This window comes from Candidatus Binataceae bacterium (genome assembly GCA_035508495.1).
Taxonomy (GTDB): Bacteria; Desulfobacterota; Binatia; order Binatales; family Binataceae; genus JASHPB01.
Window position 1 is genome coordinate 1 of the sequence record DATJMX010000040.1, and the last position, 57,671, is coordinate 57,671.

Here is a 57,671-nt window from a genome sequence, read left to right on the forward strand (position 1 = left end):
CGCTAAATGACGCCCAGACCCGCCGCCGCGAGCATACGGCGGCTGGACGCTAGCGGCCCTTAGGCCGCCAGAGCGTAACCGTTATTGTCTGCGGGTAAATTTCGCAGTCTGCCTGTTTAACGGGTTGACAGTACCCCGGCGTGCGACCATGACCTTCTTGTCTCCGTCGAATCCAGTTCGCCCCCAAAAAGCGCGATCGAATCAAACGAATCGGCCGGTCGTGACGGTTACTCCATCAATCTAAGGCTTGCAGGAGGCGCAAGCAACCGAGGGTGAAACTTCGCGTCCCCGGGCGCATCACGCGACATTGGCGCGACTTCGCCCTTCTTTGCATCTGTTCTCATCTTCTAATGTTGTTGTAGGCGATTTTGGATGATAATTCATTGAGCCGCCCGTGCCTTGAATTTTGATCGGGCCGAATCCTCCGGAGTCGGCCGCGCACAGGGAAGGGGATTGTGATGTCAGCGGTGGACTCTCGTTCGGCTCGGCTTGCTTGGATCTCGGTTTCAGTCGCGATGTTTGCGCTCGCGGCGCTGCTCTCGCATGGCTATCGCGAGAAGACTGTCGCCCCCGCGCGCAAGCCGTCTCCCGATGCGATCAAGCAGTTTACGGCGATGCCCCTTTACTTCGAGCGCAACCAGGGGCAGAGCGATGCGCAGGTCCGCTACCTCTCGCGCCAGGGCAACTACACCGTCTTCCTTACTGATGACGCCGCGGTCTTTTCGCTCGTCGCCGATGCTTCGCGCTCGGGCGGCTCCGACCAGCATCAACATCGGAGCATGATTTCGTCGGCGATCCGCGTGCGGCTCGATGGCGCTGCGATTCATCCGCAGATCGAAGCGCACCACAAGCTCGGTGGTCATGTCAATTATCTGATCGGCAAGGACCCTTCGCGGTGGCATCGCGATGTTCCGATCTTTGCCAGCGTCGTGTATCGCGACGTCTATCCCGGCGTCGATCTCGTCTACTACGGCGCGAGCAACGCGCTCGAATATGATCTCGAAGTGCGGCCCGGCGCCGATACGCGCAAGCTCAAATTTGCAATTGAGGGCAACGGCCAAGCGCGGCTCGACGAATCGGGAAATATCGATGTCGCGACTGCCGCCGGCACCGTGACGATTCGCAAGCCAGTCGTTTATCAGACGGATGCGAAGGGCGCGCGTCAGCAGATTCGCAGCGACTATTCGCTCACCGTGCCGCGCCAGATCGATGGTGTTACTTCGCGCGAAGTGACGATCGCGCTGGGCGATTACGACAAGACGCGCGCGGTCGTGATCGATCCACAGTTCGTCTACTCGACGCTGATCGGCGGCACCGGGACGAGCGCTGGCCCGTTCGGCCCGTTACCCGGTTGGGGCGGACTCCAGCTCGCGATTTCCGATCTTGGCTTGTCCGATGCGGTCGATTCGTCGGGCAACGCGTACATTACGGGCACGACCTTTTCGTCGGACTTCCCGACCAAGAACGCGTTTCAGTCCACGCTTAAGGGCGCCAACACCGCGCCGGCTCAGAACCCCAACGCGTTCGTGGCGAAGTTCAATCCGGCCGCAAGCGGCGCGAGTTCGCTGATTTTCTCTACGTACCTCGGCGGCTCCGGCGACACGCTCGCAGGCGATGCCGGCCTTGGCAACGGCGACACCGCTACCGGTATCGCCGTCGATACAGGCAACAATATGTATCTGGCGGGCTACACCTTCTCGACGGATTTTCCCGGCAGCAGTTCGTGCGGCGCGTGGGGCCAGAGCAACAATCAGTTCAACAAAAACGTTGACAACGGGTTTATCGCAGCGCTCACCGCCGACGGCGGCACGCTCGATTACTCCTGCTATATCAACAGCCAGGACGGCGCATCGGCGAGCCGCGTAGCGGTGAATCCGACCTGCAGCGATCCATCGAATTGCAGTGTTTATGCGGTCGGTACCACCTTCGCGACCAATACCGGCGGCGCGGGATCGGATTTCCCTTCCACCACCAACGCTTACTTAATCACGAATCCTGAGAACACCAACCCAGTCTTGCAGAAGGCGGGCGCCGCCTTTCTCCTGGTGACATCCCCTCAGCCAGTTCCTCCTGCGATTCCTGCCGCGATGCCGACCTACGCGACCTTTTATGGCGGCACGGGAAGTAAGAACGGCGGTGACGGCGCGACCTCGGTTGCCGTCGATTCGTCGGGCCTGGCGTATCTTACGGGCTTCACCTTCTCCCTCGATTTGCCGCACTCGGCGAATGCTGGACAGTCCGCGAACAATGCCGGGGCATTGAATGAGACCAACGCATTCATTGTCGAGTTCGATCCATCCCAAAGCGGGATCAACTCGCGGATCTATGCGTCGTATTTCGGCGGCAACGGCCTGGGAAGCTCGAGCAGCACCAATCCGATCACGTTCCGCGGCGATGTCGGCAACGCGATCGCAGTCGATGGCAGCGGGCACATCTTCCTCACTGGCATCGCATTTTCGACGACGGGATTGTTCACGAGCACCACCGCCTTTCAGAAGGTCAACAACGCCGCCGCCAATCTCGGCAGCAACGCCTTCGTAACCGAGATCGATCCGAGCCAGCCAGCAGGAACGGCGCAGTTCGTCTTCTCAACTTATTTCGGCGGCTCTGGAGTTGCACTAAACAGTGCCACCGGGGTTGGCGACTTCGCGACCGGTATCGCGCTCGGCGGCTCCGATGTCTTCATCACCGGCGCTGGCCAGAGCACGAATCTTCCGACCACTTCGGGCGCATGCCAGCCGGCGCGCAACAGCTTCGTCGCGTCCAACGCCTTCGCATCCGAGTTTAATCCTGGCGGCTCGGGAACCGGGCAACTCGTTTTCTCGTCGTATTTCGGCGGTAATAGCCCGCAGGTGTTCGGCGACATGGGCACCGACGTCAAGGTCGCGAACGGCGACATCTATCTGACGGGTCTCACCCAGACCAGTACCTTTCCCGTAACGACGTCCCCGGCCGCGTTTCAGAGCACCAATCGCGCTTTCGGCGATGGCACGCACCCGTTTACCAATGCGTTCCTGACCGTGCTCGATCCGACCAGCAGTGTATGTCCGCCGCCCGGACCGACCCCGACCGCAACTGCGAGCAACACGCCAACGCCGACAATCAGTGCGACGCCGACGCCCACGGTGACCGCGACCGCGACGCAAACTGCCACCGCCACGCCGACTCCGTTGCCAGGCACGATAGGTTTCACTGCTCCCGGCGTCTTTGCGACCGTCGCACCCGGTTCGGTCGTTACAATCACCTTCACTGCGACCAACAACACCACCTTTACCAATCCGACGGTCAACGCAGTGACCATCAGCGTCACCAACCCCAAGGTCTTCACTTCGATATCGTTGTCCACGCCTAACGACGATGCGGGGACGATCAGTCCAGTGAGTGGGGTTGGCAATATTTTTACGTTTCCTCAACCGGTTACCTTCCCCACAACGCCCCCCCAGACTGTGACTTTCTCACTGATTGCGGTGCTCTCCGGCGGGAGCTCTGCGATAAAAGCGCCGCGCGGCGTCGTCGCGTATGCGTCGATCGCGCCGCCCGCACGATTCCCGGGTCGCGGACTCGCGCAGTTGCTCGGCGCGATGATGCTGATCGGCTTCGGCCTGATGAGATTCCCCGCGGGCCGTCGTCGATGGCTCGCCGGCGTGGTGCTCATCGGGATCGCGCTCGCCAGCGGTGTCGCCGGATGCGGCGGCGGTGGTGGAGGCGGCGGCGGTGGCGGCGGTGGCGGCAACCAGCCGCTCACTTCGATTATCTCGGTGGTCGATGCTGACGTGACCCCGACCGGCGCGGTCTCGCCTCTCGATTTCCCGCTCCAGATCGCGCAGATAACCCAGGCACTGTGACAACGACGACCGGCCATGGCCCGAAGCGCCGTGGCCGGTCCTCCTTTTGAGACTTCCGCCAAATCCCAGCTTTCTTTCGCGCTCAGGCGATTCGACATAACATGAGCGGATCGCCTCGCCGTTTATCGTCGTCCCGCGAGACGATAAACGGACGCGGCAATTTGGATTCGCGATGGCGCAGAGCAAGGAACAGGGGCGCAAGAACGACGGCTTCGATCTCGTGGTCGAGAACCGCAAGGCTCGTCACGATTTCTTTATCGAGGATACCTTCGAAGCCGGAATGGCGCTGAATGGCACCGAGGTCAAGTCGCTGCGCCAGCATCGCGCTAACCTGCGCGACAGCTACATCCGCATCAAGAAGGGCGAAGCGTTCCTGCAAGGCGTGCACATCGGTGCCTATGCCCCAGCCGGCCAGTTCAGTCACAAAGAAACCCGCGACCGCAAGCTCCTGCTGCATCGGCGCGAAATCGATCGCCTGTGGGGCAGGGTACGCGAGCGCGGCTACTCGATCGTGCCGCTGAAGATTTATTTCAAGGCCGGCCGCGCCAAAGTCGAGATCGGTCTGGCCAAAGGCAAGCAGGCCTACGACAAGCGCGCGGCGATCGCCAAGAAAGATTCGCGGCGCGAGATGGAACGCGCACTCAAAGGGCGCAATCGCTAGGCTTCAATTCGTCCGCTCGTTGGCCACCAGCTTGAGCTGATCGAGAATCTGCTGCATCCGCGCAATACTCTCGGCGAGTTCTGCCGCAATCGCGCCAGGACGCCCAAGCACTTCATCGACGCTATCGTGAAAGCCGTGCGGTACGAGGGCGAAGCCGCGCGACTCAGCCATCGCGCCTTTTTCATTGATGAAGAAGGTTCGGTTGAGCGCGTAAAGCACCCGCACCATGAAGCCCGCGGCCCGGAACAGGCATCCCGCCACGTACATCGTGTCGCAGCGCGCGGCGGGTTTGCCCGCGATACTCAACTCGAACTCGGCATCGAACAGATGCTTCGCCACGATAGTCGCGCGCAGTGGCTCCGGATAATCAGCGACCTTGGCCTTGAGCTCGACGAGCGCACCCAGCGGATCGTAAAGCGGCTGACAGACTTGGGTCTCGCCCGCATAAATCTGATTTTGAAAACCGAGCGGATGCCCGAGTTGATAGATCGAATGAACGCGGCCTTCGAGGCATTCGTCGATCGCGCGCGCGACTGCGCCGAGATCGCGATACAAAAAGTCAACGTGGACACCGTCGAGCGTGAGCCATCCGCCGCCGTTGACGCCCGGACCCCACGCGCCGAAGTCGGTCACGAGACCGCTGATATGGCGATCGTCGAGATCGCGCGCTGCCCGGTCGAGCGCGCCGATCGAGAACGGGCGCTCGCCGTCATAGTAAATGCCAAGGTCAACGTCGGAATGACGATCGGCGGTGCCGCGCGCACGCGAGCCCCCGAGGGCGATCGCCGCTACGCCGTCGATCGTACCGACGCGGCCGACAACGCGATCCAGGATTTCTTCGATTTCCCCGCCAATCACGGTCGATATCGCAAGCACCACGACTCTACACGTTTCCACACGCGCCAAGTTAACGCCAATGGCGCAGCCGGCTCGCGCATTCGTTATCCGTCATCCAAATCGCTGGCCGCCATCCATTCCGTCATGGTGAGCGGAGGCCGCCGAAGTCGAATGGGGATCTCGGAGGCCCCGAAGGGGCCGGTAACGGTAAGCGCGCAGGGCTTTCCTATTTCCTAACGGGCGAGGCGCTGTCGCGCCCGATTTCGGGAACCAGTCCCGACTGCGCGGGACTTGCCGATTAATTCGCCACGGCGGGAGATTCCGAAGGCGCCCCAATCATCGCTTGCAGTCTTGCGATGCGGCGGCCTAGCGGCGGATGCGTCGAAATCAGGTTCGCGAAGAAGCCTTCATCATCCTCTTTCGCGCCCTCGCGCGGGTTCACCATGAATAGATGCGCCGTACCCGCAGTGCCCGCCTTCAGCGGCGATTCGACCTGCTGCAACCGCTGTAGCGCTCGCAACAGCGCGCGCGGGTTGCGCGTGAACTCGACCGACGCCGCATCCGCCAGGTACTCGCGCTCGCGCGACACCGCCATCGCCAGCAACTGCGCGAAGATCGGCGCGAGCACTGCGAGTATCAGCACCGCAATCGCGATCACCGCCGAGGATTCGTTCTCGTGATCATTCGAATCGTTATCGCGTCCGCCGAAGCCGCCGAAGAACATCGTGCGGTAAACGAAGTCCGACAGCATCGCGATTCCGCCGACCAGCACCGCGATCATCATCATCGTGCGGATGTCGTAGTCGCGGATATGCGACATCTCATGACCGATGACGCCCTGGATCTCCTCGCGATCCATCTGGTCGATAAGTCCCTGCGTGACGCAGATCACTGAATGCTGTGGATCGCGCCCGGTCGCGAATGCGTTGGGCGACGGATCGTTCATCAGGTACGCCTTCGGCACCGGCAGCCGTGATGCGATCGCCATCTCGTTGATGACATTGAGCACCGTCTGACGTTCGACAGTATCGCCCGTCAGCGGTTCGGCACGCACCGAGAGCAGGACGAGAGAGGCACCGCCGTAAAACGAAACAACAGACTGGATACCACCAAAACCAAGCGCGAAGATCGTGAAGATTGGAAAGCCGATCAGATGGCCGCCATTAAAGCGCACGTTGCGCGCGAGGTAATCGAGGCCGAAACCGAGCACTCCGAAGAGCACAATGAAAACCGCGACCAGGATCACCGTCTGCCGGCGATTGGTCGCCTGGAGCGCACGGAAATCGCTCGCCGCCATCGGATCTTAGGGTCCGCTCAGGCGCGCGGCGCGCTCATCGAGAGATCGACCTTGGGAACGGCCTGATCCTCGGGCGCGCCTTTGAAGTACTCGGCCGGCTTGAAGCCGAAATTGTTCGCGATCATGTTGGACGGGAACGATTGAATGCGCGTGTTCAAATCGAGCACGACGTCGTTGTACGCCTGCCGTGCGAACGCGATCTGATTCTCGGTCGTGGTCAGCTCTTCCTGGAGCTTGAGCACATTCTGATCGGACTTGAGCTGCGGATAGTTTTCCATCACCGCGAGCAGCTTGCCGAGCCCCGCCGTGATCTGATTCTCCGCCGCGATCCGCGTCGTCTGGTCGGGAGCGCTGACGGCCTTGGCGCGCGCCTCGACCACCTGCGTGAGCGTGTCGCGCTCGAACTGCATGTAGCCTTTGACGGCCTCGACCAGGTTCGGAATCAGATCGTGCCGGCGCTTCAATTGAACATCGATCTGGCGCCACGAATTTTCAACCTGGTTGCGCAGGCTGACGAGGCGGTTGTAGGCGAGGATCGTCCACGCAATGATCGCGACGACGATAATCAGCAGCACAGTTGAGGTCATCGGTTCGCTCCTGCCTCGCCGATTCTATGCTTCCGGTGGGCTCACAGGAATGCGCCGGCAGGTTATCTTCCGGTAAACCTGCCGGCGCTGCGGAGGGAACGTGGGCCTTGCGCCCGTAAATGGCTAGTTCTGGTAGTTGACTTTGATCTTGAGCGGCTTGCTCTCGGGCTTCTTGAGCACCGTCACTTCGAGCACGCCGTCCTTGTACGAAGCGGTGATGCCGTCGCTGGTGGCATCTTCAGGCAGCTTGAACGCGCGCCGAATCTTGCCAAAGGTCCGTTCCGCCACGTGCACGGACGCTTCCTTGGGATACTCGGGGCGGGTGCGCTCGGCCTCGACGATCAGGCGGCCTTCCTCGACGCGCAGCTCGGCCGAGTCAGCCTTCACGCCCGGCATCTCGAAGTAGAAGTGATAGCCGTCAGCGTTCTCGACCACGTCGGTCGCAGGAGTCGTAGCGTGCTGCTGCGGAGCAGTGCGGGGCCGCTCGAGCTCATTCCACAGTTGGTTGAAATGATTGAACAGAGAGTTGTTGGGCAGCATGACGCCATTGTTCAAACGCAGTTCCATCGTAAAACGCCTCCTCGGAATTTCTCCGGAATAACAGTCAGATTTTTGTGGCTGCTGGCGCTTCGCTTTCTAAGTCAATTCGCCGGTGCCGCTCACAGTTAGAAAGGTAAGTACGAACGAAGAGTCGTCAAGGGGTGGATGGCGATCGAAAATTCGAGTCTTCCTCTGGCTTCTTTTTCCTGTGCCTCCAAAAGCAGATCCTGACGCTGCCCGCCCGCCATCGAAATGTTCGGCCGCCGCCAAATAGCTCCCGGCTGCGGACCCTGGCCGCAGCCGCAAACCGGGAGAGGCCGCCGCCTCACCCCGCCCGCGCGAAATGCACCGATGTCTTTCTGTCAACGTGCGCCGAATTGCGCCCTTATCAGCGGCCCGATTCGTTTCACGAATTGAACCGCGGCCTGTCCCGATGCGCGGATGCAGCCCAGGGCTGCATCCGCGGGAGCGGCTATTGAGAAGTCCGGCCCGGGGTATCTAACCGGCTGGATTATCTAAGACTTGCCAGCCTCAGGCCCGTCGTCGGCCGCAACGCGAAGCTGATCGCGGTCCAGTCGCTGTTGCCGATATTCGGATCCGGCGGCGTCGTGTTCGAGGTCAGACCCACGGCCTGCGAATCCGTCGTTCTCGCCTTTGCCTCGATTCGGTCGCCAACCAGATGCGCGTAATAATCGCCGAGCGTCGGACTGCCAAACACTTTGAGCGCGCCCGTTTCATCAATTCCAACTCCGGGCACGGTGCTTACGGGCAGAGCGAAAACCTGGCCTTTCGCATTGCCCGCGCCATAGACGCTGATCAACTGCGCGAATGCAGTCTGGGTCGTGACGGGAGGGGCCGTCGCGGTGGCCCCGACTCCCTGAGCGGTCGAACCGGTCGCATCGAAGGGATTGGTACGGTCCACGCCCCGCCATACGGTCATTCCGCCCGATGGCGATGCCGCCTGGCTCCACGTCCAGGTGTAGCTCACAGGCTCGTCGGCCGGCGTGGTTACGAAATGGTACCACACCACGGTTTGATCGTTTGAGCTCGAAGTTACATTCGCGCCCGGCACCTGGGTCCATCCGATCGGCAGCGTTGGGCTTCCCGCCGCCGAGTTGAACGTGATCGACGCGAGCAGCATATCGCCTGCATTCAGGAGGCTTTGCGGAAGGACGGCCAGCGCCAGACTCGAGCCTTGGGCATTGAAGTTCGCCCGCAGGCCTATCTGCTTAACCTTGGCCGGAGAATCCCATTTGCAGATGATGGCCTCGTCGCCTGCGCCGGTCGGATCGAGGTCGCATCCCCAATCCGTCGGCGCCGGTTTGGCAAGACCGAAGAGCGCTCCGTAGTTGATCGGATTGCCGCAGTTTATCCGCGCCTGGTTGAATCCATACACGCTCTCCGCGTTAGGAATATCCGAGCACAACGGAATGGTGCTGAGCGGCGAAATCTTGGTGTTGCCATTGCCGCCCGGCGCAAAGATCACGCGATAGGAGGGCGAGTCGCCGCCGTAAACCTGGGGATCGTTGGGCCAGGTGTAAACCTTGGGCATCGCCTTGTGCAGCGTGTCGTCGCCGATACAACTGCTCGCATCGCTGCTGACGTCGCTGCACTTGCCGAGCGGAGGCTGAGTCGAGTCGAAGACCTGTGGCGGCGTGACACTGTCGTCGGTGTAGCCGTATTGGTAGGTAACGTACGGACACAACGGATTCGCGGTGCCATCGGCCTCCGGGTAACAGTTGCTGGCCTGAACGAATGCGCGGCCCTGACAGGTATGGTCGAGCGAAGAGCCTGGATTGTTCCAGCATGCTCCGTTCACAGGGCAATCGAGGTCGGTCTTGCACGGGTGTCCATACTGACTCGGATCGCCCAGGCAGAACGATTTCCAATAGTAACAATTCGTGCCCGGCGTAGGTGTGCAGCCGATGGTGGGCGGCGATGGATACTCATATCTTCCGCAGTTCGAGAAACAGGCCACAACGCTGTTGTCGACGACGCCGGTGCTATCTACAGGTTGACCGGATTTGTTGACGTACACGAATCCGTAGGGATTGCCGTTGGTAAACGCCGAGCGGGTGAGCTTGAAGGCCGTGGGGCAACTCGATCGCAGATCTTCGCCGGATCTCGTGAGCGGGTACCGCTCGTTTAACCACTGAATGTCATGGGGCGCCTTGCCCGGTCCGTTGGTATCGAAAGGATCGTGCGCGTCGCCCGCGACGGGCTGGATGTCCATGTTGAGATTGACGCCGTCTACCGCGCTGATGTCGGGAGAATCTTTGAGATAGCTGACGGTAGGAGTCGTCGGCGCGTTCGAAACCGGCTCGGCAAAAGTCCATTCAGAGACCGTGGTGCCGACCGTCCCCGCCAGGCGCGCCGCGCTGCAGTCGTAACGGCCCGCGCAGCCTCCGGTTTCGCACTGGGCCTTGTCAAAGCCGAGATCGTAGCGGCATCCGGATCGCGCCCAGAATCGCGGACCGACGATTCCCTGGCACATGCCGTGCGCGTTTTCCGGACACTTCGTGTCTTCCCATGTAAGCGGAATGTCGATAGTCAGGACGTTCCCGTGATTGGCAGAGCCAGCTTTCCCGATCACCCAGCTTCCCGATTCGGGAAGCACAGGTACCGGCTGACCGCCTTTCTGCTGCGCGGCATTGGCGGTACCCAGCAGGTCCTCATCCGAACAGTTGACGAGCTGCACGACTCGATGCAGTCCTGGCTTCACGGTCGGCGTCGGCACGTTGGCCAGACACGCATCCAACCCGCCTCCCAGCCTGCCCGGAGGCGTCGGCTCGGCGGTCGGTCGGGCCTGAAGGGTCGGGAGAGGAATCGGCAACTTAAGGATGGGAGGTGCTGGCAACTTCAGGATTTGGGCATCGGCGTTGAGGGTTTGGAAAAATACACCGAATGCGAAAGTCGCTATTGCGACGATCAGAAAACCCAGCCGAGGGACTGCGTCACGTGCGAATTCTCTCGGACGCTCAACGCTCTCCAAATGAGCCAACCCCATCTATTGCGCTCCTGATTCGAAATGGCGTTCGTTCGTGCTGTTGAAATCGAGCGAGATCTAAGCAGAAATTTGCCTGAGATTCTGCCTCTTTATTTTCTTAGATTCCACAAAGCGAAAGTTGCGTTATAGTTTCGATTTTCGCGGGCAGAGAGGGCGCGCATCGCGTGACGCAAGCGACTACTTTGCGGATTCGGCTCGAGCGGTGACGCTCGCGATCTCTTTGGCGAAGAGGCGGCCATCTGCCGGTCGCCTTGCGATTCGGCCAACTCCTGGCCATCCTTCAGTGCCTCGACCGCGCGCGCTATGTTGCCCTTGCCTATGAAGGTGCCGGCCTTGCGAAAGATTCGCGCTTAGCGCTTGCCCTTTTCGGCCGTTGTCATGGACGACACTACAGAAGACCTCACTCGCGACGCGATCCTGGGTGGCACTCTCACCATTCACCAGCCGCGACGCGGCTATCGCTTCTCGGTCGATTCGATTCTGCTCGGGCGATTCGCCACGGTGCGCGCGCGCGATCGTGTGCTCGATCTCGGCGCAGGAGGCGGCGTGGTCGCGATCATGATCGCGGCGCTCGCGCGCCCGCGCGAAGTGATTGCGCTCGAGCTTCAGCCGCAACTCGCCGCATTGATCGATCGCAACGCGACCCTCAATTCGCTCACCAACGTGCGCGGCGTATGCGCCGATATTCGCGCCCGCCGGAACGCCGGGATCGAGCCCGCGAGCTTTGACCTGATCGTCGCGAATCCTCCCTACTACGCTGCCGCCCGCGGCCGTCATAGTCCGGGCGAAGGCCGTCGCGCCGCGCGCAGCGGCACCGATGCCGAGCTGGCAGACTTCGTCGCGGCGGCGCGCCGCTACGCGCGCAACGCAGCGCGCGTAGCGTTTGTCTTCGCCGCCAATCGAAGCGCGGAACTGATCGCGACGATGCGCGCGCGCGAGCTCGAGCCCAAGCGCATCCGCTTTGTGCATCCGCGCGTCGAGCTGCCCGCCGCGAGCGTGCTCGTCGAAGCGCGCGTTGGCGGCGGCGTCGAGGTCGCGGTCGAACCGCCGCTCATTCTTTATGACAACGCCGGAGAGTACAGCGCCGAAGCGCGCGCGCTGCTGCTCGGCGCGCGCTCAGGCACCTAGAAAATCGAGCGCCTGGCGCGCGACGAAGTCGGGTTGTTCCATCGGCATGAAATGCCCCGTGTCGGGAATCGTGAGCACGCGCCCATGACGGATTCCGCGACGGACTCGGTCCGTGAGCGTGACGCTAAACGCATAGCTATTGGCGCCGAACAGCACCAGCATCGGAATATCGCTCGCGAGAATCCGCGCCAGGCCATCGAACTCGTGCGAGGTCTCGTAGATGCGCGCCTCGATCTCGGGCGCACATTTGAGCTCTCGCGTCCCGTCTGCCGCCCGCCGCGTGCCGAACTCGCAGTAATCGTGCAGGATATCCTTGCGCCAGGTGTCGTAAGGGGGCTTGCGATCGAAATTTGCGACCATCGCGTCGACGCTTGGAAACGATCGCTTGCGCTTGAGCGTGCGCTCGAAAAACGGATTTTGCCATCCGAGCTCGGGGCCTGTCGGCGATTCGAAAATCACCGGCTCGACCAGCACCGAGCGCAAAATAAGGTCCGGCCGCTCCGCGCCGAGCGAGCCGATCGCGGTCGCGCCGGCGGAGTGACCGAACGCGCGCACGCTCTTCCACCCCATGGCGTCGATAAAGCCCGCGAGGTCGCGCATCGTGAGTTCCCAGTTGTATTCCCCATCGGGCGCTTTGCCGCTGTCGCCGTGCCCGCGCTGATCGAAGCTGTACACGTGCCCGATCGCGCGCAGCTGCTCGGCGATCGGCCGATAGATGCGGCCGAGGAAACCGGTCGCGTGCAGGATGACGATCGGCGCGCCGCTGCCGCCCCAATCGAGCGAGCACAGACGGACGCCGTTCACTTCGACGAATTTGCTCTCAGGCTCGAATGATTCCATAGCGATGATTCGCGGAATCATAGGTGAGGCGCAGCGCGGAAGAAACCGCTCAGGCCTTGGCGTCGGCCTGGGGAGCGGTCGCGGTGAGAAGCTGCTCGAGGGTGATGCTCTTGAGCACGTTCGTGCGCGCTGACTCGAGCTCGTCGAGGACGTGACTGACGCGGGGGTCGCTGCTGTCGCGCTCGTCGGGCGGCACGATGTCGGCGAGCGCATCGCCGAGCACGATCGATGCGGGATCGCGCACGAGGAAGAGCCCGCTCTTCCCGCTGTGCACGCTGGCCGCCGATTCAACCACAACCCCGGCCTCTTTGAGCGCGTCGACGATCGGCTCGAGCGTCGATTCCCTGACCAGCATGTGGCGCGCGAGCGTCCAGGTCGTGATCGCATCGCCGCCGCGCCGGAACCGCTCGGCCAGCTGTATCAGGATGTAGAGCGCCGCCGCGTAGGGAAAATCTGGTGACGCCGGTTTGATATAACTGATGTCGGCGCCGCGCTGCACCGCGGCCGTCACCTCGGCGCCGAACAGGATCACGGCCCACGCCACGTAGATCCAGACCAGGAAAATCGGCACCGATGCGAGCGCGCCGTAAATCGCGCGATACCCGGCCATCCCGACCTGGAATTTCACGTAGCCCCACAGCACGATTTGAAAAAGGATGGTCGTCACCAGCGAGCCGATCGCGGCCGGGCCGTATCTGACCTTCGTGTAGGGAAAGAATACAAAAAGGAAAAAGAAGCCCGCCCATACGATCGCGTACGGCACCGTCGCCGCCAGCCATGCCGCCGCGAACGAGAAATACGGCATCTTGCCCGACACGAACGCCGTCCCGCCGAGCGCCGCCGCGATTATTATCGGCCCGGTGAAAATCACGCTCAGGTAATCTGCGAATTTGCGCAGGTAGCTGCGGCTCTGCGGCACGCTGAAGATCGTATTGAGCGCCTGCTCAACGGTACTCATGGTCGAGATCACCGTCACGAGCAAAAACGCGCCGCCGAGCGAGCCAAGTGCGGCGGCGTTGACGTTCTCGACGAAGCTCATGATTTGATTTGCGGTGCTGTCCGAGCCGGCCGCGAGGTAGCGCTCGACCAGCGGGCGCAGCTTGTCGGCCTCGCCAAAACCCTTGAGCGCCGAGAATGCGAGCGCCAGGATCGGCACGATCGAAAGCGCAACGGTGTATGTGAGCGCCGAGGCCCGCAGCAGGTCGTTGTTGCCGATGAAGGATTCGACCGCGCTGCTGATCACCATCCAGCCACGCAGCAGGTAATTGCTACTCGAAGAAATGTGGCCGGCTTTGAGCGCCGGAACATCGAACCAGTCAGAGCTTCGTTTGGTCACGTGGAAGGCGCGTCGCGACTATCGATCGGCTGGCGAAAGCCTCGACGCTCGACGATTCTCGCGGCCTGCCTCCTGCGATGTCAAGGCGTCCCCGGGTGAACCGGATTGTTCAACCGCCTTGAACGCCCGTTTAAGTGAAGCTGGGCGATGAATCCGTCACGGAAGGCGCACAGCGGCCATTACCAAGCACGAGTGTAAAAAACTGACCTTGATGGAGGTGCGCTATGTCGTTGATTCAGATCGGTTTGATGGACAAGACCCGTGAACTCGATCCCGAGATGGTGCAGAATGTGGCGGCTGCGCTGAACATCCAGGTGACGCGCGATCTGCCGCAATTCTGGAACGCGCAGGCGACGGTGATTCATCTCGGCGCCAACAAGGTCCCGAGCGGAGTGTGGCCCGTTTACCTCGTCAAGAGCCTGCCTCCGGGCGAAGGCGGATTTCATCTCGACAAGCACAACCAGCCTTACGCCGAGGTTATCGCGACGCCGGACAGCGAAGGATGGACGGTGGCGGCGAGCCACGAGATCGTCGAGATGCTCGTCGATCCGTACGGCAACCGGCTCCAGTCTTCCACGTCGATCGAGATCAGTGGCGGCAAGATTGAAGACGGCAACGGTCAATATTCGTATCTGGTCGAGGCCTGCGATCCGTGCGAGGCCGATCAGTACGCCTACACGATCCAGGGAATTGCGGTGTCGGATTTTTTGACGCCGCACTTCTACGATCTCAAGGAGACCGCGGGCTCGCGTTACAGCTTCACCGGTGCGCTCAAGGCACCGCGGCAGATTCTGCCCGGCGGCTATATCTCATGGGTAGATCAATCGACCGAAGAGTGGCAGCAGCTTCAGTTCGTCGATCCGAACCAGCCGCCAAAGATCGTCAACCTCGGACCGGCCAAGGGTAAGAGTCTCCGCGAATGGGTGCACACCTGCATCTCCGATCCCAAGCTCCAGGACACCGAGTACACTTCGAAACATTCGCCCAACAAGAAGCTCTATGCCGGTGCGCGAGAGCATCGCATGGCGCTCGACAAGATCGCCAAGGAGCGCATGAAAGCCTACGAAGCGGAGAGCCGCAAACGCGGTAAGTAAGCTCCCGCATCTGGCGGCCAGCCGGCGTCGCCGCCGCCGGAGTCGTCAACCCGGGGATGCCCACCGCGCAACACGCACGGTGGGCATCTTCACGTCAGGCAGTCAGCACGAGCTTGCCTGTGGACTGGCGCGATTCCATGAAGCGATGGGCTTCGGCGGCCTGCGCGAGCGGGAAGGATTTGCCGACCAGCAGCTTCAGCTTGCCTTGCGCGATCAGCTTGAGCGAGTCCTCGATTCCGCGCCGCATGATTTCAGGCACGGCCGGGATGGTGTTGAGCGTGAAGCCGCTTACCTTCGCCGCTCGCTCAAACAGCCGGAACAGGTTGAGCGGCTCCGGCGGCCCGCCTGCGCGTCCGTAGAGAATCAGATGGCCGAACAGGGCGAGGCAGCCGAGGCCTTTTTCGAGTGTCGTGGCGCCAACTGCGTCGAGGATCAGATCGACGCCGCGTCCGCCCGTGATTCGGTTCGCTTCTGCCGCGAAGTCCTTCGTCGCGTAATTGATTACGTCGTCGCCGCCGTATTCCTTGACCAGCGCCGCCTTCGAATCGCTCGAGACCGTGCCGATAACTTTCGCGCCCGCCGCTTTGGCGATCTGTACCGCGACGATACCGACGCCGCCCGCGGCCGAATGCACCAGCACGGTCTGCCCCGGCCCAGTGTTATGGCAGGTATGCAGCATGTGCCACGCGGTCAGCACCTGGATCGGAAACGCCGCGCCGTGTTCGAAGGACATCGAGTCGGGAAGCGGAATCACTTGCCCCGCCTGCGCGAGCGCATACTCGGCGTAGGTCTTGCTGCCGATGAATGCGACGCGCTGCCCCGCCTTCAGGTTAGATACGCCTGCGCCGGCCGCTTCGATCTCGCCCGCACCCTCGAATCCCGGCACGTCGGGCAACTGCGGCTGCATCAGGTACTGTCCCTGACGAAACAAAGTGTCGGCAAAATTGATCCCGGCGGCGCGCACCTTGACGAGCACCGTACCGGGCTTGAGTTCGGGCTTCGGGATATCCGCCAGATGCAGAACCTCGGGCCCACCAAGCTTGTCGAAGACGACTGCTTTCACGGGTTACCTCGCTTGTGGAGTGATGGGAGTTCAGGCGGAATATTTCACCCGCCCCGCCGCGAGACAAGGCGGTTAAGGGCGCGGGTCGATTTGCGCGAGCGTTGCGGCGGCGCGCGCGATCCATCCGGTCATGCCGATGATTTTGAATTGCCCGAGAGCTGCATCGAGCAGCGGGCGCGCGAGACGACCATCACCGTTTCGCGCGCGCCGGAGGTACATCAGCGCTTCGTCGTAGTCGACGATCGCGCGCACGATCCGCGAACCCTGCTCGTCGAGTGCCCGCCGCGCCTGCGCAAAGAAGTCGCTGGCCTCTTCGTATCTGCCGTGCAGCGCCGAGAGCCATCCGAGCGACAAACGGCTGTCGCGCATCGTGGGGCGAAAGTCAGGCGCCAGGACTTTCTCACGAATGCTGCGCTCGATGATCTCCGCGTAATCGGTTCGATTGAGTAACCACAGCGCGAGCGCCGCGCTGCAGGCTGCGCTCGCGTAGAGAGGAACGAATGGCGTGCCGGCTTCCAGCGCAGCCGGCACCCGTCCGACCCATCGCAGCGCAATGTCCGGCTGGCCGAGGCGCGCGTTGACATATGCTGCCGTGGCCGCAAACGCTGCGATCGCGAACCGGCTCTGTGGGAGCGGCTGCGCCAGCAACCGTCGTGGACCCTCGGCCAGCAGCATTTCATCCCACCCGCAATCGGTCGCGAAGAGCAGTCCCTGCCGTACGGCCAGCAGGCTGATGTACTGCATCGATACGCCAACCTCGCGAACCGAAAATGCCGACGCGCGATCGTAGGCGGCCTGTGCTGCAATGATATCGCCGAGGCCCAGATGGCAGTGGGCGACATTCGACCAGCAGTTCATCGCCCACGAGATGCGACCCTTGCGCTCGGCATCCGCAGCTTCGCGTTCCCATATCGGCAGTGTGCGCCCATACTCGCCGGCGAAAAACGTCAACGCGAAAGGAGTCGCGTCGGGATTCCGCATTATCTCCTCGCGTGAATCGAACGCCGGCTCCATGCCGTGCGCGATCACTTCGGCCTGCGGCAACCGCTTCAATATCGAGCGCCATTGGCGATATCCCGCGGAGTCCAGGCGAATGCCGGGATTGGCCGGATCGTTCGCCTCTTCGCGAAGCCGATTCAATTCCTCAAGGCTGGCCCAAATGATGTCCCGCCGCTCGCCGATGTGATCCAGACCTTCGTGCGCGAGATCGAATGCGCCGCCGGTCAGACCGGCGACGTTCATATAGCGCGCTGCGTTTTCGTAATACTCGGCGACCGCGGATTCTCCGGCGCCCGCCGCTATCATCGCCGCAGTCTCGCGGATGATCTTGAGCGCTTCCTGCGCTTGAAGCGTGGAGGTGAGTGCAAATCCAAGCCGCGTCATCAGATCGCGCCGGCGCGGATCGCTCGGCGGCAGAAGCTCGAGCGCGATGCGCAGGAAGACCACGACCTCGTCGTGCGCGTAGGCTTTCTCGGCGTTGTTCGCCGCCGCGATCGCGTACTCGACGCCGCGTTCGGCGCCCGAAGCACGCGAGCCGCGCCAGAACTGATACGCAACTTCGGCGGCGTGCTCGCTCGCAAGCTCGCCCCATTCGCGTTCCATCGCCTCCGCGATCTGCCGATGAAGCCGCACGCGCCGGGGCGGATTCAGTTCGGCATAGAGCGCGTGCCTGATGAGCGCGTGGGTGAAATCGAAGCTCTCGGACGACGGCCCAGGCCGCAGCAGGTGCGCGTCGAGCGCTTCGTCGGCGGCGGTCAGCGCAGTGTCTTCATCGAGGCCCGCGACCGCAGCGGCGACATCAAATGAGAATGCGCCGTTGAATGCCGCGCCGACGCTGAGCAGCCGCCTCGCCTCGTCAGAAAGTCGCAAAATACGTCTGGCGATTATTTCGCGCACGCCTTCAGGGATCCCCAGCTCTTCGATACTGAGCGTCGAGGTCCAGCCCTCGCCGTCGCGCAGAATCCGTCCTTCCTCCATCAGATGGAGCAGAACTTCGCGGATGAAAAACGGATTGCCTTCGGTCTCATCGCTGAGCGCCTTGACCAGCGCGCCGGGCGCGTCCTTGTCGCCGATCATGCCAAGCAGCTCGGCGACCTCACCGCCGGCGAGGCCCTTGAGCGAGATACTCTCGAAGTCGCGCAGCCGTCTAATCGCGGCGAGCGCGCCCGAAAGCGGATGCTGCCGGCCGACTTCGCCCTCGCGATACGCGCCGATCAGCAGGATCGGATAGCTCGGCACGAAATGCGCGACATGACCAAGCATCGCAACCGTGCCGCGATCGGCCCAATGCAGATCGTCGAGAATCAGAACCAGCGGCGCGATTTGCGCGAGTGCAATCAGCGCCTGCGCGACCGCGTCGAGCAACCGAAACCGCTCCTCGTCCTTCTCGAGCGCGGGCGGATCGGGAATCGAGCCAAGATGGCGTCTGAGCGACGGCGCGATGCGCGCGAGCGTCGCGGCACTGTCGCCGAGCACGGTCTTCAACTCCTCGGCGGAAGCCTCGCGCGCGTAATCGGAGATCGCCTCGGCGAACGGGCCGTAAGGTGGCTGAAATTCGCCGTCGTAGCACGCGCCGCGCATCACGCGCGCGCCGTGCTGCCGGGCGGCGTCGCTGAACTCCTCGAGCGTGCGCGTTTTGCCGATGCCGGGCTCGCCCGTCAGCATCGCAACCGAGCCATGGCTGCCCGTTGCCGAATCGAGCTTGGCCATCAGCCGCTTGATTTGCGTCACGCGCCCGACGAATGGCGTGCGACTCAGCAGCGCGGCCGGATCGTTGCGCTCGTAAACGACCTCGCAGGCCGCGACCGGCGCGGTGATGCCTTTCAGATCGAGCAGGCCGGCGTCGCGGAAGTTGAAGGCATGCCGCGCGCTCAGCAAATCCGCGACCAGCTTGCTGCACAGGATCTGTCCCGCCTGCGCGCGATCACAAAGCCGCCGCGCCGTCACCACCGCGGCGCCGAAGTAGCCCTCATCGCGGCGCATTGCCTCGCCGACGTGGATCCCGATGCGAATCTCGAAATGCGTACCGGCGGCCGGACGCCGCGCGGTCTGTTGCACCTGGATCGCGCATCGAATCGCATCCGCGGTCGAGGCGAAGACCGCGAGCACGCCGTCGCCGAGCCATTGCAGCTCCTGCCCGCCTGCCGCAGTGACGGCATCGGTCATGAGCTTGTGATGGGCGCGGAAGAGCTGCTGACCCGCTTCGTCGCCGGCGCGCTCGAGATGCTCGGTCGAGCCGACGAGGTCGGTGAAGAGAAAAGTAACTGTGCCAGACTGCGCCATTTTAAGCGGAAAAGATTGGCCTTGTACTGTCAATTATTGATTTGTGCTCTATATCGACACGTTAAGTTTTAACACGTTAATCAAGCGCGCCACAATTGCGGATTTTTTGTCAACTTGTAGACTCGTGGCGATGACTCGGCGTGAGGTTCCGCCGCGACAGCGCCGCGTTGCGCGCGCGGATTCTTTCCGCTTAGCTCATCGGTCATGAGCCGCCTGCTGGCCCGTGGCAAATACCTCTATGACGGCGAACAGAAGTTCTATGTTCGCGGCGTCTCATATGGTCCGTTTCCGCCCAACTCGCGCGGCGAGCGCTATCCCGAGCCGGAGCGCACGGCGCTGGATTTCGCTCTCATGCGCACTATGGGTGTCAACACCGTGCGCGTTTACGTGCCGCCGCCGGACTGGATGTTCGAGGAAGCGGCGAAGGCGGGACTGCGCCTGATGGTCGGGATCCCGTGGCCGTTCCACATGGCGTTTCTCGATACGCCCGGGATGGCGGCCGAGATTCGCGAGACGATCCGCAGCAGCGTCGCTGCGATGCGCAAGCACGAGGACTCGATTCTGGCCTTCAGCCTCGGCAACGAGATTCGCTCCGATATCGTGCGGTGGCACGGACCGCGCAAGGTGAGCCGCTTTCTGGCCGAGCTTTACGATATTGGCAAGCAGCTCGCGCCCGAGGCGCTCTTCACCTACTCGAACTACCCGTCGGCCGAGTATCTCGATCTCACGTTCCTCGATTTCGTTTCGTTCAATGTGTACCTGCATCGCGAAGAAGATTTCCGCCGCTACCTGACGCATCTGATGGGTATTAGCGGCGAGTGCCCGCTGGTGTTGAGCGAAACCGGCATGGACACGATTCGCGAGGGTGAACAGCATCAGGCGGATCTGCTGTCGTGGCAGGGGCGCGCCGCGTTCGAATCGGGGCTCAGCGGCTTTATCGTGTTCGCCTTTACCGACGAATGGCACACGGGCGGCGCGGAGATTACCGACTGGGCATTCGGCCTCGTGCGCAAGGATCGCACGCCGAAGATCGCATTCGATGCGATGAAGCAGGTCTACGCCGCGCCGCTCCCACCGTCGCTTTCCAGCACGCCGAAGGTGAGCGTCGTCGTGCCGGCGTTCAATGCCGCCGCGACGATCGGCGCGTGCCTCGAGTCGCTGCGTTCGCTCAACTATCCAGACTACGAAACGATCGTCGTCGATGACGGCTCTACCGATTCGACCGCCGAGATCGCTGCGCAGGGCGGTGCGCGCGTGGTGAAGATCGAGCATCGCGGGTTGGGTGCGGCGCGCAACGAAGGAGCGCGCGCGGCGCGCGGCGAGATCATCGCCTATATCGATGCCGACGCGTGCGCCGATCGCGATTGGCTCTATTTCCTGGTCGAAACGATCGTGCGTCGCAACGCCGCAGCGGCCGGCGGTCCTAACTTCGCGCCCGAACCTGTCTCGGCAACGGCAGCCGCGCTCGCATGCGCGCCGGGACTTCCGCGCGAGGTGCGCGCCGGCGACGATCGGCTCTCGCAGCTATGCGGCTGCAACATGGCGATTCGAAAATCGGCGCTGGAAAAAATCGGCGGCTTCGACGAGATGTTCACGACCGCGGGCGACGATACTGATCTGTCGTGGCGATTGACCGCCGCCGGCGAGCTGCTCGCCTACGTACCCGCCGCCGTCGTGATTCACGAACGCCGCGCGACGATGGGCGCGTATCTCGCACAGCAACGCGGCTACGGCGCAGGCGAAGGTCTGCTCTATCTCAAATATCCGTTGCGTAAATCGTCTGACGCGAACATTTACGCGGGGCCGTCATGGCTCGCGTCTTTTTTCTCTCGTGCCCGCGTTTACTACGGCGCTTTCGGACGCGGACTGTTCCAGACGGTGTACTCGTCAGGTCCTTCGATTGTTGAGCTTCCGCTGACTGCGCCGTGGGTCATTATTTCATTGACATTCCTTCTAGGGTGGTTTTTCGGCGACCGTACGATAGTCGTACTTGGAGCGGCTGGGGTCATTGCTACCCTTCTTGCTTTGGGCGCATTCGCCGCCACAGCGCCACTGCGAAAAGATTACTCCGGAATCTATGCGCGATTCATTCTGGCGCTGGCGACGATGCTGGGCTCGCTGCGGCGGTCGTGGAACCGCACTTGGGGAAGACCGCTGCGATTCAAATCGACCCCGGACGAAAGATCGCGCTGGAGGCCGCGACTGAGAAATCAGCTCCGACTGGAGACGACGAAGCCGGATGTCCCCCTGGATGTGCCGGTGCTGATGCGCGAGCTACGACGGGGGTTAATTACGCGCGGCTTGGCAGTCGCGGAGTCGGACGGCTACCAGGCTTATGATCTGCGGATACTCCGTCAGTTCGCCGCATTGGATATAAATTGCATTCGCGAGGCCGAGGGGGTGCGGCTTACATCCAGAGGTCGAATGGTCTGGCGTTCCGCTCTTTCGGCCTATGCCGTGCTGCTGCTGATAGATCTCATAGTCGACTTCAATGTTTCCGAAACGTTCGCGGCAATCGTCGGCATGATGATCGTCGTCGTGGCCGCGCTGTTCGTAACTTCGATGCTGCTCAATCCGGTGATCCTGAGTACGGCAAGCGCGATCGTGCCTTCGCTTGGTGCGCGCGTTGTTGAGGAGCAGAACTGAGGCGCAGTGGGGACGCTTGCCCTCTATCGCTATGCGCTCTTGCAGATGCGCCGCAACTGGGGGCGGCTTACGATCTCGCTCCTCGCCGTGCTGCTCGCTTCGATTGCCGAAGTCCTCAAGCCGTGGCCGCTCAAGATCGTTATCGACAACGTGTTGCGCGGCGCGCCGGTCTCGATGCGCTGGATTCCGGCGATGCCGACCGCCGAGCTGCTGATCGCCGCGTGCGTCAGCCTCGTCATCCTCTACACGATTCTCGGCTTGCTCAATGTCACGACTAACTACCTGACGATCGCGATCGGCCAGCGGATGGTCAACGAGCTGCGCGCGCGCATGTTCGACCATCTGCAGCGCTTGTCGTTGTCGTTCCATCGTCGGCGCGAAATCGGCGACCTGATGGTGCGAATCGCCTACGACACCTTCGCGATCCAGACCATTGCGATGAACGGCTTCTATCCGATCGTGTCGGCGATGATCCTGCTGCTCGCGATGTTCTTCGTGATGCTCAAGATGGACGTGACGCTGACGCTGATCGCGCTCGGCGTTATCCCGATGCTCGTGCTGCTCATCATCTCGGTCAGCGGGCGAATCGATGAGCTCGCGGGCGGCGCGCGAATCAAGGAGAGCCGCCTCTACACCGTCGCCCACACCGCGCTCGCCGCGATTCACGTCGTGCAGGCGTTCACGCGCGAAAATGAATCGTACAGCGAGTTCGTCGAGTCGAGCAGCGACAGCCTGCGCCAGACGCTGCGCCTCTACGTGCTCCAGACGATCTACGCGGGCGGAGTGCAGGTGATGATCGCGTGCGGCACCGCGCTCGTGATCTATATCGGCGCGCGGCACGTGATGAACGGGCATCTCACGATCGGCGACCTCGTCGTGTTCACGACTTACCTCGCCTCGCTGTACGCGCCGGTGAATCAGATCTCGCAGACCTTCGGCGCGATCCAGGGCGCGAAGGCGGGGCTGCGCCGATGCCTCGAGCTGCTCGAGATCAATCCCGAGATCAAAGACCGTCCCGATGCGATCGCGATCGGGCGTGCGCGCGGCGCGGTCGAATTCGACAACGTCGCGTTCGGCTACGAGCCCGGGCGCCCGGTGCTGAAGGGAATCAGCTTCAAGGCGGAGCCGGGCGAGACGATCGCGATCGTCGGTCCGAGCGGCAGCGGCAAGACCACGATGGCGAGTCTGCTCGCGCGCTTTTACGATCCCGAAAGCGGCGTGATTCGCGTCGATGGTCACGATGTGCGCGGGCTCAAGCTCGAATCACTGCGACGCAATGTCGCGATGGTTCTGCAGCCGCCGCTGGTCGTGGGCGGCACGGTACGTATCAACGTCGCATTCGGCCGCCCGGGCGTGACCGATGCCGAAGTCGCCCGCGCCGTCGAGCAGGCGCGGCTCGGGCCCGTAATCGCCAAGCTCGATCGCGGGCTCGAAGAAATCGTGGGACAGGGCGGACACAGCTTGTCGGAAGGCGAAGCACAACGAGTCACGATCGCACGCGCATTGCTCAAGGACGCGCCGATTCTGATCATGGATGAGCCGACGAGCGCGCTCGACGCGGAAACCGAATCACTGGTGATGGCGGCGGTGGAAGATGCGATGCAGGGGCGAACTACGCTCGTGATCGCGCATCGCCTGTCGACGATTCAGAACGCCGATCGCATCCTGGTGCTGCGCGACGGGCTGATCGTCGAGCAGGGCAAATTCGATCAACTGTTGGCCCTAGAGGGTTTCTTCAGCTACCTCTACAACATCCAGGCGTGGAAGCATGAAGCCGCAAGCTGAGCGTGGACACGACCGAACGCGGAGATTTAGATGCTGACGATTGGACTCACTGGCGGAATCGGCTCGGGCAAGAGCACGGTTTCGAAGATGCTCGCGGAAATGGGCGCGCCGATTCTCGACGCCGATAAGGTCGGCCATGGGATCTACGCGCCAGGCGGTCCCGCTTACGAAGACGTAATCGCGGCATTCGGCCGCGAGATCCTCGCGCCCGATGGCACCGTCGATCGCAAGAAGCTCGGGCCAATCGTGTTCGGCGATCCGAATGCGTTGAAAAAGCTGAACTCGATCGTGCACCCGAAGATGCTCGCCGAGATGCGGCGGCTGGTGAACGACATGCGCGATTCCGGCGAGGCGAAACCGATCATTGTCGAGGCGGCGATTCTGATCGAAGCGAACTGGCAGCCGATGTGCGACGAAGTATGGCTGGTCCGCGCATCCAATAAACGCGTCATCGAACGCGTCGAGCGCGATCGCGGGATGAAGCCCGAGCAGACGGAGGCGCGCATCCGCGCCCAGCTTTCCGACGACGAGCGCCGCAAGCACGCCGACTATGTGATCGAGAACGAAGGTTCGCTCGACGATCTGCGCGCCGCCGTGAGCCGTGCCTGGAACGGCGTGCTCTCGCGCAATCGCTAGGCGCTCAAGAGCGCGACGATTCCAATCGCGGCGATTTCGACGATCCCGCATCCTCCCGCCAGCGCGAATCCCGATGCTCCCCCGAGCGCGCGGCTGAACACGAGCCGCAACGCCAGGATCACGAGCGCGATCGCGATAATCACCAGCAGGCCGATATTGCGATAGAGGCCCATCATCAGACCGAGTGCCACGACGCTCGAAACGGCGAACTCCCGAAACGTGAGGCCGCCTTCGAACGCAATGCCGAGTCCCCAATGCTCCAGCGGGCGGAGTCCGTAGCCAATCGGCACGATCGACCATCGCGAGAGCGTGATCGCGATCACGATCGCGGCCGAGCGCGACCCCTGGTCGTGGATTCGCGCGAGGCACCATACCTCGAAGATGAATGCGGCCAGCGCAGTGAGCGCAGATATGGGGCCGACGCGCGCAAGCCCTGTCGATGCGAGCCGGCCGCCGCGGCGCAGCGCTTCGACGGTATCGGCAATTCCGCGCTGCGCGAGGCCGAGCGAGATCGCGATTCCGATCAGCAACACGAGAATTGAGCGAGTGACGGCGCTGACGGCGAGCGCGAGCGCATCGTCGGCGAGCGCTAGCGCAACGCCGATCGCAAGGCCGATGATGGGCAGGAAGATCAATGCGCGCGCGCGTTCGGACGAGGTACCGCGACGCCGTTCATCGAGAATCGGCCATAGCGTGACGGCGGCGACTGCGAGGATCGCCTCGAATGCCCAGGCGCGTAGCGATTCTGTCTGCTGCTCATCATCCATTGCGGTGGTGACTGTTTATCCTGAATATCAGCGCCCGCAAAGTAGGATGCGCCACTGGGTAGGAGCCAAAGGAGGGCGCTCACCCGCGCTGTTCGGCACCGGCCCCTTTGGGGGCTTCCAATATCCCTCGACATTGCTCGGGATGACGGAATTTTTCTCTGGCTGCGACAAAAGGAGGCGCGGACTATCGTCTGTGCGGCCAATCTGCGGGCAGGGACGCCCATCCTGCTATTTTCGAAGCACCGGAAGTGACTGCTAGTCATTTCAGGACCACTATTTGCAAATAATCATTGGCGAAGGCCTGCGAAACGGCTCGGTCGTAACACCTCTTTCGACGTGGTAACCAAATTCTCATGAAGATTCTTGTGATGGGCGCGGGTGCGGTCGGATCTTACTTCGGGGCGCGGCTGGCTGCTGCTGGTGAGGAGGTAGTTCTGTGCGCACGAGGTAGTTACCTCACGGCGTTTCGCACGCGTGGGATTGCGATCAAGAGTATCTGTGGCGATCTTAAGCTCGATTCGATTCTTGCGACTGACGATCCGCGCGAGTTCGAGCCCTACGATCTGATCCTTTTCTGCGTGAAGGCTTACGATACTGATGCTGCCGCGAAGGCGATCGAGGGATGTCTCAAAGACGGCGGCGTGATCCTGACGTTGCAGAATGGCGTCGAGAACGAGGAGCGCCTGGCCGCGATCTTCGGCCGCGCTGCGATCATGGGCGGCAATGCGCGCGTCGGCGTCGAGATGATCGAGCCCGGCGAGCTGGTGCATCTGAGCTCCGGGCATATCGATTTCGGCGAGCTCGACGGGCGTGAAACCGAGCGCGCGCGTGAGATGGCCGAGGCGTTTCGGCGCGCGGGAATCCTCGGCGAGCTGACGCCGAAGATCAAAACGCTGCGCTGGGACAAGCTGGTATGGAACGGCGCATTCAATTCGGTCGCGACGATCACGCGATGCCGCGTCGGCGAGATCCTCGATGATCCCGAAGGGTTGCGGCTCGTTACCGATCTGATGCGTGAGATTATCGCGGTCGCGCGCGCCGATGGCGCCGAGATCGAATTCGGCCGCGTCGATTCATACCTCGCGCATTCGCAGAAAAATCTGCGCGCGATTAAAACCTCGACGCAGCAGGATCTCGAGCGCGGCAAGCGGCTCGAGTTCGAGGCGCTCGCGGGCGCAGTCGTGCGCGCGGCTAATCGCCACGGCGTCGCCGTTCCGATCATGCAAACTATTTATGCGCTGCTGAGACTGATTGACGGTTCACGCGCACGCCGCTCGTAGCGCGGCGACTAGCGCTTTTCGAACTGCTTGGTGCCGAAGAGGATTTCCCAGGACTTCTTGTCCTGTTGTGGCGCCTGTTGCTGCGCGCGCATCCGCTCGACCACATCGGCCATCACGGCGAAGCCGCGCCTGGTGGCCGGGCGGTCGCGCAGCTCCTCGAACCATTTCTTGAGATGCGGGAAATCGTCGAGGTTCTGACCCTGCATCGCGTGCGGCACGAGCCATGGATAGATCGCGATATCGGCGATCGAGAAGTTGCCCGCGATGTACTTCGCTTCGGCCAGGCGTTTGTCGATGACGTTGTAGATGCGCTTGGCTTCGTTGGTGTAGCGGCTGATCGCGTAGTCGAGCTTCTCGGGCGCATATTTGCGGAAGTGATGCGCCTGGCCAAGCATCGGGCCGACGCTCGCCATCTGGAACATCAGCCACTGGATGACGTCGTACTTGCCGCGCGTGTCCGAGGGCATCAGCTGGCCGGTTTTCTCGGCGAGGTACATGAGGATCGCGCCCGACTCGAAGATCGAGATCGGTTTGCCACCGGGGCCTTCGGAATCCGTGATCGCCGGCATCCGGTTGTTGGGGCTGATTTTCAGGAAGTCGGGCTTGAACTGATCGCCGGCGCCGATGTTAACCTGCACGACGTTATATTTGAGACCCACCTCTTCTAGCATCCAGGTGACCTTGTAGCCGTTGGGCGTGGGCCAGAAATAAACGTCGATCATCGAAGACCTCCGGGGCGGTGTTGCGGGCGCGATCAATCCAAGCGCCGTTGCGATCTGAAACTTGGATCAGCCGCTCGCGCGACGCAACTGCGCTCGGCGCTTGCACTCGGCTAGTTGAGCTCGGCGCCGGCGTCGCCCTTGCGCACGCCCATCAGGTAGGCCTGGATAAACTCGTCGATCGCACCGTCGAGCACGGCGTCGGTATTGCCGATCTCGACGCCTGTGCGATGGTCCTTGACCATGCGATAGGGCTGCAGCACGTAGGAGCGAATCTGGCTGCCCCAGGTGATCTCCTTTTTCTCCTTGCTGAACTTCTCGAGCTCCTCGCGCTTTTTCTGCTGCTCGAGCTCGAACAGCCGCGAGCGCAGGATCTTCATCGCCATCGCGCGGTTCTTATGCTGCGAGCGCTCGTTCTGGCAGCTTACGACGATTCCGGTCGGAAGATGCGTGAAGCGCACGGCCGAGTCGGTCTTGTTGACGTGCTGGCCGCCCGCGCCCGAGGCGCGAAAAGTATCGATGCGCAGATCGGCGGGATTGATCACGACTTCGACCTTGTCGTCGATCGCTGGATACACGAACACCGAGGCGAACGACGTATGGCGCCGCGCGTTGGAATCGTAGGGCGAGATGCGCACGAGGCGATGAATCCCGGCCTCGGCCTTGAGATAGCCGTAGGCGAAGTCGCCATCGACGGTGAAGGTTGCGCCCTTGATACCCGCGCCTTCACCGGGCTGCATGTCGGCGAGCTCGGCCGTGAAGCCGCGCCGCTCGGTCCATCGCATGTACATCCGCAGCAGCATCTCGGCCCAATCCTGGGCTTCCATGCCGCCCGCACCGGCATGGACGGAGACGATCGCGCCGAGGCGATCGTACTCGCCGCTGAGCATCACGCGCAGTTCAGCCTTCTCGAGTTCGTCGCCCGCGCTCGCCAATGCGGCGGCGCCTTCGCGCGCGGCCTCGCCCTCCTCGGTGCCCTCTTCGGCGGCCATATCGAGGAAGACCTGCGCCTCGTCGAGCTTGTCGCGCAGCAGTTTCCAGGCGGCGATTTGCGCGCGGAGCTGTTCCTGCTCCTTGAGAGCGGCCTGCGCGGTTTCCTGATTGTCCCAGAAGTCCGGCTTGCCGGACTGTTCGACTAGCTTCTGATGGCGCTCGGAGAGTGCAGGGACGTCAAAGACGCCTCCCGAGTTTGTCGGCGCGATCGACGTACTCTTCAAGCTGGGTTCGCATGTCGGATAGCATGAATTACCTCCGCCGCGCGCGTCGCGGCGTCAGCGAGTATTGTGACACACATTGGTACGCGAATTAATCGTCGCGTTTATCAACCGCCCAACAGTTCCTCCAGGAGTTCACCTGGGCCTGATCGGTGCGACTGGAAATCAGAATTGAAAATGGAATTCCGGCTCAAAGCTTGAAAGATCGACAGCAAGAAAATAACGCTTGGGCACCAGATATCCGACTGGCCGATAGGGATCACAATGACCAAAGCTGAGTTTTATCGTCATGCGCGCCTCGATCTTACGGGGCCGCTAGCAGGCGTGAGAGTGCTGGAAGCTACCACGACGGCCGCCGGACCAATCTGCTCCGCCACACTCGCCGATCTAGGTGCGGACGTAATCAAAGTGGAAGTACCAACCGGTGAAGTTAATCGCCGTTTGCCGCCCTTCTATCCCGGCACGAATATCGGTGCGATCAACGGGAATATCAACCGTAATAAGCGCAGCCTGAGCCTGGATCTGCGAAAGCCTGAGGGTCGCGACATCTTTCTCAAAATTGCCGCCACGTCGGATATCGTCGTGGAAAACTTCAAGAAGGGCACGATGACGGAGTGGGGCGTCGGCTACGACAATGTCCGCAAGGTTAAACCCGACGTCGTCTATGTCTCGATTACCGGCTGGGGACAATTCGGCCCAAATTCGGATCGCGCCGGATACGATCCAATTGCGCAGGCTGCCTCCGGTTGGATGTCGATGAACGGAAACGTCGAGGGCCCACCAGTCAAAGCTGCTACGGCGATCGGCGACGAAATGGGCGGACTCAATGGAGCAATCGGCGCGATGGCGGCGCTGATCCATCGCAATCGCACTGGCGAGGGGCAGCATGTCGACATCTCGCTGCTGGAAGGTCTTGCAGGCGGAGCGGCCGGAATCCCGCTGGCAGTGGCGGCGATGGGAATCGTGCCGCAGCGGCTGGGCAACGAGTTTGGATTCGCGGTGCCGTCGAATTCTTATCGATGCAAGGATGGATGGGTGTATATCGCAGTGCTACTCGATTCTCACTGGAAGGCGCTGGCACCGATACTCGGACATCCGGAACTGGCCGAAGATCCGAACTTTACGAACCTGCTGAATCGATTGGCGAATCGGGACGCTTGCAACGCGATGGTCGCCGCCTGGGCGGCCGAACGTACGCGCTTGGAGGCGATTGAGGTGTTGCTGAAGGCGGGACTCGCTGCGAGTCCTGTCAACACATACAACGAAGCGGCCAAGGATCCGCACATGATTGAACGCGACGTCCTGCAGCCGGCCAAGATCGAAGACGGCTCAATCGCGATTCACAGTGGACCGGTCGCGAAGTTCTCCCGCACACCAATACGCGTGCGAAGCGGCGCTCCTTCGATCGGCCAACACAACGACGAGATTCTCGGTGAGATCGGAATCGACGCGGCGTCGCGAAAGCGCCTCAAGGAAACTGCAGTGATATAGCTGTGCAATCACCGACGAGGCTGTGGCCATCATTGTTTGTCCTTCTCACACGAGCAGTTCGCTGAGACTTAAGCGCGGCCGTCTTGCCAAAGCGATGTCAGGCCGCTCTGCTGGGTCGATAGTGAAGAGGGAGCAGATCCTCAGCTGGTACCGAAGCTAACGAGTAAGTGCGGCCGCGGTCGTCCGCGAATTCAACCTCGAACACACCCGCAGCCGGCGCTGCACGACTGTTCCTACTTGTCCCGCTCGGAGCCGCTGCCTTGGCAGACTCTTCTTTAGCGCGACGGGCGCAAGCAATCTGATCGAAGTGCGCATACTGTCCGCACGTCCTAAACGATATGGCAGGTAACAAGTCCAGCATCCTTGTATGTTGACGAAGTGGTAAAAGAATCAGAGTTGGTGGTGCAGCAGGCCGGTGCACCCTTGGGACAGAGATCCCGTCTAGCAGCGAAGGTCGCCGCACCACCTCTAGCGCTTAGCCCGAACGGTTGTGAGGGAAGAAAATCCCGGATTGCAAGGCGGGGCAAGCCGCGCTGAGGAGGGTGGAGCATGGAAGAGGTGAGACGGTTTGTCGGTATCGACGTCGCCAAGGCGGCACTGGACGTGTTTATCGGGTCCGCCGCAAAGGCTTTTACAGTGGCTAATGACGAGGTCGGTATCAGGGATTTAGTCAGCCAGCTCGGGCCGGCTGACTTTGTTATTCTTGAAGCGACCGGTGGCTTGGAAACGCCTGTCGCCAGCGCACTGGCGGCTGCGGGGATCGCAGTGGCGATAGTTAATCCACGCCAAGTGCGAGACTTTGCCCGTGCCACCGGCAGACTGGCCAAGACCGACCGGCTCGATGCCGAAGTGCTGGCGCGGTTCGGTGAAGCGGTTCGACCAGAAGCACGGCCGTTAGCCGACGAACAGGCCCAGGCGCTCGAAGCACTGGTTAGCCGGCGGCGCCAGTTGGTCGAGATGCTAACGGCGGAGAAGAATCGCCGGGCCCGAGGCCCAAAGGTTTTACACCGCAGCATCGATGAGCACATCCGGTGGTTAGAAAAGCGACTTTCGGCGTTCGACGATGAACTCGGCGAGTTGATCCGCAATACGCCCCTGTGGCGCGAGCGCGACGAGTTGCTGCGTTCGATGCCCGGCGTCGGCAAGGTGCTCTCCAGTACTCTGCTCGCACAGCTGCCTGAACTCGGAATGCTTAACCGCAAGCAGATCGCCGCACTGGCCGGTCTGGCCCCATTTAACCGCGACAGTGGAAGCATGCGCGGCAGCCGCTGTATCTGGGGTGGACGCGCTCAGGTCCGGCGCGTCTTGTACATGGCAACGGTGGCGGGAGTTCGCTGCAATCCCACCCTCAGAACCTTCTATCTGCGGCTGCGCGCCAATGGTAAACACGCCAAGCCCGCGCTCACCGCCTGCATGCGCAAATTCCTCGTCATTCTCAACGCCATGCTTCACAACAAAACCCACTGGCAAACGCCTGCGCTCATCTCCACTACTGCTCCCTTTTCTCCCCTCCTGGGCGCGGTTTCCCAATACGGTTGCTGCTAGGCGCGGCCGTTGGAGGATAGCTTGGGGGCGCGGGACTTGATTGGCGCTTCGACCACTAGCTCGGCGGGGCGGGGGCGAAAGCGGCCCAGCAGCAGACCTGCGATCGTCAGGAGCAGGCAGGTCTCGGCGAAGGTGTCGCCGATCATCGTGTAAACCGTGCGCTCGGGGCGCCAGGTTACCGACTCGATCTCGGTGCCGCGTTTGAAGAGCGGCGTTGGAAAATTGATATTGCCGGTTGGATCGATGATCGCGCTGATTCCGGTATTGGCGACGCGGACCATCGGCACTTTCGTTTCTGCCGAGCGCATCGTCGCCATCGCGAGTGCTTGGAAGGGCGCCGAGCTTTCGCCGTACCACGCGTCATTGGTGATGTTCACCAGCACGTCGGCGCCGTCCTTCACTTCGCGCCGCGTCAAATCCGGGAAGATACTTTCGTAACAGATGAGCACGCCGAGCTTGGCGCCCTTGAAATCGAAGAGCGTTTGTTTATCGCCCGGGATCATGTCGCCGAACCCTTTCACCACGCGATTGACGATGAAGCCGAACAGCTTGCGCGCCGGGACATACTCGCCGAACGGCACCAGCACCATCTTGTCGTAATGGCCTTCGACCTGGCCCGCGGCCGAGACGAAGTAGGCGCGATTGTAGAAGCCCTCCTGCCCATCGGTTGCGAGAGCAGGCGCGCCGAAGAGGATCGGGGTGCTGGTGTTCTTCGCGAGCGTCAGGAGCGTTTGCCGATAAGCCGCGTCGGGCAGGTAGTCGGCTGGATAATTTTCGTCAGGCTGGAAAAGAAATGCCGCCGCGGCCTCGGGCCAGACAACGAGGTCGGCGCCGCGCCGGGCAGCATCGACGGTTTCATCTTCGTAGACCTTGAAGCTCTGGGGTAGGAAGTTCGGATCCCACTTGATCGACTGCGGGATATCGCCCTGTACCATCGCGACCCGGAACGTGCCCGACGAAACCGCCTCCTTGATATTGCCGGTGCGCCAGATGCCGAAGGCGAACACGAGCGCCATCGTGCCCGTGAGCGCGCCGAGGCTGATAGTCTGCGCACGATGGCTGGTGCGGCGGAACGCGACCTCGTAAACGACCGCGTTGAAAAAGATGATCAGCGCGCCGACGCCATAGACTCCGGTGAACTCGGCGAACTGAATCAGGACGCTATTGCGATAGGCCGTGTAGCCGAGCAGGTTCCACGGAAAGCCGATCGGAAAATAGGTGCGAACCCATTCGAGCGCCGCCCACGCGAGCGGCATCGTGAGCGGACGCGGCAGCCTGAGGCGGCGCGCGATGTACTCGCCCGACGACAGCGCGATCCCGGTGTAAATCGCCATGATCCCCGCCAGCAGCATCAGCGGAATGATCGCGAGGGCGAACGGCACGTCGGCAAAATCGTGCAGCGGAATCGGAATCCAGTAGAGCGAGCCGGTGAAAGCGGCGAGGCCCTGCAGCCACGACCATGCGAGCACGCGCCGCATCGACTCGCCGTCGATCGCGTAGAAGAACGGCACGAACGCAACCCACGCCAGCAGGCTCACCTCGAATTTCGGAAATGCCAGCGCGAGCGCGAGGCCGCTGGCGACCACAAGAGCAGTGCGCGAAGCCGCGTTAGAAGACATATCTAAACAAACTGCCCGAAGATCGCGTCGAGCGGAATGACGCCGGCGCACGGCGGATGGCCGTCGAAGTGTTCGAAGATTGCGTCGGCGTCGCGCCAGCTCGCGACCAGGGCCGAGAAGCATCGCGGCTCGAGCACGAGATCGCCGGCCAGGCGCCACTCGCGCTCGTGTGTCCAATCAATTGCGGGCGTGCGATCCATCTCGATAGTCACGACGCGCCAGCGTTCGTCGGGCGCGAGGAGTTCCATCGCCTCGTGCAGCGGAAGGTAGATGACGGGACGGGCGCCATGTTTGAAAGCATAGCGTTTGTCGATCGCGATCCCGAACGGCTCGTAGCGCCGCCGATTACGCCGATCGAGCAGCGGTCCGAGCTCATCGAAGGGCGCATCGAAGAGGCTCACCACGGCACGCCGTCCGCGAATCATGCGCCGCGCGCCTTTCACGACGCCTTGCTCGATGATCGCGATCAGGTTGTCGAGCGCCGACGCATTCTTCGCCGCGCGCGTGAAATGCGTGAGCATCGGTGCCGAGGGCAGAGCGAGTTCGCGCGGCTTCATCGTGACAAGGCGGCGCGGCGTTGCCTGGCTGGAATTGACGCGAGGCGAGCTTCCAGGCGGCGTTGACGCGCGAACATCTTGCGCGCCTCTGCCGGCGAGCGTTCATGATCGTAGCCGAGCAGATGCAGGAATCCATGCACTAGCAGAGTCCTGAGACGCGCTGCGGGAGCGATGCGATATTCGCGGGCTTGCGCGAGCGCGGTATCGATCGAAATCACGACATCGCCGAGGGGAGAACTGTCGACGTCAGGAATCTCAGGCAGCTTTTCGGGCTCGGCCCCGGCCACTTCAAGCTGCGAGAACGAGAGCACGTCGGTTGGCGCATCTTTGCCGCGAAAATCACGATTGAGCGCGCGGATCGCGCGGTCCGATGTGAGAGTCAGCGACAGTTCGCAATGCTCAACGCGCGTCAGATCGAGCAGGCGCTCCGCGTCGGCACGCAGGCGCGAGGCATACGCGCGTCCGCGCGCCGTGGCGCATCGGAATTCCACGGCCACGCGCGTCAGCCTTGAGGGTTGCCGTCTTTGTCGCCGGGCTGGGCGGGGCCCTCGGTGTTGAACGATTCGTAGGCGTTGATGATTTTTTGCACCAGGCGGTGGCGCACGACGTCGCGATCGGTGAAGTACACGAACTTGATACCCTCGGAGCTGCCGAGCACGATGCGAGCTTCCTTGAGGCCGGAGAGCTTGCCGCTCGGCAGATCGATCTGCGTGATATCACCCGTGATGACGGCCTTGGAGTTGTAGCCGAGCCGCGTCAGAAACATCTTCATCTGCTCGGAAGTCGTGTTTTGCGCCTCGTCGAGGATGATGAACGAATCGTTGAGCGTGCGGCCGCGCATGAAGGCCAGCGGCGCGACTTCGATCGTGCCGCGCTCGAGCATCCGCCGCGCGCGATCGAAATCGACCATGTCATGGAGCGCATCGTAGAGCGGCCGCAGATAGGGATTCACTTTCTCAGCCAGATCGCCAGGCAGGAAGCCGAGCTTCTCACCGGCTTCGACCGCGGGCCGGCACAGCACCATCCGCGTCACCTGGTTTTTCATCAGCGCCGCCAGCGCCATCGCCATCGCGAGGTAGGTCTTGCCTGTCCCGGCGGGACCGATACCGAAGACGATGTCATGGGCGCGGATCGCGTCGATATAGACTTTCTGGTTGACGCTCTTCGGCGAGATGACGCGCTTGTGCGCCGAGACGTAAATGGTATCGAGGAAGATGTCCTTGAGTTCGGCGTTGCGATCGGCGCGCAGGATGCGCACGGCGTATTCGACGTCGCTCGGATAGACCGGGTAGCTCCGTTTGAGCAGATCGTAGAGTTCGCCAAACACCTTGCCCGCAAGGGCCTGGTCGGCGTGCGCGCCCGAGATGCGCAGCGCCGTGCCGCTGACGCCGATTCTGACGCCAAGCGCCTGCTCTACGGTACGGACATGGGCATCATGCTGTCCGAGCAGATCGGTGAAAAGCCGTGGGTCGTCGAAGTGGAGTTCGAGCGAGTCGTCGGTAGCTAACTGAGAAATCGCCTGGCCCCCTGAATCACGAATGTTTCGCGCGCTGGCAACTGAAGCATCACGATGGGCCAATCGTATGCCAAATCAGAGGTGAGTTGAAAGCACGAAGATCGGAATGGGGTTCGCAAAGTCAGTTTTTTGGCTGCATCGCCACTCGAACTCTCCCCGGCTCGATAACCGCAAAGCCACCTCTGAGTCGTCTTCCCAGTTTTGTGATTGCCTCGACTAGTGTAGACGGTTTCATGCCGCGAGAATTCGCGGGGAATCTGAGAAAGATCACTCCTGCGGAAGGTAATCGGCGCGAAAACCCCAGCTGACCAAAATCACGGTCCTCGGTGATCAGCACGCGCTCTTCCTCGAGTGTCCGTTAGAGCACAGCGTCGTCAGAAATCCCGGATTGGGACTCCGCGATCGCAAAAACATCGTGGCCTGCCAAACGCAGCGCACGAACTACTTGTCGCGCGCAACTCTCGTCGCCAGGAAACGCACGGGTCAGGATCGATTGGATTTCGTTTTCGGGAGAAGGACTATCTCCTCGTGCGAGACGCTTGCTGCGCCGTAAGCGATTGCGGCGCGGATGTCTTGGGCTTCAGGTGAGGGTAGTCCTCCAAGAGTTCGGTTTCGCTCTCACCCTCGGCGAGTTTGCGCAGGATCAGTTCCACAGTGATGCGTGTCCCCCGAATTACGGGTTTACCCTGCATCACGGCCGGATTGATTTCTATCCGCGCGGTGGGCATTCCGTCTAGGAACACCGTGGGCAGACTCGGCAGCGAAGGTCCGCTACGCGTTCTTGCCTTGTTTGCCTTCTACCCATTGGAACATCAACGCGTCGTAGTAGTCGATGTTCTTGCCGAGCAGGAAGACTTGCGGGCGGCCTTCGATCTTCGCGTAGATCGCAGTGTGGGTCGGATTTTCTGCGCCGAATGACAGCTTGATCGCCGGTTGACCGGGACCTTGCACCGTCATCGTCGAACTCGGTTGATCGAGGCCGAATTGCCGCAAATCCTGCGAGTTCTCTGCCACCACTTCGACCTGTTTCTGCGTGATCAGCAATTGCGCCAGCGCGTTCATCAGGTCCTGCGGGATGAACTTGCCCTGCGGCTCTACAACTTCGAAGCGCTTCAGATCGGTAATCATCTGAAACTTGAGCGACTCGTTGCCGCGGCTCACTTCGACCGAATCGATCGCATCGAGCTTGAGCAAGCTCTCCTGCGTGTCCTTGAGCGTGACCGGCGTAATCGTCGGCCGATCCCACATATAGAACGGCAGCAGGATGAAAAACGCGATGGTGTAGAGAATCGCGGGGCGCGTGCTCACGCGAAGAACCTCCTGCGGGCGAAGACTGCGGTGCCGATAAAGAACAGCAGGAGCGGCTCGACGACCGACGCCAGAATGAGAAGCGTATGCGATTGCGCGTCAGTTATGTAAAAGCCCGCCGTGTCGGTCTTGGCCAGGCGCTCGCGGCTCGCCATCAGCATTTCGTCGCCGGCGAGCTCATTAACGACGCCGACCGCCAGCTCCTGGTTGCTCAGCATCTCGATGAACTGATTCGATACGAATGCCGAGCTGCCGAAGCCTACGATGCGCGTCATGTTCATCAGCGGGACGTGCGGATTCGCGGCTGGCGTGAAATCGACTTCCGAACCGATCGGAATCGGACCCTTGAGATCGCGGCCGTCCTGATAGTTCGTGATACCGGTGGTCAGCGCCTTGTCATCTCCCGAGGCCCAGCTTTCATGCGAGGACTCGAGGAACGGCGTCTCCATCGCGAGCTGGAGATTGTCCGGGGCCGCATCTCCAACTTTGCCGGTGATAAACACGCCGCGCGCGAGCGAGAACACTGCGGGCGCCGTCATCGCGCGGCTGATCGCGTTATCAGTCGAGCGCAACGGAACCTGGGTCGTTAGAATTTCTCCTGCGCTCAGGCGGTAGGCAGGATCGACGAGCACCTGCGAACTGAAGTTCAGGTAATACTTCTTCATCGTGTCGACGAGCGACGGCGAGCCGAACGGATCGATCATCACGATGAAATGGCCGCCCTTGGCGAGATACTTCTGCAGGGCCGCGATCTCCTCGGGCAGGAAGTCCTTCTTGGGGCCGAGCGAGATCAGGACCTTGCAGTCATCGGGAACACCGCTCGCGAAGAGCGATACGTTGTCGATTTCGTAGTTGTTCTGCTGGAGCAGGTTGCGCCACTGCGAGTATCCCGTGTTGCGATCGGTGTCGAAGAGGTCGCGCTCGCCGTGGCCGACGGTGAAGTAGATATGCTTGGTCTGGTCCTGCGAGATTTGCAGGATCGCCGGGATCAGCAGCTCCGAGCGCGCATTGTCGAAGTCGCGCCGCCGTCCTTCAGATTCGACGACCACCTCGCCGTAGCTGTTGATTCCGTACTCGCGCGCCATGCCGGGTGCCTTGTTGACGTCGATAACCTGGTAGGTGAGCCGCGGCGTGAATGCCGCCGCCTGGAAGAGCAGGTCCGCGAGCTCGAGGTACGCGGGATCCTCGGTGCGCACGAACGCCATCACCTTTACCGGATGCGTCAGGCCGCCCAGCACGCGCTTATCGAAGTCAGATAGTGAGAAGCGCTTTTCCGGCGTCAGGTCCCACTTCACATTGTGGATACTGATGATCGCGTTGATCACGCCGAGCAGCGCCGCGAGCGCCACCGCCGTGTAAACGAGGATCAGGTAGTTCTTCCAGAGTGAAACGCGTCCGCTGCCGGACGCGTTGGTTACCTGCGGCCGGTCCACTTACGTGCCTCCATCGAGCGCAGCGTCAGGAACATGAAGAAGATGATGAAAAAGACGAAGTAGCTCACGTGGTCGAGGTCGATCACGCCCTTGGCGAATCCGCCGAATTGGTCAAACAGCGAAAAACGCCGGATGATATCGATCGTCCCGGTCTCGAAACCCGCCTCGTTCCAGTTGAGGATCCACAGAAAGAGCAGCAGCGCAATCGTTGCGATGCCCGCCACGACCTGGCTCTCGCATAGCGAAGAAATGAAAAGCCCGAACGCCAGGAATGAGAATCCGAGCAGGACGAGTCCGAGATAACCCGCGACCAGTGGGAAGAGCGGAAAATGATGAATGGCGTAGAGCAGTGCCGGATAGAGGACCGTGAGCGCCAGCATCAGCAGGAAGATAACTGCGGAAGCGAGAAACTTGCCGCCCAGGATTTCTCCGTCGCGCAGCGGATAGGTGTAAAGCAGCTCGACGGTGCCGAGGCGGCGCTCCTCGGCAAACGAGCGCATCGTGATGAACGGCAACGTCAGGATGAAGAGTAGGCGCAGATCGGTGAAGAGCAACGACCAATAGTTCTGAATGATGTCCTTGCCGAACGCGATCGTGATGAAGAAGTTCAGATCGGTCCACGCGTACCATCCGCCCAGCAGCGCGAAAATTCCCGACACGATGTACACCAGAGGGAACGCGAAGTAGGTTCGCAGCTCCTTGCGCGTCACCGCCAGCATCCGGCCGAACGAGAATCCCGTTCGCGCGACCGCAGTGGCGGCGCGCCGGGTATCGCCGGCAGCTCGCGCGGCTTCGAGTGTCGCTGCTCCATTGGACATTGCTTGACTCCAGGATTCAGGCGGCCGCCCTAAACCCGATCTTCCTTGGTGACGAGGCGCATGAAGAGGTCTTCGAGGCTGAGCGCCATCGGCTTGATTTCGAGCAGACCCCATCCGTGCTGCACGACGCAGGCGGCAAGCGCCGAGCGAACTTCCTCGGCATGGCCGCTGGAGTACGCGATGAAGCTGCATGAGCCGTCGGCACCGACCTCGGCGGGGCGGTCCTGCAGGCGATCGACGAAGCGCACGGCGCTGAGCGCCTCGCGCACCGCGGGCGCCGGTCCCGACACCGTGACGATCGTCTGATCGGTACCTTGCAGCTTCGCGGTGAGCTGCTCGGGAGTGTCCTGCGCGACGATGTTGCCGCGATCGATAATCACCACGCGGCGGCAGGTCATGGTGACCTCGGGCAGGATGTGCGTCGACAGCAGCACGGTCGAACGGCCCGCAAGCGAGCGGACCAGATCGCGAATCTCCACCACCTGGCGCGGGTCGAGGCCGACCGTGGGTTCATCGAGGATAAGAACCTCAGGATCACTCAGGATCGCCTGCGCGATTCCGACGCGCTGGCGATAGCCCTTGGAAAGTTTGCCGATCAGCTTGCGGCGCACGTCCTTGAGGCCGCAGGTCTCGGTGGCGAAATCGATTCGCGCCTTGGCCGTGCGCGTATCGAGCTCGCGCACGCGCGCGGCAAAGTCGAGCATCGAGGAGACGCTGAGGTCGGGATAGAGCACCATGTTCTCGGGCAGGTAGCCGACGCGGCGGCGCGTCTCGAGCGAATGCTCGGCGACGTCGAGGCCGCCGATGAGAGCCTTGCCGGTGGTCGGGGGGAAAAAGCCCGTCAGGATGCGCATGATCGTCGTCTTGCCGGAGCCGTTGGGACCCAGCAATCCGATAATTTCGCCCTTTTCGACCTTGAAGGAGACGTTGTTAACGGCGCGTGTGGTGCCGAAGTATTTGGTGAGTCCCTGGACCTCGATCATGAAGGTAGCATCCGCGGATTTGCGCGAAATATGCGCCCGATGGCGCTGGCCGATTCGCCCGCCTTAAGCATAATTTCCTATTTCTCGCAAATCGCGCCCGACGAAAATAGCAATACTCGCGCATTCTATTGACGCATCTGCGACGAAGTCAATTCATTTTTCTGGCTCGGTCTCGTAACAGAAATCGCAGGCAAATTATTGGCACCGGTTGGCGATTTTAGAATTTGGCGATCGTCCTGGGCTGCCGTATCTTTTAGGGCATGGGTCGAGTGCTGATCGGATTTATCGTTGCCGCGATTATTGCGGCGGTGGTCTTTTTCCTGATGTCGCAGAGTTATCGCACTCGAGCCGAGCAGCAGACCCAGCAAATCGATACGCTCAATCAGAAGATCGCTGGCCTTCAGAGCGAAAACGAGAACCTCAAGAACGCGCTTAACAAAGTACAGAGCGAGCAGACCGCGCTGGCGGCGCAGAACGACGAGTTGCGCAAGGCGATCGCAACCTTCAAGGCGACGGGCAAGATGCCGGTGCTGGAGCCACCCAATCCGCCCAAGTAGCAATCACTTGTTAAATACGAAGCGCTGCAGCTCCTGCAGGAAGCCGAGCGACTTCAGATCGGGCATCCGATCCAGGTAGACCTCGCCCTTCAAATGATCGGTCTCGTGCTGGATGACGCGCGCGTGAAAGTCCGTCGCGACGATCTCGATCGGCGTGGCTTCGCGATCGAGCGCGGCGACACGCAGATGCTTGTAGCGGGGCACGCGTCCGCGCAAATCCGGGATACTCAGGCATCCTTCCCAATCGTCGACCTTCTCCTGGTCGAGAATCGTGACGACAGGATTGATCAGCACCGTGAGCGGCACACGCGGCATCTCGGGATAGCGCGGATGGTTCTCGACCTCGAGCACGGCGAGCTGAATCGGCAGGTGCACCTGCGGGGCCGCGAGGCCGACGCCGCTGTACTCGTGCATCGTCTCGACCATGTCATCGATGAGTTTCTGGAAGTCGTGCGTTTTAATCGCCTCGACCGGTACCGGCTGCGATGCCGCCCGAAGCGACGGGAACCCGATGCGCGCGACTTTTAGAATCATGATGGACCCCTGATGCGAAGGCGCGAACGAAGTTTATCGCGCGACCCGATCATTGCACAAAGAGCCGCGCGAGATTTGCCGACACAGATCGGGGTTGCGACAATTGAATCAGGTCGTCGCGATGAACTGGTTCGTAAAGAGAAACATCTTTCAGACGGCCGGCCTGCTCGTTTTCTATTCGCTCATCTTTGTTTCCGCCGGCACGATTCATTATTGGCAGGGATGGCTCTTCTGCCTGACCTTCACGGCCGCGACACTCGCGATCGGCGTTTACTTAATCAACTACGACCGCCCGCTGCTCGAACGCCGGATGCGCTTCGGACCGCTTCAGGAATCGCGTCCGATCGAGCGAATCCTCATGACGATCACGCTGCTCGCATTCATCGCGCTCCTGATCGTAGCCGGCCTCGATCATCGCTTCGGATGGTCGCGCGTGCCGCCGGCGATCGTCGTTATCGCGAATCTGTTGATGGCCGCCGGGTTCGCCCTGACTCTTATTGTGCTGCGAGCAAACAGCTACGCCGCTTCGACCATAACAGTGGAGAGGGGACAGCACGTGATATCGACCGGTCCGTATTCGTACGTGCGCCACCCGATGTACACCGGCGCGCTTTTCATGATTGCTGCGATGCCGATTGCGCTGGGCTCATGGTGGGGCCTGGTACCGATCGCGGTCGCGATGCCGGCGCTGATCGCACGGATCTTCGATGAAGAGCGCGCGCTTTCGACCGAGCTGCCTGGTTACGTCGAATACTGCCGAGTCGTGCCCTATCGATTGCTCCCGCACGTCTGGTAGTCGCGCACAAAAATTTTCGAGCGACCCCCCACCTTCCTTGCGCGTCGCGAGCACGTCTGCGATGCGATCGGTATGCGCTACGGAATCGACGTTCCACAATTCGGTGACTATGGCGACGCTCGGACGCTGGCGGAACTCGCGCGCGAAGCCGAGCAGGCAGGATGGGACGGCTTCTTCATCTGGGATCATATTAACGTGAATTGGCCCACTCCCGTTGCCGATCCGTGGATCGCGCTCGCCGCGATTGCAAGTGCGACGGCGCGTATTCGAATCGGCGCCCTCGTCACGCCCCTCTTTCGCCGCAATCCCTGGAAGCTCGCGCGCGAGACGGTCACGCTCGATCATCTGTCGCAAGGCCGGCTGATTGTTGGGGTGGGACTTGCCAGCGACGTCTTCGAGGAAATCTCGAGTTTCAACGGCCCGCTCGACGATCGCGTGCGCGCCGAGATGCTCGAAGAGGGACTCGCGATCCTGACCGGCCTCTGGAGCGGCGAGAAGTTCGCCTTCGCGGGCAAGCATTATCAGGTGCAGGGCACGCAGTTTCTTCCGCTGCCGATCCAGAAGCCGCACATCCCGATTTGGGTCGCAGGAACGTGGCCGCGCAAACCGCCATTTCGCCGCGCCGCGCGTTTCGACGGCGTAGTGCCGATGAGCGGCGATATCGAGCAGGCGCTCAAGCCCGCGCAAATCGCCGACATCAAGTCGTTCATCGCATCGCAGCGGACCACCAATGCGCCATTCGATATCGTGATCGCGGGCGAGACCGACCCCGCACAAGCGCGGGAGATTACGTCTGCATACGAAGCTGCGGGCGCGACATGGTGGCTCGAGAGCACATTGCCATGGAAGCAATCGCTCGCGGACTTTCGCCGGCGTATCATGGCCGGTCCGCCATTCGCGTGAGGGCTACGAGCTTTGACTCTGACGCGCTCCTGATGCAGGTTCAGTGCGATGAAAGCCGTAGTCGCAGAAAAACCCGGTGACGAGAGCGTGCTCAAGCTGCGCGAGGTCGCCGATCCTGTTCCCAAACCCGACGAAATCCTGATTCGCGTCCGCGCCGCGGGGCTGAATCGCGCCGATTTACTTCAGCGCCAGGGGATGTACCCGCCGCCGCCAGGGGCGTCAGATATCATCGGGCTTGAATGCGCGGGCGACGTTATTGCGGTCGGCGCCGAGGCCAATGGATGGCGCGTCGGCGAGCGCGCGATGGCTCTCCTGCCGGGCGGAGGCTATGCGGAGAAGGCCGTGGTTCATCACGGCTCCGCAATGACCATTCCGTCGGCCCTGAGTTACGAAGAGGCGGCAGGGGTTCCCGAAGTCTTCCTCACGGTGTTCCTCAATATCTTCATGCTCGCCGAGATCAAACGCGGCGACTCAGTGCTGATTCATGGCGGCGGCAGCGGTATCGGCACCGCATCTATCCAGTTGCTCAATGATTTCGGCGCACGCGCGATCGTGACCGCGGGCAGCAAGGAAAAGTGCGAACAGTGCCTCAAGCTGGGCGCTGATGTCGCGATCAATTACAAGTTGGGCCCGTTTGCCGAGCAGGTGAAAGCCGCGACCAACGGCCGCGGGGTCGATATGATCCTCGACAGTATCGGCGGGCCATACCTGGCGCCCAATCTCGACTCGCTCGCCCACGGCGGGCGCCTGGTGCTGATCGGCCTGATGCAAGGCGCGCGCGCCGAAATCGATCTGGGCCTCCTGTTGCGCAAGCACCTGCGGATTTACGGCTCAACGCTGCGCACGCGGCCGGTGGCGGAGAAGGCCGCGATCGTCGCCGAGTTCCAGAAGCGCTTCGGCGCCGCGCTCGAGACCGGCCGCCTGCGCCCGCCGATCTACAAATCGCTACCCGCGGAGCAGGCGGCCGAGGCGCATCGTATCATGCAGGCGTCGGAGCATTTCGGCAAGATCGTCCTGACATTCTGATCGTTCCGAGAATTACATAGTCGCGCCGGTTGTTTAGTAACCATTGCCGATTTCGTCGTCGAGCGGAACGGGCGGGCGATTGTCGTAGTTTTCGGCGTTATCAGTATTGAGCGTCTTCGCGACTTCGGCTTCATCGACCTCGTTGCCCTTTTCCATTTGATCGATCAGGCGGTGAGCTTCGAGCGCTTTTTTCTCGTAATAGTTACCCAGCTTTTGATTGCTATCTTCGAATTTCATCGCCGAGATGTCGTCTTGATATTCAGCGGACTTGAGCTTTTCAATCTCTTCGGTTTGACGCCCGATCGGTGAAGCAGGCGTTCCGGATGGAATCGCGGAGCATGCACTGAGTGAGGTAGCCGCGAGCAACGCAATGAGAAGTCCGTACAAATGTGAATTTGACAACATTTTGTGAAGTGTCATTTCAAGGTATCCTTTGCCGACGGTGCCCTAAATAGGATTTCCGTCTCAGTTCCGGTTCGTCTCAGAGCCGGCTTAAAACGCAATCTGCAGTTGGGATTCAAATATACTTTCAGCGGGCCGATTCGTCGGCATCGCTGCCGTACCTGCGCCCTGGTAAAAATCCGTCAGTGCATAGTCGATCATGTACTTCACATTATAATTCACAAGCCAATTGAGGCCTATGGCAAACTCGGTGGCGGTTTTGGCGGAAAGAGCGGGATTGGCAAAGCCCAGCGCAAATTGCCGCGTGTCGTTGGCGACATTACTTATGCGCGCCGCGAGTTCCCAGGCGCCGATTGCGCCTTCCTCGCCAAGTGCGAACGGCCGGTTTGGCGAGACACTGGTGAACGAGGCGTTCTCTCCCGTCAGGTAGTAACATGCTTGAACCATATAACCGGTGTTGGTGAAACTGTCAGTGCGGTTAACGGTCGCGGTGGTAAGGTTGAGCGACTGGTGATCCTGTGAATATTCGGCCATTAAGCCTAACTGACGAAAGTAGTAATAGCCCTGAAATCCAAGGCGCGCATGTTCGCCTGCCGCAGTCACCCCGCTGTTGTAGGAAAACCAGGTGCTCTGACCCCAGGTCCTATAGGTTGAGATAGTATTATTGCTTTCATTGCCAAACGTTCCGGCGAGGCCGAAGCCGAGTCCATTCAGCCAGTCAATTTTTGTTGGTCTGAAAGGCGTCAGGAAAAGCCTGCCGACGAAGTCTTTGCCGTCGTTGTTATCGAAATCGAACGATGCGGTGTTGTTGGGAACGCCATTCATGAGCGCCAGCGAGTAGGCGACACGCTTGTTGAATAGCAGACCCTGGACTTGCGCACCGATATCCCGGTTGGGGACAAGATTTTGAATTTCCGCGCGGTGGATAAGATCGAGCGCCGGATCGGACTGCAGTCGTTCGAGATCCATGGGCGCTTTATACTTTCCAAACTGGAACTGACCCTGCGTGAAGTAGCCGGCGTTGATCCAGGCATCCTGGAGCACAAACTTGCCCTGGCCGAAGTCGGGCATGATTTGAAATTCCCAATACTTCGCGAGCGCGCCGCTGATAATCGGGCGGGCCTTGTTAATGTAGAAAGTGCTGCTGAGGTTCTGATCGTCGCCGCTGGTGAAAAAGCGGCCGTTCGCCTGGAGAACTCCGCCGAACCTGATTCGGTAGTCGTCGTTGCCCGATTGCAGGCGGAACCCCTGGTCGCTCACCCTGACCTCAGGCGCATCGAGGGCCTTGGTCCTGTCGACGTCGCTTTGAATCTGTTGAATCTCGGTCTCGGCCGCTACTTTGCCGTCTATCGCCTTGACCTTCTGGTTGAGCGACTCGAGCGCGTTGACGCGCTGCTCGAGTTGCTGGATCTCGGTCTTCAGCAATTCGATCTCCTGGTCCTTCTTGTCTGCCGCTACCGTACTTTGAGCCCGGCAGAGATTGGGCAAGATGAGAATGGAAAGGATGGCTGCTAACCAGATAATTCGACGGCTGCGCATGTTCGGTTTCCTCCCCGAGTCCGCTCCGGCTGAATCAGTTCAAATCCCCAGGCTCCATCAATTTCGCAAGCGCGGACAGTAATGTCCCGGCTTCGATTGGGGATTTGCTGGTTATCAGGAGCGCACGGATCTGAAAATGACTGGAGCGTTAAGAGCGATGCTGCGCGGATCGCGCCGCGCTGGGCGCTGGGAGGGTCGCTTCTGGAGCCGATGCGCGCGATTATCTTCCATTAGCGCTTCTCTCTGTGGGCGTAAGTCCTTCTGCATTGACATTTTCGGCACTAGTTCGATAGGTGTTAGCCCGCGATGGGCTTGGGGATTGAGCATGGCTGATTCAACGAAGCAGGACGGCGAATCGCCGAGCAACGACGACGCCGTCGAAGAGCTCGCGCGCGAGTTGGCCGAACGCCTGCGCGCGATGCCGAATCGGCAGGAACTGACCGACTACGCCGTATCAATCCTGAAGGAAAGCAACGAGGACGCGGGTCAGCTCGAACAAGCTGAGCAGAGCCGCGAAGCGGCTAAAAAGCGTGATCCTTTCAATCCAATCGCGTTTGGAATCCCGCTGCTGGTGATCGGTGCGGTGCTGTGCGCAACGGGCATCCTGGCCGGCCCTGGACTCGGCGTGATCGCGATCGCGCTGTTGATGGTGGTGTGGGGGATCGTGGTTTCCTTCTTCAGAGGCAGCGCGCCGAAGAGCAAATCGCATCCCGGATAGGTAGAGAGCGGACGTTGGTGCTAATGAAGCTACGGTTATTGAACAGTTGACCCATGATTAGGTAGGCTCGCGGCAGCAGGGTGATTTTCTTCTGAATATGTGGATCGTTTGCGATCGAAAGAACTGAATCATCGCGCGCGAGGGCGAGTTCCTGGGGAGTTTGCTAGGGGATGGCAAAGATTGACTGGGATGAAATCAAGCGACAGATAGTCGAGTCGCAAGCCTGGCAGTCGATTTTCAGGCACGGTTACGAGGACACGCCCCGCAACCGTATCCTGATGGTGTCGGGCAACGTCTGGCTGCATCTGCATCCGTCCAAAGTGCAGAAACATACTGTGCGCCTGCGCTTTACGTGGTGCATGGGCGGGATCACGTTCCTCTTGTTTCTGGTCACCGTCATCACCGGCATCTACTTGATGTTCTATTACCGGCCCACGGCGGAATACGCCTACGCCGACATGAAGTATCTCGAGTTCGACATGCCGTTCGGGATGCTCATGCGCAACATGCATCGATGGGCGGCGCACGGCATGGTGATCGCGGTCTGGCTGCACATGTTCCGCGTCTTCATGACCGGATCGTACAAGCCGCCGCGCGAATTCAACTGGGTCATCGGCGTAATCCTGCTGGTGCTGACGCTGTTGCTGTCATTCACCGGCTACTTGCTGCCGTGGGATCAGCTTTCGATCTGGGCGGTCACGGTCGGCTCGAACATGGCGCGCGCGATGCCGCTGCTTGGACACGGCGGTCCGTTCCACGAGGTGTTGGGCGTCAACCCCGTTTACGATGCGCGCGCATTCCTGTTCGGCGGCGCCGAAATCGGGCCGCATACGCTGCTCCGTTTCTACATCCTGCACTGCATCTTCTTTCCGTTGCTGGCGAGCATCTTCATGGCGGTTCACTTCTGGCGGATTCGCCGCGACGGCATGTCTGGTCCCCTCTAGGGAGTAGCTGATGGGAGACCTGATCAATTACATCCTGCACTTGGGCATCGTGCGCGTGCTTTCGGTGCCGATTGTGATGGGACTGGTGGTTTATTTTTTGTATCGCATGGCAGAGCCGCCGGAATGGCACGACGACGGCGAGAATCGCGCGTAGAAACTTTCGAGTTGAACCGAACGCAGGGCTTCAACCATGGCAAGTGAAGACGGAAGCGGATACTCGGGCGTCCCGATGCGCGCGGCCGCGGCGGGAGCGCCGAGCGGCGGCGGCGCGGCGCGCAAACAAGCGCCGGGCTCCAAGCGTATCGAAGTTCCGATAAAGAAAGCTGGCGGCGGCGTCGAGGAAAAGCTGCACACCTGGCCGTTCCTGGTGCGCAACGAATTCCTGATCTCGATGTTCGTCATCATCATCCTGACGATCTGGTCGCTGACCCTGAACGCGCCGCTCGAGCAGCCATCCAATCCGACCCGCACGCCGAACCCGTCGAAGGCGCCGTGGTACTTCCTGGGTCTCCAGGAGATGCTGGTGTTTTTCGACCCCTGGTATGCCGGCGTCGTGCTGCCGACGTTCATCATCGTGGGCCTGATGCTGATTCCGTATCTCGACATCAATCCAAAGGGCAACGGCTATTACACCCTGCGCGAGCGATGGTTCGAGATCCTGACCTTCATCATCGGGTTCCACGTGCTGTGGGTGTCTTTCATCATCATAGGAACGTTCTTTCGCGGCCCGGGATGGAACTGGTTCTGGCCGGGACAGGTGTGGGACCCGCACCTGGTCGAGGCGCTGACCAACGTCGATCTGCCGTACATGGTCGGAATCCGCGACTACACGCTGGCGGCGCTCTTCGGCCTTGCCTGTATCGGCGGCTACTTCGTGGTGGGATACGCCGCGTTCTACCTATGGGTGCGCTCGCGGCCGGCCAACGATCCCTGGTCAGCGTTTCCGGGCGGCGGCAAAGAGATCATGGAGAAGTGGGGACCGGTCCGCTTCGGTATCACCGGCTTCCTGCTGATTGCGATGGCGGGCGTGTTCATCAAGATGGCGCTGCGGCACGCGCTCAACATCAAATACATCCTCGTCACACCCTGGATTAACATTTGACGTGGCGCGGTGTTCATCTTTGCAAAAGTGTTGCAGGCGATCGGGCTCGCCGACGTCGGCTTCGCGCTCCTCGTGGGTGTCACTCAGCCTCACGGGATGGGCAAGGAGTACGAGTTCACCGGCATCGGCATCCTGGTGTTTCTTGCCGGCTATGTGGTCGAGCATTTTTGGGGACACGAATCGTGAGCGCCGTTGGCGCGGCGTGAGGTAGCGGAGATCGATGGCTGGCAGAGCGGGGCTTGATCCCACCGAAGAAAGCAAATCTCTCAGTGCGCTGTTCGTCCTGATTGTCGCGCTGCTGCTGGTCGTTTCAGTGTGGTCGATCTGGGACGACAACATCTCGCGGCGGCCGTGGAAGCAATACCAGGTCGAGTTCGATCACATCGCCTACAACAAGTACATGAAGGATGCGGCCGACGAGCAGGCGCGCCTCAACGCCGATCCCGAATACATCAAGCTCAACAAGGAGCTGGCCGAGGCGCAAAAGCAGGTCGATTCGGGCGAGACCGCGGCCAAGCTCGCCGATCTCAACTCGCAGTTGAAAAGCCTCAACGTCACTGCCGATGAAAAAGACCAGGCGGTGCGTTTCACCAAGTCGAACATGACCGAGTACATGTACGACTACAATCGCGCGATCCAGGAAAAGCAGGACGCGACCGAGTACAAGGCCAGGCTCGATCAACTCACCGCCGAGCTTGCGCAGGAGAACCTCATCTCTGACAAGGCGAAAGCCAACGTCCAGGCGGTCAAGGATCAGATCGACGCGATCAACGCGAAAGTCGACAGCACCACCGATCAGCTTAAGAAGCTCAATACCAAGCGCGACGATTTTATCGACAAGGCCAACGCCTGGGTGATCCCGGTCAAGTTCGGCGGCGTCACCGTTTTCAGCTATCCGAAGATTCCGAAAATCCAGCAGACCGCGATCGAGGATTACGATCGCAACGCGTTCGACGAAGCGATCTCGCGGGTCGATCGATGCCAGAGCTGTCACATGGGGGCGGACAAGCGCGGCTTCGAGAACGCGCCGCATCCGTTCCAGACCCACTCTAATTTCGCCGAGATCATCCTCAAGCATCCGCCGGAGAAGGTCGGATGCACTCCCTGTCACGACGGCCAGGGCCCGGCGGTCAGCTCCGTCCGCCTCGCCCACGGCGACGATCCCGATTGGGATACGCCGCTGCTCCGCGGCGACAAGATGCAATCGCGGTGCATCAAGTGCCACGTCGACGTCGGCTCGCTGCGCAACAAGGACGGCAAGCAGATCGCCGTCAACTGGGTTGAAGGGGAGAGGATGTTCGAGCAGATGGGCTGTCATGGATGCCATCTGGTCGCGGGCTACGAGGACATGCCGAAGATCGGGCCGTACCTGAAGCTCGCGTCGGCCAAGCTCGATCCGTCGTGGACGGTGCGCTGGATCACGAATCCGCATGAGTTCCGGCCGCATACGCGCATGCCGAACTTCATGTTCTCGCGCGACCAGGCGACTGAGATCGCGGCGTACCTCTTCAACAGTTCGGAGAAGAATGGAGTCGGTTGGTTGAAGGCGCATCCCGAGCCCGCGACGCTCGAAGTCGACATCAAGAATCCCGCTTTCATCGAAGAAGGCCAGGGACTTTTCGAATCCGTCGGATGCAAAGGCTGTCATGCGATCGATCCCGACAAGTTCGGCAGCCCGGTCGGCGACCCTGACAACTTCAAGCCTGACATTTCGCGCACGACCAAGGACTTCGCGCCCAACCTGAGCAAGATCGCCGAGAAGACCGGGCCGCAGTGGATCTACACCTGGCTCAAGAATCCGCGCGACTTCTCACCACATACGGCGATGCCGTCGCTGAGGCTCTCCGACCACGAGGCCGAGGCGCTCACCGCGTTCCTGATGACGCACGGCGAGAAGAAGGAAGACGCGGGCGTCGATGTCGCCCTCAAGGATCCCGCGAACGTCCAAAAGGGCGAAGCGCTGGTGCGCAAGTACGGATGCTTCGGCTGTCACGAGATCGAAGGGATGGACCACGAGTCGCGCATCGGCGTCGAGCTCACCACTTTCGGCTCCAAGCATCTCGACGAGCTGTTTTTCGGCAACGTGACCGATATTCCCGAGACCTGGGACGGATGGACTTTCCATAAGCTCTATAACCCGCGCATCTACCAGACCAAGGACGTCGAGCAGGTGATGCCGAACTTCGACTTCGACGACGCCGATATCAACAATATCGTCGTGTTCCTGGCGTCGTTGACTCAAGGCTCGGTGCCCGAGAAATACCGCAAGGGCAACGAGTCCGAGCAGCAGGAAATCGTCGCCGGGCGCAAGATGGTCAATTTCTATAACTGCGTCGGATGCCATATCGTCGAGCAGCGCGGCGGTTTCGTGCGGCGTTTCTACAAGGAAGACGAAATCAACTTCGCCCCGCCAATACTCAACGGCGAAGGCTTCAAGGTTCAGCCCAACTGGCTGTTCACCTTCCTCCAGGGACCGACGCCGATCCGGCCGTGGCTGAAGATCCGGATGCCGACTTTCCATTTCACCAACGGCGAAGACGACACGATCGTGAACTACTTCACGAGCATGTCGGACGTGAATGTGCCGTACATGTTCCTCAATACCAACTTGATTCCGCCGCCGGAGCTGCAGGCCGGTCAGAAGTTGATGTCGAAGGACTATTTCAACTGCTTCAGTTGCCATCAGCAGGGCGACAAGAAGCCCGAAGGTCCGGAATCAGGATGGGCGCCCGATTTGGCGATGGCGCATCAGCGGCTCAATCCCGACTGGATACTCAAGTGGATAGCCAATCCACCCGCTCTGCAGCCGGGAACCAAGATGCCGTCGTTCTATCCGGGCGGCCCCGACGATATTTACGGCGGCAACCAGGACCAGCAGATTCGCGCGATTCGCGACTATATATTCTGGTTTGGCGAGCATCCCGGCCAGCAACTGCCCGGACAGGTTGCCGCGGCGCCGCCGCAGAAAGTGAGTAGCAAGTAGCATGTTCCAACATAAGTCTTGGGGGACATCTCAGGAGGGAAAGGTAATGAGAAAGATTGCAACAGTTGTCACTGCGCTCGCAGTGGCTGCGCTGAGCGCGGCACCGGCTTTTGCCGACGGCGGTACCATCAGTGGCACGGTAAAGCTGGACGGCACGCCACCGGCCAAGAAATCGGTCGAAATCACCAAGGACAAGGACGTCTGCGCACTGCATCCTCACTACGTCGAGGATCTGATCGTCGATCCGAGCGGTGGTATCGCCAACGCCGTCGTCGTGCTTAAGGACGCCAAGGGTGCGCTCAAGCCCGCGGATGTGACCTTCGATCAGAAGGGATGCGACTACGTGCCGCACGTGCTGGCGTTCCCGGCCGGCAGCACCGTCAAGATCGTCAATGACGATGGTATCCTGCACAACATCCATACCTATTCGGAGAAAAATCCTTCCTTCAACATGGCGCAGCCCAAGTTCAAGAAGGTGATCTCGCAGAAGGTCGATCAGCCCGAGGTGATCAAAGTCACCTGCGACGCACACGGCTGGATGAAGGGCTGGTGGTACGTGACCGATACGCCGTACTACGCCGTCACCGACGACAAGGGCAACTTCACGATCAAAGATGTGCCGCCGGGCGACTACACGATCGAAGTCTGGCAAGAAAAGCTTGGCACGCAGGATCAGAAGGTCGATGTGAAAGCCGGGGCCACGGCGACGTCGAACTTCACGCTCAAGCCCAAGGGCTAAACGTAGCGAGCGATCCGTTCCCGGGGGAGGGGGCCAGCGGGGTCGGAGCAATCCGGCCCCGTTTCTATTTGGGGTGCTTCAATCCTGAAGCGGCACTGCCTCCAGCCTGAGTCGCCGCGCTCAACAATCTGCTATAAAATACTACACTAGGTCGATGGTCCGGCGTTTGCTCTACTGAGCGAGGCTGAGATTCCGTCGAGGTGATAGCTGATCATGGGTCAGACCCGAGCGCCGATTCGTGTGGTGATCGCCACCGCGTCTTCCACTGTTCGCGAGATGCTGCGGATGCATCTGGAATGCCTCGGATGCAGCGTCATCGCCGAGGCGGTCAACGCTGCTCAGGCGCTCAACCTGTTTCGCTCCGCGATGCCCGAACTCGTGATGGTCGATACGGCGGTGCCCGCGCAGAACGGGGTCGATTCACTCGCATTGCTGCGGGCGGTTCGCGACCAGGCGCCGAGCACGACGCTGATTGTTATCGTGAGCGACCCCGCGGATCCGATCGCGGCGCGGATGACGCAAAACGAGAGCCACGATTTCGCAATCGATCCGGGCGACAGAAAATGTTTCGAACTGATGTGGCGCGGCCTCGCCGCGATTTACCCCGAGCTGCGCCGGCCCTCTGCCGGCGTTACGCCCTGAGTTACGCCGTCAGCGAAGTGTCCGCCTGCGCCCGCAGCAGCTCTTCGACGTAATCCTTGCCGAAACGAAGCTGGTCGTGCAGATGGCTGTAGATAAACATCCCGGCGCGGCCGACCGTATCGAGATTTCTCACCGCCGCCAGCGCATCCTTGATCGTCTCCACGCGCGCGCCATAGTCGAGCGTATAAACCGGGTAAGCGTTGGCGAGGAAGTGATGCTTCCATTCCACGACCTCATCGCGCTTGATGAGCCCGACGCTCGTCAGCTCATCGATCACGCGATTCGCGAGCGATAGTTCGTCGACCGTCGCGATCGCATCGTCCGTGAAGCACGGGACCTCGATCACAAGTGAGGTCTCGCCCGCCGGCGCCATCGCCGCCGATCGATTGCGCGGCTCGTAGAGGCGCGACACGCAGAACTCGCGATCGGGAATATAAATCGAGGCGTTGCCGGATACGCTCGGCCGCGCAAGCCGCAGGAAGAAAAGCCGCATATGCCTAAAACGCAGCTCCGATGCCGCCTGATGCGCCTCGGGCGCGATCCGCTCGCCGAGCAGCCGCACGATCAGCGTCAGCGGCAACGTCGATACGATTCGCCCGCGCGGCTCGCATAGCGAGCCATCGGCAAAGTGAATCCGTGAGATCGATCCGGCGTCGCAATCGAACCTTGTTACGTCTGATTTGGTGAAGATCGAGTCTTGCGGCAGTGTGCCCGCGATCCGCTCGACGATCGCGCCATAACCGCTTTTCGGATAGAGGAACGTCCCGTCGATATGCTCGGTTTTGCGCCCTGGAAACAGCAGCTCGACGAACAGCGATCGCAGGTTCATGCCCTGCAGCCGCCGCGTCGCGACTTCGGGCGCGAGTTGGTCGGCCGGCATCCCCCACAACTTCTCCGAGTAATTGAGTAGTATGCGGCGCGCGAGCGTTTCGCCGAAGGTGCCGATGGCGAAATCCTGGAAGCTTACCATCGGCCGCGAATCGAAACGCGTGCGAATCAGTTCGAAGCCGATCTTGCCGGCCTCGCGTAGCCCCGACGACATCAGCGCGTTCATAGGCGTCGGCGGGAAATCGACGAAGCGCCCGCGGTCCCAAATCGCGCTTGGCGCGCTGATGCTGACGAGCTCGTCGCCGAGCAGCTCCTTGATGTCGTGGGTGATTTCCGCGTCGCGATCGTGAAAGCGATGCGCCCCGGAGTCATAGCGATGCGCTCCGCTCGTGAGCGTCCGGCACATCCCGCCAAGCGCGCCTGACTTCTCGTAGAGCGCAAACGGGATCCCGGCGCGAGCCGCGTAGAAGCCGACGCCGAGGCCGGCTGGCCCGCCGCCCAGGATCGTCAACGCATCGATTTCGCTTCGTGCGGAAACTTATCCGTCCTCACGTCAAGGCGATTTCAATTCGGCGACATGGCGCCATGCCGCCGCGAACCGCGCATATCTTTGCAGATGGACAGACTGGAGTGCTAACGCAACGGCTCGCTTACCGCCAGCTTTTCGATTCGAATCGGCTCGCCAGGATTGCACTCGATCCACAGCACCCATCCCGCGTTTTCGGTCGCGTAGAGCGGCGCCGGCGTGCCGCAATAGAACGCGCGCGTGGTCCCCTGCGATACGTCTCCCAGCACGTGCACGTGGCCCAGCGCGACGTAATCGAAGCGGCTGCCCTCGATGTCCCCGGGCGTGATCGGCGACGAGCGCTCGATCTCGCCTTCTTCCATGAAGAAGCCGTGCGCCAGCGCGATGTTCCACGTATCGGGCATCGGCTCCGGCACTCCGCGCATCGGGCGATACTCGGGTGAGTGCTCGACGAGCGCGCGGCCCCATACGTGCGTTGCGAGTTCGGGAAAATGAATCGAGCGCCCCTCGGGTTCGAGAATCAGGTGGAGATTTTCGGGCAGCATCTTGCGATCGAGCGGCGCGTAAATCGATCGCTCGTCGTGCGCGTCATGATTGCCGGGAATCATCACCACCGGCATCTGCGCCCGCGCGATATTGCTGAGCGCGAAGCCCAGCGCCTCCTCGCTGACGCGCGCCGAATCGAACAGATCGCCGACGATCAGCAGCATGTCGGCCGAGCGCTCGTTGGCGACGTCGACGACCTTGCGGAAGGCGTTGCGCACGCGCTCGCGCAGCTCGTTGCCGCGATCTCCCGAGCCATAGGTGTCGGTCTCGAGGTGCACGTCGGAGGTATGAACGATTCTCAGCGGGCGATGTGGCAAGCTGGTCTCCAATCACGAGGCGTCGCGGCGCGTTCGCACGAGAGCCGATGATTTAACGGTCAATATATGTAATTACTAGAGTTCACCGGCCCTTGCCATTGCGCAGAGGGCTGTCTCCCGGAGGGTATCCAGCTTGATCGTCGTAATGAAAGCCCACGCCACCGAGGATCAGATCCAGGCCATCGTGCAGGTGGTGGAGGGACTAGATTACCGCGCCCACATTATCCGCGGCGTCGAACGCACCGTCGTCGCATGCGTCGGCGACGAGCGCGAGGAGAAGCACCAGCTCCAGCATCTCGAGACCCTGGAAGGCGTCGAACGCGTGATGCCGGTGCTGCGATCGTTCAAGCTGGCTGCCCGCGAGGTTCGTCCCGAAGGATCGATTATTCGCGTCGGCAACGCCCAGATCGGCGGCAAGCGGCTCGCGATCATGGCGGGACCGTGCGCCGTCGAGAGCAAAGAGCAGGTCGAGGCCGCTGCCGATGGCGTCAAGCGCGCGGGCGCTCATATGCTGCGCGGCGGCGCATTCAAGCCGCGCACCTCGCCCTATTCGTTCCAGGGGATGGAAGGCGAGGGCGTCGAGTTGCTCGAGGCTGCAGGACGCCGCGTCGGGCTGCCGGTCGTGACTGAGATCATGGACCCGCACGACATCGAAATGATCGTCGAGCATGCCGACATGCTCCAGGTCGGCGCTCGCAACGCGCAGAACTTCTCGTTGCTGCGGCGGCTCGGCCGCACCAACAAGCCCGTCCTGCTGAAGCGCGGGATGTCGACCAAGCTCGAAGAATTCCTGATGGCCGCCGAGTACATCCTGGCCGAAGGCAATCCCAACGTCGTGCTATGCGAGCGCGGTATCCGCACTTTCGAGACCGCGACGCGCAATACGCTCGACCTCAACGCGGTGCCGCTGCTCAAGCAGTGGACGCATCTCCCGGTGATCGTCGATCCGAGCCATGGCACTGGCCTATGGTCGCTCGTAACGCCGATGGCGCTGGCGTCGGTTGCAGCGGGCGCCGACGGTCTCCTTATCGAGGTGCATCCGCATCCCGAGACGGCGCTGTCCGACGGTCCGCAGCAGCTCAAGCCGAACGTCTTTGCCGATCTGATGAAGGCGCTCGCCCCGGTTGCGACAGCCGTGGGCCGTTCGCTTTAGTATTCGCATCCTCGCGTGAAGCGCCGACTCAACAAGCCGCTGCATCTGAGCCCTGGCGATACGGTCGGCGTCGTCGCGCCCGCGGCGGCCGTCGAGCGCACGCACCTGGAGCGCGGCGTCGGCGTGCTCGCCTCGATGGGCTTCCGTGTCAAAGTTTCGGAGCGAGCGCTCGCGCGATCGGGCGTGCTGGCCGGCGACGATCGCGAGCGCGCCGGCGAGCTCCAGGCGTATTTCGCCGATCCCGAAGTGAAAGCGATCTTCGCAGCGCGCGGCGGCTACGGATGCGGCCGGCTTTTGCCGATGCTCGATTGGGACGCGATCGCACGCACGCCAAAAATCTTCGTCGGCTTCTCCGATGAAACTTTCTTGCTCAACATGCTCGTCGATCGGGCGGGCATGGTCGCGATGCATGGTCCGATGGTCGCGATGGATCTTGCGCGCGGACTCAGCACGCGTTCCTTCGAGCACATGAAAGGGCTGCTCACCGGTGAGGTCGGCGAGTTCGCGATGGATGCGCGTGAGATCATCCGGCCCGGCGTGGCCGAGGGCGAGCTGATCGGCGGATGCCTGTCCGTAATCGTGGCGATGCTCGGCACCCCATTCGCGCCGAGCTTCGATGGGCGTATTATTTTTATCGAAGACGTAGGCGAAAAGGCTTACCGAATTGACCGGATGCTAGTACAACTAAGACAGGCAGGCGCGATGGAACGCGCCGCGGGAATCGTCTTCGGCGCGATTCGGCCGGTCGAGGGCAACGAGCTGGAAGCACGCCTGATGGCCCGTTTCATCGCCGACCAGACCGGGGAGCTCAAATGCCCGGTGCTGGGCGGCGTAGAAGCGGGACACGGCAGCGAAAATTTCACGCTGCCGTTCGGCGTGCGGGTCAGGCTCGACAGCAATGCGCGCCGGATGGAGTTCATCGAACCCGCGCTCAGTTAGCAGGAGGTGGCGGCGGTGGGATGGAAGGATGTTGAGGATGGGTTTAACCGGGCCGTAGAGCAGGGCATCATACCGGGCGCCGTGGTTGTGGTGCGCGTCGGCAACGATATCGCCTTCCAAGGCGCGTTCGGTTTTCGCCAGCTCGAACCCGAGCGCTCGCCAATCAAAATCGACACGGTCTTCGATCTGTCGTCGCTGACCAAAGCGCTCGCGACGACGACCGCCGTCATGATGCTCGCGCGTGACGGCAAGTTACGCCTCGACGATCGCGTGACGCGCCTGTTTCATGACTTCGGCGTACACGGCAAAAACAGTATCACGTTCCGCCATCTGCTCGCGCATTGCTCGGGACTGCCGGCGTGGCGTCCGTTCTTCCAGCGCACGATGCAGATCGAGCGCGGCGGCCGCGTCAACTTCATGGCGAGTTACGGCGCCAAGGAGTTCGTGTACGAGCAGGTGCATCGCGAGACGCTTGAAGCGCCGACCGGTACGCAGGCTATTTATTCCGATCTGGGTTTCATCCTGCTCGGCGAGGCGATCGAGAAAGTCTCAAGCGTCTCGCTCAATCGCTATTGCCGCGACAAGCTGTTTCGTCCGCTGAAGATGCGCGCGACGGGCTTCATCGACATTTCGCTTTCGCGCT

At 61.3% G+C, this 57,671-nt stretch carries 50 protein-coding genes and 1 other RNA gene (1 of these 51 running past the window's edge); 25 read left to right on the forward strand and 26 right to left on the reverse strand.

Going from position 1 to position 57,671, the window contains the following annotated elements:
* Positions 1-185: a transfer-messenger RNA gene (ssrA, locus tag VMA09_13115) on the reverse strand; the annotation flags it as partial.
* A 330-nt stretch (positions 186-515) separates the two neighbouring features.
* Here ssrA and VMA09_13120 point away from each other — a divergent pair.
* Both VMA09_13120 and smpB read left to right on the forward strand, forming a co-directional pair.
* Positions 516-3,845, forward strand: a complete 3,330-nt coding sequence (locus VMA09_13120) for a hypothetical protein (GenBank protein HUA34542.1) — start codon at positions 516-518, stop codon at positions 3,843-3,845.
* 172 nt (positions 3,846-4,017) lie between these two features.
* Positions 4,018-4,506, forward strand: coding sequence for an SsrA-binding protein SmpB (gene smpB, locus VMA09_13125; GenBank protein HUA34543.1), 489 nt, complete (start codon positions 4,018-4,020; stop codon positions 4,504-4,506).
* 3 nt (positions 4,507-4,509) lie between these two features.
* Here the strand turns inward: smpB and VMA09_13130 are convergent, their stop codons facing one another.
* The 5 genes from VMA09_13130 to VMA09_13150 all read right to left on the reverse strand — a co-directional run bounded on the left by VMA09_13130 (position 4,510) and on the right by VMA09_13150 (position 10,525).
* Positions 4,510-5,403, reverse strand: a complete 894-nt coding sequence (locus tag VMA09_13130; protein ID HUA34544.1) for a nucleotidyltransferase domain-containing protein — start codon at positions 5,401-5,403, stop codon at positions 4,510-4,512.
* 238 nt (positions 5,404-5,641) lie between these two features.
* Positions 5,642-6,640, reverse strand: a complete 999-nt coding sequence (locus VMA09_13135; GenBank protein ID HUA34545.1) for a M48 family metallopeptidase — start codon at positions 6,638-6,640, stop codon at positions 5,642-5,644.
* Positions 6,641-6,657: 17 nt separating this feature from the next.
* Positions 6,658-7,227 carry a LemA family protein gene (locus VMA09_13140; GenBank protein HUA34546.1) on the reverse strand — a complete coding sequence of 190 codons (570 nt, stop codon included), beginning with the start codon at positions 7,225-7,227 and terminating at the stop codon, positions 6,658-6,660.
* Between the two features lie 123 nt (positions 7,228-7,350).
* The gene (locus VMA09_13145; protein HUA34547.1) at positions 7,351-7,794 is read right to left on the reverse strand and encodes an Hsp20/alpha crystallin family protein; all 444 of its coding nucleotides are present in this window, start codon (positions 7,792-7,794) and stop codon (positions 7,351-7,353) included.
* A gap of 484 nt (positions 7,795-8,278) precedes the next feature.
* The gene (locus VMA09_13150) at positions 8,279-10,525 is read right to left on the reverse strand and encodes a thaumatin family protein (GenBank protein ID HUA34548.1); all 2,247 of its coding nucleotides are present in this window, start codon (positions 10,523-10,525) and stop codon (positions 8,279-8,281) included.
* 627 nt (positions 10,526-11,152) lie between these two features.
* Between VMA09_13150 and VMA09_13155 the strand changes: the two genes are divergently transcribed.
* Complete coding sequence (locus VMA09_13155) at positions 11,153-11,902, forward strand: methyltransferase (GenBank protein HUA34549.1); 750 nt, start codon at positions 11,153-11,155, stop codon at positions 11,900-11,902.
* Here VMA09_13155 and VMA09_13160 read toward each other — a convergent pair.
* Both VMA09_13160 and VMA09_13165 read right to left on the reverse strand, forming a co-directional pair.
* Positions 11,891-12,742 carry an alpha/beta hydrolase gene (locus VMA09_13160; protein HUA34550.1) on the reverse strand — a complete coding sequence of 284 codons (852 nt, stop codon included), beginning with the start codon at positions 12,740-12,742 and terminating at the stop codon, positions 11,891-11,893. The two genes, VMA09_13155 and VMA09_13160, sit on opposite strands and share 12 nt — an antisense overlap.
* A 49-nt stretch (positions 12,743-12,791) precedes the next feature.
* A complete protein-coding gene (locus VMA09_13165; GenBank protein HUA34551.1) occupies positions 12,792-14,078 on the reverse strand; it encodes a YhjD/YihY/BrkB family envelope integrity protein in 1,287 nt (428 codons plus the stop codon).
* A 224-nt stretch (positions 14,079-14,302) separates the two neighbouring features.
* On the opposite strand from VMA09_13165, the gene VMA09_13170 reads away from it, so the two are divergent.
* Positions 14,303-15,172, forward strand: coding sequence for a hypothetical protein (locus tag VMA09_13170; protein HUA34552.1), 870 nt, complete (start codon positions 14,303-14,305; stop codon positions 15,170-15,172).
* Positions 15,173-15,266: 94 nt separating this feature from the next.
* On the opposite strand, the gene VMA09_13175 is transcribed toward VMA09_13170, so the two are convergent.
* Positions 15,267-16,235, reverse strand: a complete 969-nt coding sequence (locus VMA09_13175) for a quinone oxidoreductase (protein HUA34553.1) — start codon at positions 16,233-16,235, stop codon at positions 15,267-15,269.
* Positions 16,236-16,307: 72 nt separating this feature from the next.
* A complete protein-coding gene (locus VMA09_13180; GenBank protein ID HUA34554.1) occupies positions 16,308-19,517 on the reverse strand; it encodes an AAA family ATPase in 3,210 nt (1,069 codons plus the stop codon).
* A 204-nt stretch (positions 19,518-19,721) separates the two neighbouring features.
* Between VMA09_13180 and VMA09_13185 the strand changes: the two genes are divergently transcribed.
* Genes VMA09_13185 through coaE form a run of 3 tightly spaced genes read left to right on the forward strand, consistent with a single transcriptional unit; the run spans position 19,722 to position 24,584 of the window.
* Positions 19,722-22,163, forward strand: coding sequence for a glycosyltransferase (locus tag VMA09_13185; GenBank protein ID HUA34555.1), 2,442 nt, complete (start codon positions 19,722-19,724; stop codon positions 22,161-22,163).
* A 6-nt stretch (positions 22,164-22,169) separates the two neighbouring features.
* Positions 22,170-23,948 carry an ABC transporter ATP-binding protein gene (locus VMA09_13190; protein ID HUA34556.1) on the forward strand — a complete coding sequence of 593 codons (1,779 nt, stop codon included), beginning with the start codon at positions 22,170-22,172 and terminating at the stop codon, positions 23,946-23,948.
* Between the two features lie 30 nt (positions 23,949-23,978).
* Positions 23,979-24,584, forward strand: a complete 606-nt coding sequence (coaE, locus tag VMA09_13195; GenBank protein ID HUA34557.1) for a dephospho-CoA kinase — start codon at positions 23,979-23,981, stop codon at positions 24,582-24,584.
* Here coaE and VMA09_13200 read toward each other — a convergent pair.
* Positions 24,581-25,351: a hypothetical protein gene (locus VMA09_13200; protein ID HUA34558.1), complete on the reverse strand. Its 771-nt coding sequence runs from the start codon at positions 25,349-25,351 to the stop codon at positions 24,581-24,583. The genes coaE and VMA09_13200 overlap by 4 nt on opposite strands.
* Before the next feature lie 353 nt (positions 25,352-25,704).
* On the opposite strand from VMA09_13200, the gene VMA09_13205 reads away from it, so the two are divergent.
* The gene (locus VMA09_13205) at positions 25,705-26,631 is read left to right on the forward strand and encodes a ketopantoate reductase family protein (GenBank protein HUA34559.1); all 927 of its coding nucleotides are present in this window, start codon (positions 25,705-25,707) and stop codon (positions 26,629-26,631) included.
* An 8-nt stretch (positions 26,632-26,639) separates the two neighbouring features.
* Here the strand turns inward: VMA09_13205 and VMA09_13210 are convergent, their stop codons facing one another.
* Both VMA09_13210 and prfB read right to left on the reverse strand, forming a co-directional pair.
* On the reverse strand, positions 26,640-27,353 hold the full coding sequence (locus tag VMA09_13210) for a glutathione binding-like protein (protein HUA34560.1): 714 nt from the start codon (positions 27,351-27,353) through the stop codon (positions 26,640-26,642).
* A gap of 110 nt (positions 27,354-27,463) precedes the next feature.
* Entirely contained in the window at positions 27,464-28,567 is a 1,104-nt protein-coding gene (gene prfB / locus VMA09_13215) for a peptide chain release factor 2 (protein HUA34561.1), read from the reverse strand.
* Between the two features lie 261 nt (positions 28,568-28,828).
* Between prfB and VMA09_13220 the strand changes: the two genes are divergently transcribed.
* Both VMA09_13220 and VMA09_13225 read left to right on the forward strand, forming a co-directional pair.
* On the forward strand, positions 28,829-30,055 hold the full coding sequence (locus VMA09_13220) for a CoA transferase (GenBank protein HUA34562.1): 1,227 nt from the start codon (positions 28,829-28,831) through the stop codon (positions 30,053-30,055).
* 549 nt (positions 30,056-30,604) lie between these two features.
* Positions 30,605-31,600: an IS110 family transposase gene (locus VMA09_13225; GenBank protein HUA34563.1), complete on the forward strand. Its 996-nt coding sequence runs from the start codon at positions 30,605-30,607 to the stop codon at positions 31,598-31,600.
* Here VMA09_13225 and lnt read toward each other — a convergent pair.
* The 8 genes from lnt to VMA09_13265 all read right to left on the reverse strand — a co-directional run bounded on the left by lnt (position 31,597) and on the right by VMA09_13265 (position 39,834).
* Entirely contained in the window at positions 31,597-33,219 is a 1,623-nt protein-coding gene (lnt, locus tag VMA09_13230; GenBank protein ID HUA34564.1) for an apolipoprotein N-acyltransferase, read from the reverse strand. The two genes, VMA09_13225 and lnt, sit on opposite strands and share 4 nt — an antisense overlap.
* 2 nt (positions 33,220-33,221) lie before the next feature.
* Positions 33,222-33,776, reverse strand: a complete 555-nt coding sequence (locus tag VMA09_13235) for a hypothetical protein (protein HUA34565.1) — start codon at positions 33,774-33,776, stop codon at positions 33,222-33,224.
* A complete protein-coding gene (gene ybeY / locus VMA09_13240) occupies positions 33,773-34,273 on the reverse strand; it encodes an rRNA maturation RNase YbeY (GenBank protein ID HUA34566.1) in 501 nt (166 codons plus the stop codon). The genes VMA09_13235 and ybeY overlap by 4 nt, the downstream gene beginning before the upstream one ends.
* Positions 34,274-34,278: 5 nt before the next feature.
* Positions 34,279-35,355 (reverse strand): PhoH family protein, encoded by a 1,077-nt coding sequence (locus VMA09_13245; protein ID HUA34567.1) that lies wholly within the window; start codon positions 35,353-35,355, stop codon positions 34,279-34,281.
* Positions 35,356-36,063: 708 nt separating this feature from the next.
* On the reverse strand, positions 36,064-36,600 hold the full coding sequence (locus tag VMA09_13250; GenBank protein HUA34568.1) for a DUF4340 domain-containing protein: 537 nt from the start codon (positions 36,598-36,600) through the stop codon (positions 36,064-36,066).
* On the reverse strand, positions 36,597-38,033 hold the full coding sequence (locus VMA09_13255) for a Gldg family protein (GenBank protein HUA34569.1): 1,437 nt from the start codon (positions 38,031-38,033) through the stop codon (positions 36,597-36,599). The genes VMA09_13250 and VMA09_13255 overlap by 4 nt, the downstream gene beginning before the upstream one ends.
* Positions 38,015-38,851 (reverse strand): ABC transporter permease subunit, encoded by an 837-nt coding sequence (locus VMA09_13260; protein HUA34570.1) that lies wholly within the window; start codon positions 38,849-38,851, stop codon positions 38,015-38,017. Before VMA09_13260 ends, VMA09_13255 begins: the two co-directional genes overlap by 19 nt.
* A gap of 29 nt (positions 38,852-38,880) precedes the next feature.
* Complete coding sequence (locus tag VMA09_13265) at positions 38,881-39,834, reverse strand: ABC transporter ATP-binding protein (GenBank protein HUA34571.1); 954 nt, start codon at positions 39,832-39,834, stop codon at positions 38,881-38,883.
* A 260-nt stretch (positions 39,835-40,094) separates the two neighbouring features.
* Between VMA09_13265 and VMA09_13270 the strand changes: the two genes are divergently transcribed.
* Positions 40,095-40,391, forward strand: a complete 297-nt coding sequence (locus tag VMA09_13270; protein ID HUA34572.1) for a hypothetical protein — start codon at positions 40,095-40,097, stop codon at positions 40,389-40,391.
* Positions 40,392-40,394: 3 nt separating this feature from the next.
* Here the strand turns inward: VMA09_13270 and def are convergent, their stop codons facing one another.
* The gene (def, locus tag VMA09_13275; GenBank protein ID HUA34573.1) at positions 40,395-40,925 is read right to left on the reverse strand and encodes a peptide deformylase; all 531 of its coding nucleotides are present in this window, start codon (positions 40,923-40,925) and stop codon (positions 40,395-40,397) included.
* 121 nt (positions 40,926-41,046) lie between these two features.
* Between def and VMA09_13280 the strand changes: the two genes are divergently transcribed.
* The 3 genes from VMA09_13280 to VMA09_13290 all read left to right on the forward strand — a co-directional run bounded on the left by VMA09_13280 (position 41,047) and on the right by VMA09_13290 (position 43,650).
* Entirely contained in the window at positions 41,047-41,721 is a 675-nt protein-coding gene (locus tag VMA09_13280) for an isoprenylcysteine carboxylmethyltransferase family protein (protein ID HUA34574.1), read from the forward strand.
* A gap of 72 nt (positions 41,722-41,793) precedes the next feature.
* Entirely contained in the window at positions 41,794-42,624 is an 831-nt protein-coding gene (locus VMA09_13285) for an LLM class flavin-dependent oxidoreductase (GenBank protein HUA34575.1), read from the forward strand.
* A 48-nt stretch (positions 42,625-42,672) separates the two neighbouring features.
* A complete protein-coding gene (locus tag VMA09_13290) occupies positions 42,673-43,650 on the forward strand; it encodes an NAD(P)H-quinone oxidoreductase (protein ID HUA34576.1) in 978 nt (325 codons plus the stop codon).
* A gap of 33 nt (positions 43,651-43,683) precedes the next feature.
* Here the strand turns inward: VMA09_13290 and VMA09_13295 are convergent, their stop codons facing one another.
* Both VMA09_13295 and VMA09_13300 read right to left on the reverse strand, forming a co-directional pair.
* A complete protein-coding gene (locus VMA09_13295) occupies positions 43,684-43,887 on the reverse strand; it encodes a hypothetical protein (protein HUA34577.1) in 204 nt (67 codons plus the stop codon).
* A gap of 255 nt (positions 43,888-44,142) precedes the next feature.
* Complete coding sequence (locus VMA09_13300) at positions 44,143-45,591, reverse strand: porin (protein HUA34578.1); 1,449 nt, start codon at positions 45,589-45,591, stop codon at positions 44,143-44,145.
* 325 nt (positions 45,592-45,916) lie between these two features.
* Between VMA09_13300 and VMA09_13305 the strand changes: the two genes are divergently transcribed.
* The 8 genes from VMA09_13305 (at position 45,917) to VMA09_13340 (ending at position 52,719) form a co-directional block, all read left to right on the forward strand.
* Positions 45,917-46,309, forward strand: a complete 393-nt coding sequence (locus VMA09_13305) for a hypothetical protein (protein ID HUA34579.1) — start codon at positions 45,917-45,919, stop codon at positions 46,307-46,309.
* A gap of 170 nt (positions 46,310-46,479) precedes the next feature.
* Complete coding sequence (locus tag VMA09_13310) at positions 46,480-47,253, forward strand: cytochrome b N-terminal domain-containing protein (GenBank protein ID HUA34580.1); 774 nt, start codon at positions 46,480-46,482, stop codon at positions 47,251-47,253.
* Positions 47,254-47,263: 10 nt separating this feature from the next.
* Entirely contained in the window at positions 47,264-47,407 is a 144-nt protein-coding gene (locus VMA09_13315; protein ID HUA34581.1) for a hypothetical protein, read from the forward strand.
* Between the two features lie 36 nt (positions 47,408-47,443).
* Positions 47,444-48,355: a hypothetical protein gene (locus VMA09_13320; GenBank protein HUA34582.1), complete on the forward strand. Its 912-nt coding sequence runs from the start codon at positions 47,444-47,446 to the stop codon at positions 48,353-48,355.
* Positions 48,356-48,364: 9 nt separating this feature from the next.
* A complete protein-coding gene (locus tag VMA09_13325) occupies positions 48,365-48,541 on the forward strand; it encodes a hypothetical protein (protein ID HUA34583.1) in 177 nt (58 codons plus the stop codon).
* A gap of 34 nt (positions 48,542-48,575) precedes the next feature.
* Positions 48,576-51,338, forward strand: coding sequence for a c-type cytochrome (locus VMA09_13330; GenBank protein HUA34584.1), 2,763 nt, complete (start codon positions 48,576-48,578; stop codon positions 51,336-51,338).
* A gap of 46 nt (positions 51,339-51,384) precedes the next feature.
* On the forward strand, positions 51,385-52,077 hold the full coding sequence (locus VMA09_13335) for a carboxypeptidase regulatory-like domain-containing protein (GenBank protein ID HUA34585.1): 693 nt from the start codon (positions 51,385-51,387) through the stop codon (positions 52,075-52,077).
* A gap of 213 nt (positions 52,078-52,290) precedes the next feature.
* Positions 52,291-52,719 (forward strand): response regulator, encoded by a 429-nt coding sequence (locus tag VMA09_13340; protein ID HUA34586.1) that lies wholly within the window; start codon positions 52,291-52,293, stop codon positions 52,717-52,719.
* A 1-nt stretch (position 52,720) separates the two neighbouring features.
* Here the strand turns inward: VMA09_13340 and VMA09_13345 are convergent, their stop codons facing one another.
* Together VMA09_13345 and VMA09_13350 are read right to left on the reverse strand one after the other, a co-directional pair.
* On the reverse strand, positions 52,721-54,058 hold the full coding sequence (locus VMA09_13345; protein ID HUA34587.1) for an FAD-dependent oxidoreductase: 1,338 nt from the start codon (positions 54,056-54,058) through the stop codon (positions 52,721-52,723).
* A gap of 122 nt (positions 54,059-54,180) precedes the next feature.
* On the reverse strand, positions 54,181-54,936 hold the full coding sequence (locus VMA09_13350; protein HUA34588.1) for a DNA repair exonuclease: 756 nt from the start codon (positions 54,934-54,936) through the stop codon (positions 54,181-54,183).
* Between the two features lie 145 nt (positions 54,937-55,081).
* Between VMA09_13350 and aroF the strand changes: the two genes are divergently transcribed.
* The 3 genes in view from aroF to VMA09_13365 are tightly spaced (at most 15 nt apart) and all read left to right on the forward strand, a layout consistent with a single transcriptional unit that may run on beyond the window.
* Complete coding sequence (aroF, locus tag VMA09_13355; GenBank protein HUA34589.1) at positions 55,082-56,089, forward strand: 3-deoxy-7-phosphoheptulonate synthase; 1,008 nt, start codon at positions 55,082-55,084, stop codon at positions 56,087-56,089.
* A 15-nt stretch (positions 56,090-56,104) separates the two neighbouring features.
* Complete coding sequence (locus VMA09_13360) at positions 56,105-57,028, forward strand: LD-carboxypeptidase (protein ID HUA34590.1); 924 nt, start codon at positions 56,105-56,107, stop codon at positions 57,026-57,028.
* A 15-nt stretch (positions 57,029-57,043) separates the two neighbouring features.
* Positions 57,044-57,671, forward strand: partial view of a serine hydrolase domain-containing protein gene (locus VMA09_13365; GenBank protein HUA34591.1) — the 5' portion only. Its footprint extends 506 nt past the window's final position; only the first 628 of its 1,134 coding nucleotides appear in the window; its start codon is at positions 57,044-57,046; the stop codon falls past the right edge of the window.

What these genes read in the sequence shown, in the direction of transcription:
- VMA09_13120 (HUA34542.1), top strand. Translation starts at nt 516, where the DNA reads ATGTTTGCGCTCGCGGCGCTGCTCTCGCATGGCTATCGCGAGAAGACT.
- smpB (HUA34543.1), top strand. Translation starts at nt 4,018, where the DNA reads ATGGCGCAGAGCAAGGAACAGGGGCGCAAGAACGACGGCTTCGATCTC.
- VMA09_13135 (HUA34545.1), bottom strand. Translation starts at nt 6,640, where the DNA reads ATGGCGGCGAGCGATTTCCGTGCGCTCCAGGCGACCAATCGCCGGCAG.
- VMA09_13140 (HUA34546.1), bottom strand. Translation starts at nt 7,227, where the DNA reads ATGACCTCAACTGTGCTGCTGATTATCGTCGTCGCGATCATTGCGTGG.
- VMA09_13145 (HUA34547.1), bottom strand. Translation starts at nt 7,794, where the DNA reads ATGGAACTGCGTTTGAACAATGGCGTCATGCTGCCCAACAACTCTCTG.
- VMA09_13155 (HUA34549.1), top strand. Translation starts at nt 11,153, where the DNA reads ATGGACGACACTACAGAAGACCTCACTCGCGACGCGATCCTGGGTGGC.
- VMA09_13160 (HUA34550.1), bottom strand. Translation starts at nt 12,742, where the DNA reads ATGGAATCATTCGAGCCTGAGAGCAAATTCGTCGAAGTGAACGGCGTC.
- VMA09_13170 (HUA34552.1), top strand. Translation starts at nt 14,303, where the DNA reads ATGTCGTTGATTCAGATCGGTTTGATGGACAAGACCCGTGAACTCGAT.
- VMA09_13180 (HUA34554.1), bottom strand. Translation starts at nt 19,517, where the DNA reads ATGGCGCAGTCTGGCACAGTTACTTTTCTCTTCACCGACCTCGTCGGC.
- VMA09_13185 (HUA34555.1), top strand. Translation starts at nt 19,722, where the DNA reads ATGAGCCGCCTGCTGGCCCGTGGCAAATACCTCTATGACGGCGAACAG.
- coaE (HUA34557.1), top strand. Translation starts at nt 23,979, where the DNA reads ATGCTGACGATTGGACTCACTGGCGGAATCGGCTCGGGCAAGAGCACG.
- VMA09_13200 (HUA34558.1), bottom strand. Translation starts at nt 25,351, where the DNA reads ATGGATGATGAGCAGCAGACAGAATCGCTACGCGCCTGGGCATTCGAG.
- VMA09_13205 (HUA34559.1), top strand. Translation starts at nt 25,705, where the DNA reads ATGAAGATTCTTGTGATGGGCGCGGGTGCGGTCGGATCTTACTTCGGG.
- VMA09_13210 (HUA34560.1), bottom strand. Translation starts at nt 27,353, where the DNA reads ATGATCGACGTTTATTTCTGGCCCACGCCCAACGGCTACAAGGTCACC.
- VMA09_13220 (HUA34562.1), top strand. Translation starts at nt 28,829, where the DNA reads ATGACCAAAGCTGAGTTTTATCGTCATGCGCGCCTCGATCTTACGGGG.
- VMA09_13225 (HUA34563.1), top strand. Translation starts at nt 30,605, where the DNA reads ATGGAAGAGGTGAGACGGTTTGTCGGTATCGACGTCGCCAAGGCGGCA.
- lnt (HUA34564.1), bottom strand. Translation starts at nt 33,219, where the DNA reads ATGTCTTCTAACGCGGCTTCGCGCACTGCTCTTGTGGTCGCCAGCGGC.
- VMA09_13235 (HUA34565.1), bottom strand. Translation starts at nt 33,776, where the DNA reads ATGAAGCCGCGCGAACTCGCTCTGCCCTCGGCACCGATGCTCACGCAT.
- VMA09_13260 (HUA34570.1), bottom strand. Translation starts at nt 38,851, where the DNA reads ATGTCCAATGGAGCAGCGACACTCGAAGCCGCGCGAGCTGCCGGCGAT.
- VMA09_13265 (HUA34571.1), bottom strand. Translation starts at nt 39,834, where the DNA reads ATGATCGAGGTCCAGGGACTCACCAAATACTTCGGCACCACACGCGCC.
- VMA09_13270 (HUA34572.1), top strand. Translation starts at nt 40,095, where the DNA reads ATGGGTCGAGTGCTGATCGGATTTATCGTTGCCGCGATTATTGCGGCG.
- def (HUA34573.1), bottom strand. Translation starts at nt 40,925, where the DNA reads ATGATTCTAAAAGTCGCGCGCATCGGGTTCCCGTCGCTTCGGGCGGCA.
- VMA09_13280 (HUA34574.1), top strand. Translation starts at nt 41,047, where the DNA reads ATGAACTGGTTCGTAAAGAGAAACATCTTTCAGACGGCCGGCCTGCTC.
- VMA09_13285 (HUA34575.1), top strand. Translation starts at nt 41,794, where the DNA reads ATGCGCTACGGAATCGACGTTCCACAATTCGGTGACTATGGCGACGCT.
- VMA09_13290 (HUA34576.1), top strand. Translation starts at nt 42,673, where the DNA reads ATGAAAGCCGTAGTCGCAGAAAAACCCGGTGACGAGAGCGTGCTCAAG.
- VMA09_13295 (HUA34577.1), bottom strand. Translation starts at nt 43,887, where the DNA reads ATGAAATTCGAAGATAGCAATCAAAAGCTGGGTAACTATTACGAGAAA.
- VMA09_13300 (HUA34578.1), bottom strand. Translation starts at nt 45,591, where the DNA reads ATGCGCAGCCGTCGAATTATCTGGTTAGCAGCCATCCTTTCCATTCTC.
- VMA09_13305 (HUA34579.1), top strand. Translation starts at nt 45,917, where the DNA reads ATGGCTGATTCAACGAAGCAGGACGGCGAATCGCCGAGCAACGACGAC.
- VMA09_13310 (HUA34580.1), top strand. Translation starts at nt 46,480, where the DNA reads ATGGCAAAGATTGACTGGGATGAAATCAAGCGACAGATAGTCGAGTCG.
- VMA09_13315 (HUA34581.1), top strand. Translation starts at nt 47,264, where the DNA reads ATGGGAGACCTGATCAATTACATCCTGCACTTGGGCATCGTGCGCGTG.
- VMA09_13320 (HUA34582.1), top strand. Translation starts at nt 47,444, where the DNA reads ATGGCAAGTGAAGACGGAAGCGGATACTCGGGCGTCCCGATGCGCGCG.
- VMA09_13330 (HUA34584.1), top strand. Translation starts at nt 48,576, where the DNA reads ATGGCTGGCAGAGCGGGGCTTGATCCCACCGAAGAAAGCAAATCTCTC.
- VMA09_13335 (HUA34585.1), top strand. Translation starts at nt 51,385, where the DNA reads ATGAGAAAGATTGCAACAGTTGTCACTGCGCTCGCAGTGGCTGCGCTG.
- VMA09_13340 (HUA34586.1), top strand. Translation starts at nt 52,291, where the DNA reads ATGGGTCAGACCCGAGCGCCGATTCGTGTGGTGATCGCCACCGCGTCT.
- aroF (HUA34589.1), top strand. Translation starts at nt 55,082, where the DNA reads ATGAAAGCCCACGCCACCGAGGATCAGATCCAGGCCATCGTGCAGGTG.